The 55976-nt window shown below is 73.9% G+C and carries 55 protein-coding genes and 1 riboswitch (2 of these 56 only partly in view); of the genes, 35 read left to right on the top strand and 20 right to left on the bottom strand.

The features are described 5' to 3' along the window. A riboswitch (cobalamin riboswitch) is annotated at positions 1–128 on the bottom strand; it reaches 58 nt to the left of the window's first position. A gap of 70 nt (positions 129–198) precedes the next feature. The 7 genes from ACLIN4_RS32515 to ACLIN4_RS32485 form a co-directional block, all read right to left on the bottom strand. After that, positions 199–858 (bottom strand): fasciclin domain-containing protein, encoded by a 660-nt coding sequence (locus ACLIN4_RS32515; RefSeq protein WP_411576498.1) that lies wholly within the window; start codon positions 856–858, stop codon positions 199–201. A 412-nt stretch (positions 859–1270) separates the two neighbouring features. Then, the gene (locus ACLIN4_RS32510; protein ID WP_289910122.1) at positions 1271–2203 is read right to left on the bottom strand and encodes a M56 family metallopeptidase; all 933 of its coding nucleotides are present in this window, start codon (positions 2201–2203) and stop codon (positions 1271–1273) included. Positions 2204–2209: 6 nt separating this feature from the next. Beyond that, positions 2210–2596 carry a BlaI/MecI/CopY family transcriptional regulator gene (locus ACLIN4_RS32505; RefSeq protein ID WP_179342699.1) on the bottom strand — a complete coding sequence of 129 codons (387 nt, stop codon included), beginning with the start codon at positions 2594–2596 and terminating at the stop codon, positions 2210–2212. Between the two features lie 226 nt (positions 2597–2822). Next, positions 2823–4514 carry a hypothetical protein gene (locus tag ACLIN4_RS32500; protein ID WP_382025306.1) on the bottom strand — a complete coding sequence of 564 codons (1692 nt, stop codon included), beginning with the start codon at positions 4512–4514 and terminating at the stop codon, positions 2823–2825. 131 nt (positions 4515–4645) lie between these two features. Next, the gene (locus tag ACLIN4_RS32495; RefSeq protein ID WP_289910126.1) at positions 4646–5338 is read right to left on the bottom strand and encodes a lytic polysaccharide monooxygenase auxiliary activity family 9 protein; all 693 of its coding nucleotides are present in this window, start codon (positions 5336–5338) and stop codon (positions 4646–4648) included. Positions 5339–5588: 250 nt separating this feature from the next. Then, positions 5589–7724, bottom strand: coding sequence for a DUF1996 domain-containing protein (locus ACLIN4_RS32490; RefSeq protein WP_411576497.1), 2136 nt, complete (start codon positions 7722–7724; stop codon positions 5589–5591). 109 nt (positions 7725–7833) lie between these two features. Further along, on the bottom strand, positions 7834–8847 hold the full coding sequence (locus ACLIN4_RS32485; RefSeq protein WP_289909071.1) for a zinc-binding dehydrogenase: 1014 nt from the start codon (positions 8845–8847) through the stop codon (positions 7834–7836). Positions 8848–8988: 141 nt separating this feature from the next. On the opposite strand from ACLIN4_RS32485, the gene ACLIN4_RS32480 reads away from it, so the two are divergent. The 23 genes from ACLIN4_RS32480 (at position 8989) to ACLIN4_RS32370 (ending at position 27407) form a co-directional block, all read left to right on the top strand. Then, complete coding sequence (locus ACLIN4_RS32480; protein WP_100047637.1) at positions 8989–9579, top strand: TetR/AcrR family transcriptional regulator; 591 nt, start codon at positions 8989–8991, stop codon at positions 9577–9579. After that, positions 9576–9812 carry a hypothetical protein gene (locus ACLIN4_RS32475; RefSeq protein ID WP_373420355.1) on the top strand — a complete coding sequence of 79 codons (237 nt, stop codon included), beginning with the start codon at positions 9576–9578 and terminating at the stop codon, positions 9810–9812. Before ACLIN4_RS32480 ends, ACLIN4_RS32475 begins: the two co-directional genes overlap by 4 nt. 130 nt (positions 9813–9942) lie before the next feature. Continuing rightward, a complete protein-coding gene (locus tag ACLIN4_RS32470) occupies positions 9943–10113 on the top strand; it encodes a hypothetical protein (protein WP_179342701.1) in 171 nt (56 codons plus the stop codon). An 11-nt stretch (positions 10114–10124) separates the two neighbouring features. Continuing rightward, positions 10125–10925, top strand: coding sequence for an SDR family NAD(P)-dependent oxidoreductase (locus tag ACLIN4_RS32465; protein ID WP_289909168.1), 801 nt, complete (start codon positions 10125–10127; stop codon positions 10923–10925). A 261-nt stretch (positions 10926–11186) separates the two neighbouring features. Continuing rightward, a complete protein-coding gene (locus ACLIN4_RS32460; RefSeq protein ID WP_307651684.1) occupies positions 11187–11843 on the top strand; it encodes a class I SAM-dependent methyltransferase in 657 nt (218 codons plus the stop codon). Positions 11844–11938: 95 nt separating this feature from the next. Then, positions 11939–12256 carry a gas vesicle protein gene (locus tag ACLIN4_RS32455; protein WP_107479764.1) on the top strand — a complete coding sequence of 106 codons (318 nt, stop codon included), beginning with the start codon at positions 11939–11941 and terminating at the stop codon, positions 12254–12256. 34 nt (positions 12257–12290) lie between these two features. Next, the gene (locus ACLIN4_RS32450; RefSeq protein ID WP_289909073.1) at positions 12291–12821 is read left to right on the top strand and encodes a gas vesicle structural protein GvpA; all 531 of its coding nucleotides are present in this window, start codon (positions 12291–12293) and stop codon (positions 12819–12821) included. Continuing rightward, a complete protein-coding gene (locus ACLIN4_RS32445) occupies positions 12818–13615 on the top strand; it encodes a GvpL/GvpF family gas vesicle protein (protein WP_107479766.1) in 798 nt (265 codons plus the stop codon). Before ACLIN4_RS32450 ends, ACLIN4_RS32445 begins: the two co-directional genes overlap by 4 nt. A gap of 4 nt (positions 13616–13619) precedes the next feature. Continuing rightward, a complete protein-coding gene (locus ACLIN4_RS32440) occupies positions 13620–13898 on the top strand; it encodes a gas vesicle protein GvpG (protein WP_289909074.1) in 279 nt (92 codons plus the stop codon). Then, positions 13895–14443, top strand: a complete 549-nt coding sequence (locus ACLIN4_RS32435) for a hypothetical protein (RefSeq protein ID WP_107479768.1) — start codon at positions 13895–13897, stop codon at positions 14441–14443. Before ACLIN4_RS32440 ends, ACLIN4_RS32435 begins: the two co-directional genes overlap by 4 nt. Next, positions 14443–15336 carry an SRPBCC family protein gene (locus tag ACLIN4_RS32430; RefSeq protein ID WP_411576496.1) on the top strand — a complete coding sequence of 298 codons (894 nt, stop codon included), beginning with the start codon at positions 14443–14445 and terminating at the stop codon, positions 15334–15336. Before ACLIN4_RS32435 ends, ACLIN4_RS32430 begins: the two co-directional genes overlap by 1 nt. Positions 15337–15354: 18 nt before the next feature. Beyond that, on the top strand, positions 15355–15723 hold the full coding sequence (locus ACLIN4_RS32425) for a gas vesicle protein (protein ID WP_289909076.1): 369 nt from the start codon (positions 15355–15357) through the stop codon (positions 15721–15723). Then, positions 15720–16559, top strand: a complete 840-nt coding sequence (locus ACLIN4_RS32420; protein WP_381939310.1) for a GvpL/GvpF family gas vesicle protein — start codon at positions 15720–15722, stop codon at positions 16557–16559. Before ACLIN4_RS32425 ends, ACLIN4_RS32420 begins: the two co-directional genes overlap by 4 nt. Continuing rightward, positions 16556–16804: a gas vesicle protein gene (locus ACLIN4_RS32415; RefSeq protein WP_257003216.1), complete on the top strand. Its 249-nt coding sequence runs from the start codon at positions 16556–16558 to the stop codon at positions 16802–16804. Before ACLIN4_RS32420 ends, ACLIN4_RS32415 begins: the two co-directional genes overlap by 4 nt. Beyond that, positions 16801–17094, top strand: coding sequence for a gas vesicle protein K (locus ACLIN4_RS32410; RefSeq protein ID WP_100047626.1), 294 nt, complete (start codon positions 16801–16803; stop codon positions 17092–17094). The genes ACLIN4_RS32415 and ACLIN4_RS32410 overlap by 4 nt, the downstream gene beginning before the upstream one ends. A 117-nt stretch (positions 17095–17211) precedes the next feature. Next, the gene (locus ACLIN4_RS32405) at positions 17212–18357 is read left to right on the top strand and encodes a substrate-binding domain-containing protein (protein WP_411576495.1); all 1146 of its coding nucleotides are present in this window, start codon (positions 17212–17214) and stop codon (positions 18355–18357) included. Between the two features lie 126 nt (positions 18358–18483). Continuing rightward, positions 18484–19815 carry an ABC transporter substrate-binding protein gene (locus ACLIN4_RS32400; RefSeq protein ID WP_381915319.1) on the top strand — a complete coding sequence of 444 codons (1332 nt, stop codon included), beginning with the start codon at positions 18484–18486 and terminating at the stop codon, positions 19813–19815. A 25-nt stretch (positions 19816–19840) separates the two neighbouring features. After that, positions 19841–20830, top strand: a complete 990-nt coding sequence (locus tag ACLIN4_RS32395) for a carbohydrate ABC transporter permease (RefSeq protein ID WP_411576494.1) — start codon at positions 19841–19843, stop codon at positions 20828–20830. Next, on the top strand, positions 20827–21690 hold the full coding sequence (locus ACLIN4_RS32390) for a carbohydrate ABC transporter permease (RefSeq protein WP_411576493.1): 864 nt from the start codon (positions 20827–20829) through the stop codon (positions 21688–21690). Before ACLIN4_RS32395 ends, ACLIN4_RS32390 begins: the two co-directional genes overlap by 4 nt. Then, positions 21687–22718, top strand: a complete 1032-nt coding sequence (locus ACLIN4_RS32385) for a hydroxyacid dehydrogenase (RefSeq protein ID WP_411576492.1) — start codon at positions 21687–21689, stop codon at positions 22716–22718. Before ACLIN4_RS32390 ends, ACLIN4_RS32385 begins: the two co-directional genes overlap by 4 nt. Then, positions 22715–24613, top strand: coding sequence for a DUF2264 domain-containing protein (locus ACLIN4_RS32380; protein ID WP_381939298.1), 1899 nt, complete (start codon positions 22715–22717; stop codon positions 24611–24613). The genes ACLIN4_RS32385 and ACLIN4_RS32380 overlap by 4 nt, the downstream gene beginning before the upstream one ends. Before the next feature lie 147 nt (positions 24614–24760). Then, entirely contained in the window at positions 24761–24988 is a 228-nt protein-coding gene (locus tag ACLIN4_RS32375) for a hypothetical protein (protein WP_411576491.1), read from the top strand. 136 nt (positions 24989–25124) lie between these two features. Further along, entirely contained in the window at positions 25125–27407 is a 2283-nt protein-coding gene (locus ACLIN4_RS32370) for a catalase (protein ID WP_411576490.1), read from the top strand. Between the two features lie 54 nt (positions 27408–27461). Here ACLIN4_RS32370 and ACLIN4_RS32365 read toward each other — a convergent pair whose 3' ends face one another. Further along, entirely contained in the window at positions 27462–28343 is an 882-nt protein-coding gene (locus ACLIN4_RS32365) for a YegS/Rv2252/BmrU family lipid kinase (RefSeq protein WP_411576489.1), read from the bottom strand. Between the two features lie 67 nt (positions 28344–28410). Further along, positions 28411–30048 carry an FAD-binding oxidoreductase gene (locus ACLIN4_RS32360; RefSeq protein WP_411576488.1) on the bottom strand — a complete coding sequence of 546 codons (1638 nt, stop codon included), beginning with the start codon at positions 30046–30048 and terminating at the stop codon, positions 28411–28413. 69 nt (positions 30049–30117) lie between these two features. Here ACLIN4_RS32360 and ACLIN4_RS32355 point away from each other — a divergent pair, with 69 nt between their 5' ends. Further along, the gene (locus ACLIN4_RS32355) at positions 30118–30735 is read left to right on the top strand and encodes a TetR/AcrR family transcriptional regulator (protein ID WP_107478436.1); all 618 of its coding nucleotides are present in this window, start codon (positions 30118–30120) and stop codon (positions 30733–30735) included. After that, complete coding sequence (locus tag ACLIN4_RS32350) at positions 30732–32318, top strand: glycerol-3-phosphate dehydrogenase/oxidase (protein ID WP_289909083.1); 1587 nt, start codon at positions 30732–30734, stop codon at positions 32316–32318. Before ACLIN4_RS32355 ends, ACLIN4_RS32350 begins: the two co-directional genes overlap by 4 nt. A gap of 210 nt (positions 32319–32528) precedes the next feature. Here the strand turns inward: ACLIN4_RS32350 and ACLIN4_RS32345 are convergent, their stop codons facing one another. After that, complete coding sequence (locus ACLIN4_RS32345; protein WP_229830340.1) at positions 32529–32807, bottom strand: hypothetical protein; 279 nt, start codon at positions 32805–32807, stop codon at positions 32529–32531. Between the two features lie 162 nt (positions 32808–32969). Between ACLIN4_RS32345 and ACLIN4_RS32340 the strand changes: the two genes are divergently transcribed. Next, a complete protein-coding gene (locus tag ACLIN4_RS32340; RefSeq protein WP_100047615.1) occupies positions 32970–33335 on the top strand; it encodes an STAS domain-containing protein in 366 nt (121 codons plus the stop codon). 9 nt (positions 33336–33344) lie between these two features. Here ACLIN4_RS32340 and ACLIN4_RS32335 read toward each other — a convergent pair whose 3' ends face one another. Both ACLIN4_RS32335 and ACLIN4_RS32330 read right to left on the bottom strand, forming a co-directional pair. Continuing rightward, positions 33345–33773, bottom strand: coding sequence for an ATP-binding protein (locus ACLIN4_RS32335; protein ID WP_289909084.1), 429 nt, complete (start codon positions 33771–33773; stop codon positions 33345–33347). Positions 33774–34075: 302 nt separating this feature from the next. Further along, positions 34076–35422, bottom strand: coding sequence for an endo-1,4-beta-xylanase (locus ACLIN4_RS32330; RefSeq protein WP_411576487.1), 1347 nt, complete (start codon positions 35420–35422; stop codon positions 34076–34078). 236 nt (positions 35423–35658) lie between these two features. Here ACLIN4_RS32330 and ACLIN4_RS32325 point away from each other — a divergent pair, with 236 nt between their 5' ends. Next, the gene (locus ACLIN4_RS32325) at positions 35659–38214 is read left to right on the top strand and encodes a SpoIIE family protein phosphatase (RefSeq protein ID WP_107478432.1); all 2556 of its coding nucleotides are present in this window, start codon (positions 35659–35661) and stop codon (positions 38212–38214) included. Positions 38215–38302: 88 nt separating this feature from the next. Further along, complete coding sequence (locus tag ACLIN4_RS32320) at positions 38303–41053, top strand: SpoIIE family protein phosphatase/ATP-binding protein (protein ID WP_289909087.1); 2751 nt, start codon at positions 38303–38305, stop codon at positions 41051–41053. A 149-nt stretch (positions 41054–41202) separates the two neighbouring features. Here ACLIN4_RS32320 and ACLIN4_RS32315 read toward each other — a convergent pair whose 3' ends face one another. After that, the gene (locus ACLIN4_RS32315; protein ID WP_100048302.1) at positions 41203–41376 is read right to left on the bottom strand and encodes a CsbD family protein; all 174 of its coding nucleotides are present in this window, start codon (positions 41374–41376) and stop codon (positions 41203–41205) included. A gap of 215 nt (positions 41377–41591) precedes the next feature. Here ACLIN4_RS32315 and ACLIN4_RS32310 point away from each other — a divergent pair, with 215 nt between their 5' ends. Further along, the gene (locus ACLIN4_RS32310) at positions 41592–41738 is read left to right on the top strand and encodes a hypothetical protein (RefSeq protein ID WP_107063994.1); all 147 of its coding nucleotides are present in this window, start codon (positions 41592–41594) and stop codon (positions 41736–41738) included. A 25-nt stretch (positions 41739–41763) separates the two neighbouring features. Here the strand turns inward: ACLIN4_RS32310 and ACLIN4_RS32305 are convergent, their stop codons facing one another. Then, a complete protein-coding gene (locus tag ACLIN4_RS32305) occupies positions 41764–43236 on the bottom strand; it encodes an MFS transporter (RefSeq protein ID WP_382025315.1) in 1473 nt (490 codons plus the stop codon). 230 nt (positions 43237–43466) lie between these two features. On the opposite strand from ACLIN4_RS32305, the gene ACLIN4_RS32300 reads away from it, so the two are divergent. Further along, a complete protein-coding gene (locus tag ACLIN4_RS32300; RefSeq protein ID WP_100048304.1) occupies positions 43467–44831 on the top strand; it encodes an FAD-dependent oxidoreductase in 1365 nt (454 codons plus the stop codon). 85 nt (positions 44832–44916) lie between these two features. Here the strand turns inward: ACLIN4_RS32300 and ACLIN4_RS32295 are convergent, their stop codons facing one another. Genes ACLIN4_RS32295 through ACLIN4_RS32280 form a run of 4 tightly spaced genes read right to left on the bottom strand, consistent with a single transcriptional unit; the run spans position 44917 to position 47086 of the window. Then, positions 44917–45291: a hypothetical protein gene (locus ACLIN4_RS32295; protein WP_107478431.1), complete on the bottom strand. Its 375-nt coding sequence runs from the start codon at positions 45289–45291 to the stop codon at positions 44917–44919. Between the two features lie 54 nt (positions 45292–45345). Continuing rightward, complete coding sequence (locus tag ACLIN4_RS32290) at positions 45346–45870, bottom strand: roadblock/LC7 domain-containing protein (RefSeq protein ID WP_107478430.1); 525 nt, start codon at positions 45868–45870, stop codon at positions 45346–45348. A 38-nt stretch (positions 45871–45908) separates the two neighbouring features. After that, positions 45909–46685 carry a hypothetical protein gene (locus tag ACLIN4_RS32285; RefSeq protein WP_290012091.1) on the bottom strand — a complete coding sequence of 259 codons (777 nt, stop codon included), beginning with the start codon at positions 46683–46685 and terminating at the stop codon, positions 45909–45911. 5 nt (positions 46686–46690) lie between these two features. Next, positions 46691–47086 carry a hypothetical protein gene (locus ACLIN4_RS32280; protein WP_100048308.1) on the bottom strand — a complete coding sequence of 132 codons (396 nt, stop codon included), beginning with the start codon at positions 47084–47086 and terminating at the stop codon, positions 46691–46693. Positions 47087–47427: 341 nt separating this feature from the next. On the opposite strand from ACLIN4_RS32280, the gene ACLIN4_RS32275 reads away from it, so the two are divergent. After that, the gene (locus tag ACLIN4_RS32275; protein ID WP_100048310.1) at positions 47428–48498 is read left to right on the top strand and encodes a YihY/virulence factor BrkB family protein; all 1071 of its coding nucleotides are present in this window, start codon (positions 47428–47430) and stop codon (positions 48496–48498) included. A 47-nt stretch (positions 48499–48545) separates the two neighbouring features. Here the strand turns inward: ACLIN4_RS32275 and ACLIN4_RS32270 are convergent, their stop codons facing one another. Then, entirely contained in the window at positions 48546–49340 is a 795-nt protein-coding gene (locus ACLIN4_RS32270) for an SDR family NAD(P)-dependent oxidoreductase (protein WP_107480341.1), read from the bottom strand. 194 nt (positions 49341–49534) lie between these two features. Here ACLIN4_RS32270 and ACLIN4_RS32265 point away from each other — a divergent pair, with 194 nt between their 5' ends. From ACLIN4_RS32265 to ACLIN4_RS32250, 4 genes are all read left to right on the top strand, one after another. Further along, a complete protein-coding gene (locus ACLIN4_RS32265; protein ID WP_289909092.1) occupies positions 49535–50683 on the top strand; it encodes a hypothetical protein in 1149 nt (382 codons plus the stop codon). 230 nt (positions 50684–50913) lie between these two features. Beyond that, a complete protein-coding gene (locus tag ACLIN4_RS32260) occupies positions 50914–51477 on the top strand; it encodes a (2Fe-2S)-binding protein (protein ID WP_411576486.1) in 564 nt (187 codons plus the stop codon). Further along, positions 51474–52466: an FAD binding domain-containing protein gene (locus ACLIN4_RS32255; RefSeq protein ID WP_289909093.1), complete on the top strand. Its 993-nt coding sequence runs from the start codon at positions 51474–51476 to the stop codon at positions 52464–52466. Before ACLIN4_RS32260 ends, ACLIN4_RS32255 begins: the two co-directional genes overlap by 4 nt. 25 nt (positions 52467–52491) lie before the next feature. Next, complete coding sequence (locus ACLIN4_RS32250; protein WP_411576485.1) at positions 52492–54621, top strand: xanthine dehydrogenase family protein molybdopterin-binding subunit; 2130 nt, start codon at positions 52492–52494, stop codon at positions 54619–54621. A gap of 98 nt (positions 54622–54719) precedes the next feature. Here ACLIN4_RS32250 and ACLIN4_RS32245 read toward each other — a convergent pair whose 3' ends face one another. Then, a protein-coding gene (locus tag ACLIN4_RS32245) for a hypothetical protein (protein ID WP_289909095.1) crosses the window boundary here: on the bottom strand, positions 54720–55976 show its 3' portion. The gene runs 204 nt beyond the window's last position; 1257 of the gene's 1461 nt are visible here — the last part of the coding sequence; the start codon falls outside the window, past its right edge; the stop codon is at positions 54720–54722.

Raw genomic sequence — 55976 nt, 5'->3', positions numbered from 1 at the left:
TCCCGGACGGCTTGTGCCGCCAGTGGCCCGTGTCCCGCCCGTCCCCCTCACCGCTGCGCGTCAGTTCCGGATTCGCACCGGATTCCCTGACCCACCAGGTGGGTTCGACTGGCTCCCGCAAGCTACCACAGGGCCACCGGGCGGTCGGGGGCGGCCGTCTGCCCGACCGCCCCCGGCGCCGTCCGCCCGCTCGCCCCGTCAGCTCTCGGGCATGAGGACGGTGTCGATGATGTACACGTTGGAGTTGGCCGTCTTCACGTTGCCGCAGACGACCTTCGCGGAGTCGTTGACCGTGTAGGCCTCGTCGGAGCCGGACGTGGTCAGCTTCGACTTCTGCAACGTCTCGAAGGAGCCGTTCTCCAGGTCCTTCGGCGCGAGCTTCTGCCCCACGACGTGGTAGGTCAGGATGTCGGTGAGCATCTGCTTGTCGGCGAGCACCTTGTCCAGGTCGGCCTTCGGGATCTTGGCGAAGGCGTCGTCGGTCGGTGCGAACACGGTGATGGCCTCGGCGTTGTTGAGCGTGTCGACGAGGCCGGCCTTCTTCACCGCCGTCACCAGCGTGGACAGGGTCTGCTTGTTGGAGGCCGCGGTGGCCACCGGGTCCTCGGCCATGCCGTCGAAGGAACCGGCGCCCTCCTGCGGCACCGAGGAGCAGGCCGGGCCGAACGGCTCGTCCGTACCGGCCATGTCGCCGCCACTGCCGGCGGACGGGTCGTCGGGGGTGGCGGGGGCGGAGGAGGCCGCCTGGGCGGAGTCCGACGAGCCGCTGTCGCCGTCGTCGGAGCAGGCGGCCAGGGACAGGGGCAGGACGGCGGCCGCGACTACGGTGACGGCGGAGCGGCGAATACGAGCGTTCATGGATTCTCCCGACAAAACGGGCAGCACGAAGCCGCCTCGGTGCGGATCACGGTGAAGTGGTGGTCGTCGGTGGGCGGGATACGGGGTCCCGCCCGTCGTCAGCCGGCGGTCCCGCGCCGGTCCCCGCCGGCGTCCCTGGTCGCGGCGAGCGCGCTCGGAGGTACCGCGCTCGCCGCTGGGTGGTCCCCGTTCGACCGGGGTTCCGGCGCGGGCGGGTGGGGGTCGAGCCGCCCCGCGCGTATGGACAGCGGGGAGCAGGGGCGGGCGGTCCGCCGTCGGTGTGTCCTCGGTTCTTCCCTCACACGGGGAATCCGGAGCCGGCCCGGCCCCGGATCGGCTGATCGCCCGATCGAGTGGAGATGTTCTGCTGCCGAGCTTGTGACCTGCTTCTTTTCCGGGAGATGAGCGTCGCTCAGAGGGGCGTCGCGGCGCGGAGGATGAGGAACATCGTGACGGCGGCGTTCGCCGACGACATCGCCGACACGGCGGTTCCGGCGGCCGCGGCCCACGCCGCCAGGCCCACCGAGGTGAACAGCGAGGGCCAGGTGCGGACCGCGGGAGCGGGGCCCAGCAGCGCCGCCACCCGGCGCGGCACCGGGCCGGGTGCCGCGAGCCCGGCGAGCGTGGCGACCGGGGTGCCCCGGGAGACGAGGGCCGCCTTGCCGATGGCCGTCGCCACCGCGCGGCGGCTGCCGACCGCCCGCGCGGCAGCCTCGTCCGCCCACCGCTCCGCCGTGTAGGCCACGGCGGTCCGCAGGGGCCGCAGGAACGGATTGGCCAGTGCGGCGAGCCGCACGGTGAGCAGGAAGCGGTGGTGGCGGGCGGCCAGGTGGGCCCGTTCATGGGCGAACAACGCGCGGCGCTCGGCCGGTTCGAGGCGGTCGAGCAGGGCCGTGCTCACCACCACCCGGTCCCGGCGCCCGCCGGGCAGCGCGTACGCGTAGGGCACGTCGTCCGGCAGCACGGCCACCCCGGTGCCCGGCAGGCCGGCCAGGGCGCGGTGGGCGCGGCGGCGCACCCTGCCGTGCCGCCACAGGGCCCGGGCCGAGGCCGCGACCACGGCGCACAGCGCGGGGATCGCCGCCTTGCCGACGACCTCGTCGTACGGCACCGCCGCCCGCACCTCGGGGTCGGACCAGCCGTCGGGCAGGGGGTTGCCCGGCAGCTGAGCGGTACCGACCACCATCACCAGGGCCAGGCACACCGTGCTGCACAGGGCCATCACCGCGGCCACCGCGGTGAGGAGCCTGGTCGCGGTCCGCGGGTGCAGATGCTGTTCGGCCAGCCGGGCGATCGGCCACGCCGTCAGCGGCAGGACCAGCGGCAGGAAGACGAAGACCCCCATGCGACGTCAGCCGTCCCCCGCGTCGGGCAGGTGCCCCAGCAGCTCTCGCAGCAGCCGCTCGTCGTCCGCGTCGAGGCCGGTCACGAAGCTGGCCAGCACCGCTCCCCGGTCGCTCTCCGCGTCCAGGACCTTGCGCATCTTCCGGGCGGCCAGTCCCGCCTGGTCCGAGGCGGGTGTCCAGGCGAAGGACCGGCCCACGCGCTCACGGTCGACCGCGCCCTTCTCCAGCAGGCGGGTCAGGATCGTGATCACCGTGGTGTAGGCGAGGTCGCCGCCCAGGTGCTCCTGCACCCAGCCGGCCGTCGCGGGGCCGTCCGCCTCGCGCAGCGCCGACAGCACCAGTGCCTCCAGCTCGCCCTGGCCTCGCCGCCGCGGGCGCCGGTGATCCGTCACGGCCCGCCTCCTTCCGCCGCAGTCCCTGTTCCGAGGCGACATCGTATAGACCACCCGAGGGGCACCGGCCGCCGTCTCCCCCTCCGCCCTTGCCCGCCGGTTTCTCCTGGTGCCCCGGCCCCTGCCTCAGCCCCGTCCGCCGCCCTGGACCGGTCCGCCGCCTGGACCCGGTCCGCCACCCTGAGCCAGTCCTCCACCCTGGGGCCGGTCCGCCGCCCTGGGCCGGTCAGCCCTCCGTGGCGCAGCAGCCGCCCGTGGCGCCGGCCTCCGGGACCGTGCCGAGGCGGCAGAAGCAGGAGGCGTCGACCGGTACGTCCGCCAGTGCCGTGGCCAGCCCGAGCTGCTGCGCCACGATCCGTGCCTCCGCCTCCCTGCCCAGGCGCACCAGGCACTCGTGGAGTCCGTGCAGGGACCATACGTTGCCGGGGTGCTGGAGGGCGCGCGGCAGGGTGTCGTCCAGGCCGAGGTCGGCACGGTAGACCGCCTCGGCCTCTTCGACGCGGCCCTGCTCCAGGAGCAGGGCGCCGTAGGCGTGCCGGGTGGGCTGCATCCAGCCCCACGGCTCGTCGTAGGGGAGGTTGTCGTCCAGTTCGACCGACCGTTCCAGGGCCGCGAAGGCGGTGGCGTGATCGCCCCTGCGGTACTCCAGTTCGCCGTCGAGCATGGCGGAGGCGATGGCGAGGATGTCCGCGCAGGTGTTGTTGAACAGTGTGCGGGTCCCGGGCACCCGGGCGACCGCCTCGCGGAACAGCAGGCGTTCGGCCTCGGCCTCGTCGACCCTGCCGGTGGCCGAGAGGGCGACGCCGCGGGCGTAGTGGATCATCGCGGTCGTCACGCAGTACAGGCGCGGGTCGGCGGGCAGCGGCAGCCGGAGGATGTCCGCCCAGCGGCCGAAGCGGATCAGGACGTGCACCCGCATGGCGAGGAAGCCCTCCAGCCAGTCGGCCATCGGGGGGCTCTCGACGCGCAGCAGTTCCTCGGGGACGGACGCCTCCAACTGCGCGACGGTGTCCATGGCGGTCCCGTACTGGCCGAGGAACATCGCGCCGTAGATCTTGAAGTGGTAGTTGTGCGAGCGGTAGAGGGTGTAGAAGTTCATCGCGCCGGCCCGGGCGCGGTACTTCTCGTCGGCGGCGATCGCGGCGGTGTTGTCCGACACCACGCGCCGGTAGTCGCCGCACAGCACCTCCAGGTGCGACGGCATGTGGTTGAGGTGGCCGGCGTCGGGGACCAGTCCGCGCAGCCGGTCGGCGACGGTGAGCGCCGCCTGAGGAGTGGCGGACATCTCCATCAGATGGATGTAGAGGTGCAGGACGCCGGGGTGCTCGCGTCCGCCGTCCGCGGCCAGGGCCCGCTCGAGGACGTCCTTCGCCTCCAGGGTGCGGGCTCCCTCGGCCGGGCGCCCCGTACGCAGGTCCCACAGCTGCCAGGGGGTCAGGTTCATCAGCGCGTCGGCGTACAGGGTGGCCACGTCCAGGTCGTCCGGAGCCAGTCGGTGGACGGCTCGCATGCTCTCGGCGTACGGCGCGTTCCACACCGAGCAGTCCTCGACGGCCCGAGATTGCGGGTAACGGGCGCGCAGGGCGCCGATCAGGGCGCGTTCGACAGGGGTGGCGGACCTGGCCGCCTTCTCGTGGGCGCGTTCGACGGCGGCGTGGGTGCGGTCGACGGTCCGGGTCAGCTCCTCGGCGTCGAAGGCCTCCCACGGTTTGTTGTAGTTCGGGCCGAGGGCGTAGGCGATGCCCCAGTGGGCCATGGCGCAGTCCGGGTCGGCCGCGGCGGCGGCCTCGAAGCAGGAGACGGCCTCCTCGTGGTGGAAGGCGTACGTCCACACCAGGCCGCGGTCGAACCATCGCTGCGCCTCGGTCGACGAGGTCGTGACGGGACGGCCGTGGGTGCCGAGGTCGTAGTAGTCCATCGGTTCCATGCGTGGACGTATACCGCAGTGCGGAGCTGCCCCGTGGTGGTTCGCCGGGGCTGTCACACCGACCGGTGTCCCCGCCGGACGCGGTGCGCCCGGCGGGGGTGGGGGGGACGAGGTGACGCGGATCAGCCGAAGTCGACGTCGCTGCACAGGAAGTACGTCTGGTCCATGTGCGACGCCTGCCAGATCGTGTACACGACGTGCCGGCCGCTCAGGCCGGAGGTGCTCACCGGGATCTCGTAGTTCTGGCTGGGCGCGTAGCTGCCCGTGGTGGTGAGCAGCTGGAGGTCGTCCCAGCCGAGGGGCTGCGTGGTGGGGTCGAAGCCCTGCCGGGTGACGTAGACCTTGAAGTAGTCGGCGCCGTGGCTGGCCTGGTCGTACAGCTTGACGGTGAAGTCGTCCGCGACCGCCGTGGTCTTCCAGGCTCCGACGGCGTCCAGGGAGTTGTAGCGCCCGCCCTCGGTGCGGCCGCCGCTGCACAGCTGGCCGTCGGGGACCACGGCCTCGAAGTTGCCCGCGGAGCCGTTGCGGTACAGGCCGTTCCAGTTCCACATGGCGTTGGGGTTGTCCTGCCACGCCTGCCAGCACATGGGGTCTTCCTGGGCCATGGCGGGGTTCTGGAAGTCGTCGCCCCAGCGCAGCCAGCAGCCGTAGTTGCGGGAGGCGGGGTCGACGACCGAGCCGTGGGCGACGGCGGTGCCACTCCAGGGGACGAGGGCGAGCAGGGCGGCGGTGAGGGCGCCGAGGACGAGGGTCGACGCTCGCCGGGCTCTCGTGGTGCGTCCCGGCGTGGTTGTGGCGTGATCATGACAAGTCATGACGTCCTTCTCTCGCGTGGGGGGACAACATGGAGGTTCCGGACCGGGAGTGCAGTGGGAGCGCTCCCAGTGCGGTTCGGAGACCAGGCTGCGCCCGGGGAAACGGAATGGCAATAGTTGAATCGCGCCACTTCCCGTCGGGTGGTGGCGCGTTCGGTTCGGTCGGCGGGTCGGGTGGGCGGGTCGGCGGGTCGGGGGGGCGAGACCGGCCCCGCCCACCCGACGGCTGTGTCACGGCGTCATGCCGGCGTCACAGCGCACGCCTTCTCGAGCGGATCAGCAGGACGCAGCCGCCGGCGAAGAGGACGCCTCCGACGGCCGCGGGCCACAGGCCGAGGCCGGAGCCCGTCTCGGCGAGACCGCCCTGGGTCGCCTGCGGCTCGGTCGCCGAGCCGGCGGCGCCGCCACGGCCTCCCGTGCCCTGCGTCGCCCCGGGCGCGGGCGCGGCGCCACTCCCGTCCTGCGCGGCGTCGGCGGGTGTCGTGGCGGCCCTGGGTTCGGCGCTCGGAGAGGCGGTTTCGTTCTCCTGGGCATCACCCCGAGCGTCGTCCTGGGCGTTGCCCTCCTGGGCCGGGGGCCGGTCCTGCTCATCGGTGTTCCGCCCGCCGCCCTGGCCGTCGTTCCGCCCGTCCTCCGGACCGCCGTTGTCCTCGCCCTCGCCCTTTCCGCCGTCCTGGCCGTCGTTCCGCCCGTCCTGGCCGGAGTCCGCGGGTTCCGAGGGCGTGGCGGTCTGCTCGGCCGGGGGGCCGGAGACGTCGGGGTTCTCGGTGGGCTGCTCCTGCGGGGCCCCGGTGGGGTTCCCGCCGGGGTTCTCGGTCGGTTCCTCCCGCGGACCCTCCTCCTGGTCCCCGCCCTGGCCCGGACCCGGTACCGGAGGCGCGCCCGCGCCGCACTCACGGCCGCTGTTGATGCAGTCGACCATCTCCCGCATCAGTTCCTCGTCGAAGACGTTGATGAAGTCGCTGTGGTCCGTCACCGGCTTGTGGAGCTGCTCGGGGAAGGAGTCCACGGCGAACAGCGGAACCGTCTTCCCCCCGTCCCGGAGGCTGGGCGCGTCCACGTCGTACACGATCCGCTGCACGAGGCGCGGAACGGGCCGGAACCCGTCGGGACAGCTGCCGTCGGCGGCGGCGAAGGCCACGTGGGTGCGGTGGTTGGCGCTGTCGATGTTGCGGCCGTCCCAGCAGCTCTGGAAGGTGAAGGTGCGCACCACGTCGCTGTCCGACGGGCAGAGCGGGTACTTGTCCTTCAGCTGCCGGTCCTCGAAGCCGGTGCAGCTCCAGGAGGCGTTCGCGTTGGCGTCGCCGTTGACGAACGCCTTCGCGTCACCGGTGATGATGCGCAGCAGCCGGGGCATCTCCGTGACCTTGCCCTGCTCGTTGCCCTCGAAGGTCAGCGTGACCTCGGCCGGTGTGACGATCTCGCCGGCGTTGCCCTCGATGCCGCCGCCCGGAGACTGGGCGTCCTGCTCGTCGGTGCCGTTCTGCAGCCGGAGCACGGGCCAGTAGTACGAGGACTTGTCGCCCTGGTCGGCGCAGCTGGTGCCGGCCGCGGCGAGGTCCTCGTCGCTGGAGAAGGCGTCGTTGTCCTGGTTGCCGACGTAGTCGTGGAAGTGGTGGGCACCGTTGCCGACCCCGGGGGCGGCGATCAGGTTGTCCGAGTTGAACAGGCCCTCGGCGTTGACGCCGCAACTGGTGGCGAAGGAGCCGTTCGAGGCGCCGCTCCGCCGGGGGGCCTCGGCGACGTTCGGCCGGACGGACTCGATGTCGACGTAGTCCGCCGCCACGGGACCGTTGCCGGCCTGTCCACCGTTGCCGGGCGGTTGCTGCCCGTCCCCGCCGGCGTCGTCACCGTTCCGGGCCCGCTCACCCTCACCGTCCTGCTGCCCCTGGTCGGGGCCGCCGCTCTCGGCGCCCGTCGTCGCCACCTCGGTGCGGCGCAGCGTGCACCGCGCCTGCGCGTCCAGGCCCTCGGGGCGGTCACCGGCCTTGTCGACGGCGGCGACGACGCGCTCGATCGTCGCGGCCCGTTCCTTCGTCAGCGGGTCGAGGATCGCGGCCTCGTCGAGCTTGCCGTCGTCGGCGGTGCGGGCCGCTTCCTGGAGTTTCCGGTAGGCGGTGGCGATCTGCTGGTCGAGCCGGGCGAGTTCGGTGTCGACCTCGGGCCTCGCCGGCTCCGGGACCGCGGTCAGCCGTTCACTGAGGTCGGGGCAGTCGATGGTGGCCGCCACTCCGGAACCGCCCAGGGGAACGGCGGTGTCGCCGGCCTCGGTCGCGGAGGCGAACACGTTCACGGCGACCAGGCCGCCGCCTCCCAGTATCAGCGCGCATGCTCCGAAGGTCGCGCGGCGCGCCCCGGTCGGGCGTCTGCGCCTGTTGTGTCCCAAGACGTGCTCCTGTGTCGTGGCGGACTCGGACATGAAATGCCCCCGGCTCCATACGGAGCCGGGGGCCGGAGCGTTCAGCCGTCCCGGGGATTCTCAGCGATCCCTCACCTCACGGGCGCAGGATCAGCCGGATCGGGTCGCCCTCCTTCTTCTCCAGCCGCGCGACGGCCTCGGCGGCCTCGGCCAGCGGCAGCACGCCGCTGATGGACCCGGAGAAGTCCAGCCGTCCACCCTCGATCAGGCGCAGCAGCTGCGGCAGCGCGACCGGCATGTCGGAGCCGTAGTGGCCGAGGATGCGCTGCTGGAGGTAGCTGAAGCGGGTCCCGTCCCGGACGGTGAGCGGCTTGTCGGTCAGGCCCACCAGGACCAGCCGGCCCTTGGGCGCGAGGACGGACAGGGCCTGCTCCCGCACGGGCGGCACGCCCGCGAAGTCGAAGGCGGCGGCGAGCCCGGCCCCGCCGGTCGCCGCGCGCACGAACTGGGCCAGCTCCGGGTCGGCGGAGTCCAGGGCGAGGTCGGCGCCGGCGGCGAGGGCGCGTTCACGGGCGACGGGGTTGGGGTCGACGGCGACGACCGGGCAGGCGCCCACGGCGCGCAGGAGCTGCACGGCGTGCACCCCGAGCCCGCCGACGCCCCACACGCCGACCGCCTCGGCGGGACGGACGGCGCCGGTCTCGGTGATCGCGCCCCACGGCGTGGACACGGCGTCGGGGATGATCGCGCCCTGCTCGAAGGGGATGGCGTCGGGCAGCAGGGTCAGGGCGGTCTCGGCGGACAGCGCGTACTCGGCCCAGCCGCCGTCGTAGTCGACGCCGCGGGTGTAGGTGACGCCGTCGCGCACCTCACCGGCGTACAGCACGACCCGCTGCCCCGGCGACCAGGCGGTGACGCCCGCGCCGACCTCGGCGACGGTGCCGGAGACCTCGTGGCCGAGGGTGACCGTGTCGCCCGGGAGGAGCAGCGGGGTGAGGGTGCCGTCGATGAGGTGCACGTCGGACAGGCACACCCCGGCCGCCTCGACCTTGACCAGCACCTCCCCCGGGCCCGGGTGCGGGCGGGGCACCTCTTCCAGCCGCAGGGTGCGGCTCGGGACGTGCAGGCGGGCGGCGAGCATCTGCGCCATGACAGGACCTCCTCGGTGCGGCGGCGACCCCGGACGGCCCCCAGCGGTCCATCGCAGGTCGACTTGCGTTAACCGTACACCCAACGCAAGACGACTTGCTTTCGCCACTCAACGCAGGACGCCCTGCTTTAGGCTGGGCGCATGACCACTCCCGAGTCCGCCGCCCCGCCCCTGCGCCGCCGTGGGGAGCCGATGCGGCGGGCGGTGCTCGCCGCCGCCGTGGACCTGCTGTCGACGCAAGGTCTGGCGGGCACGACCGTCGGTGCCGTCGCCCGGTCCGCCGGGGTGCACGAGACGTCCGTGTACCGCCGCTGGGGCACTCGGGAGAACCTGATCCTGGACGCGCTGACCACGGAACTGGACTCCGCCCTGCCGGTCCCGGACACCGGGTGCGTCCGGGACGACCTGCTGGGCTTCTTCTCCTCGCTGGCCGCGCTGCTCGGCACCGCGCAGGGCCGGGCGCTGCTGCGGCTGAGCGTCGAGAACGACGACACCCTCGAGGACCGCCGCGGCCCCTACTGGAGCGAGCGCCTCGACCGCGCCGTGGTGATGGTCCGGCGGGGCGTCGACCGGGGCGAGCTGGCCGCGGACACCGACCCCGCCCTGCTGGTCGAGGCCGTCAGCGGTCCGCTGTTCGTCCGGGTGCTGCTGAGCGGGGCGCCGCTGGACGAGGCGCTCGTGCGGGGGCTGGTGGATCTGGCGCTGGAAGGGGCCCTCCCCCGCCCTGAGTGACCGTCCGGTGTCACGCCGAGCAGTTCGGCGACCGGGTCGACGCGGTCCTCACCGCGCCGCACACGCCGACGGGCATCACGTCCGAGGCACTCACGGCGCTGGTCGTGGCGGACGTACTGCTGCTGGCCCTGACGACGCTGGCGGAGACGGGAGCGGTGGACGCCTCCCACCGGCTGACCCTGCTGCGCGAGCAGTTGCTGTCACCGCCGAAGGGGGGCGGGAGGAGGGGCTGAGACGGCTCGCGATGCCGCCGGCGGAGGGACCCTCGGGACGCCGCCGGTCCTGTTACGCGCCCGGGTTCGGGGAACCCGGGGCCCGCAGTGCCCGTCCGCGCGTCAGCGCCCACGCCGAGGGAGTCCCCGCATGTCAGTGACCAGAGGTCTCGTCGCCGAAGCGGCCGGGACCGTCGCGCTGAACCTCACCGCCTACGGCGACATGCCGCTGCGCGGCCGGGGCGCCGGCGACGTGCCCGGCCTCGTGCCGCACCTCGTGTGCGGCTTCACCACGGCCTCGGTTCACGGGGCACCGCGGTGAACGGGGACACCGTGGCCGGCGGCAGGCCGCTCGCCCTGGTCACCGGGGCGTCCAGCGGCATCGGATACGAACTGGCCAGACTCTTCGGGGAGCACGGCCACGACCTCGTGGTCAACGCCGAGGACGAACGGCTGGAGCACGCCGCCCGGCGGCTGCGGGAGACCGGCGCCGAGGTGCGGGCCGTGCGTGCGGATCTGCGGACCGCCGAGGGCGTGGACCGGCTGGTCGCCGCGCTGACCGGGCTCACGGTGGACGTGGCCGCCCTCAACGCGGGGGTGGGGCAGGGCGGCGCGTTCGTCGACACCGACCCCGCGGACGACGAGTCCGTCATCGACCTCAACGTGACCTCGACCGTGCGGCTCGCCAAGCCGCTCCTGCGGGACATGGTGGCGCGCGGCGTGGGACGGCTGATGTTCACGTCGTCGGTGGCGGCCACGATGCCGGGGTCCTTCCAGTCGGTGTACAACGCCTCGAAGTCCTTCGTGCAGTCCTTCGCCCAGGCGTTGCAGGAGGAGGTCTCGGACACCGGCGTCACGGTCACCTCCTTCATGCCGGGGCCGACGGAGACCGACTTCTTCCGGCGGGCCGGCATGGAGGACACCAAGGTCGGCACCATGGACAAGGACGATCCGGCGCAGGTCGCGCGGCAGGCGTACGACGCCGTCATGAAGGGCCGGGGCAAGCTGGTCACGGGCTCGGCGAAGACCAAGGCCCAGGGCGTGGCCGACAAGGTCCTGCCGGACCGCGTCAAGGCGGCCGTGCACCGCCGGATGGCGGAGCCGGGGACAGCACCGGACGACGACGGCCGGTAGGGCACCGCCCCGGGAGTGCCGTGGGAAAGGTCGTGGGCGGCCCGTCGGCGGCCCACGGGGCGGTCCGTGGGCGGGCCTCATGGGGCAGTCCGCGCGGAGGCCCCATGGGGCAGTCCGCGCGGAGGCGCCGGGAGACCCGAGGCCCCGGAAAGGCCCGGGAGGTCGCCCGTCGCCGCGGATCACCCGGCGGGCCCCTTGTCGGCGGCCCGCCTCCGGTGGAACGATGCCCGCGGCACCGGCTCGCCCAACGGAGGGGACGTCGTGAGCGAGGAGCAGCAACGGCCGCACGCCGCCGCCGCGTTCGACGCGCTGGGCGCCGACTACGAGAAGGCCTTCGCCGGGTCGAAGACGCACCGGCGCTCCCTGGAGTGGCTGCTCGGTCGCCTCGCGCCGGGCAGCCGGGTGCTGGACGTGGGCAGCGGCACGGGCCGGCCCACCGCCGAGACCCTGGCCGGCGCCGGGCACGACGTCCTGGGCGTCGACGTCTCCCCCGTCATGGTGGAGCTGGCGACGCGGCAGGTGCCGGCGGCCACGTTCCAGTGCGCGGACATCCGCGAAGTACGGCTGCCGGACGCCTCGTTCGACGCGGTCTGCGTGTACTTCTCACTGCTCCAGCTGGACCGGCGGGAGCAGACGGAGCTGGTCCGGCGCCTGGTGCGGGCGTTGAAGCCGGAGGGCTACCTGGTCCTGGCCACGGTGCCGCTGGACGTCGAGGGGGTCGACGCCACCTTCATGGGCCAGCCGGTGCGGGTGACCAGCTTCACCGCGCAGGCCCTCACCGCCGTGGCCGAGGAGGCCGGCCTGGAGGTGCTGGCGCAGGAGGCGACGATGTTCACCCCCGCCCACCCGCAGGCCCGGCCGGAACCCCACCTCTTCCTGCACTGCCGGCGCGCGCCCGCCACCGCGCCGGGCGCCTGACCGCCACGGGCGGCGCCGCTCCCGCCCACCCCCCACCGCCACGGATGGGGTAACTGCGCACGCGCCAACAGGGTCCCGCGACCAGAGTGGACTGCATGACGGAACCTGGCGGGCGACGGCGCGGCACGACTTCCACGACCACACGCGAGCCTTCCGTGCGGGGCGCCCGGGACGCCGCCGAACGCGCCGCGGACGCCCTGTCCGAGCTGATCCGGCACCGCGTCGAGGGAGTCTCGGCGGTGCGCCGGAGCGAGGACGACGGCTGGATCGTCGACGTGGACGTGCTGGAGGTGGCACGCATCCCCGACACCACCAGCCTGCTCGCCACCTACGAGGTCGAGCTCGACGCGGCGGGCGATCTGCTCCAGTACCGCAGGGTCGCCCGTTACCGGCGCGGTGCCCAGGACCGGTGACCGTCGTGAGGCCCGCACCCGGAAGGACCACCACATGATCACCTACGACGACGAGGTCGTCTGCGCGCCCCGCGCCGGCACCCTCTACGACGTCCTCGAACTCATCCTCGACCGCGGCATGGTGATCGACGTCTTCGTGCGCGTCTCGCTGGTCGGCATCGAGATCCTCAAGGTCGACGCCCGCATCGTGGTCGCGAGCGTCGACACGTACCTGCGGTTCGCCGAGGCCTGCAACCGGCTGGACCTGGAGCACGACGTGCGCTCCAAGACCGTGCCCGAGATGTTCGGCTCCCCGGTCGCCAAGACGATAGGCAGGGCGGGCGCGAAGCGGACCGCACGCTCCCTGACCGACAAGGTGCGCGACATCCTCACGCCCGAGGAGGAGGCGGAAGAGGAGGAGACCCGCACCCGCGCCCGCACCCACGCTGAGGTCCGGGAGCGCGAGCGCCTGGAGCGCGGCCGTGGCCCCGAGCGGCCTCGCGGCCGGCCGGCCGCGCGCCCCCGCGACGAGGACGACCGCCCGCACAGCCGCCCGCGCCGGCGCACGGATACGGAGGACGAATGACCGCGCCCGCCACCACCGGACTCACCCCCACCGGCCCTACCCCCACTGCCACCGCCACCGCAGGCACCCGCAAGGCCCTGTACGTGTACGGCATCACCCCCGCCGGGGTCCGGGCGCCCCGCTCCCCGGGCGTCGACGGTGCCCGGGTGCGGCTGCTGACCGACTCGGGCCTGAGCGCCGCGGTGTCGTCGGCGCCCGTACGGCTCCGGCCCCGGCGCCGTGACCTGATGGCACACCAGGCGGTACTGGACGAACTGGCCGGCCAGGGGCCCGTCCTGCCCATGCGCTTCGCCGTCCTCAGCCCCCGGCCCGACGCGCTGCTCTCCCAGCTCCGGGCGGACGCCGCGCACCTGACACGGCAGCTCGACGAAGTGCGCGGGTGCGTCGAACTCAACGTCAAGGGGACGGTCGTGCCCGGTCACTTCGCCGATCTGGTGCGCCGGGACGAGGGACTGCGGTCCCTGGCCCTGCGCACCCGCCGCCGTCCGGACTACGAGGCCAACGTCCGGCTGGGCGAGGCGATCGCCCAGGGTGTCCGCCGCGAGGCGCGGCGTGCGGCGCGGGAGGTGCTCGACCGCCTGACCCCGCTCGCGGTGCGCACCGTGCGGGGCCGTACCGACGACGAGCAGGTGCTGAGCGCTTCGTTCCTGCTGCGCGCCGCCGACGAGGGACGGTTCCGCCAGGAGGTGGACGCCCTGGCACGCGACCGCGGGGACCGGCTGGCGCTCAGTGTGACCGGGCCCCTGCCGTGCTACAGCTTCGTCGACGCGGGCCCCGTGCAGGCCGGGCGGTGACGCGGTGGGCATCGTGAGCGGCCTCCTGCTGCTCCCCCTCGCCCCGGTGCGCGGCACGGCGTGGATCGCCGACCACCTGCTCCAGGAGGCCCGGCGGCAAGCGCACGACCCGCGCGTCGTCCAGACGCGCCTGGCCGCGCTCAACCGGGCCCTGGACGAGGGCGCCATCGACGAGGCGGCCTTCGAGCGGGAGGAGGAGCGCCTGCTCACCCTCCTCGAACGCCGGGCCCAACCCACCGGCCGCACCACCACCATGGATCGAGCGCATAGAAGGCACGTATGAACGACAGCAAGGCGGCGATGGCGGCGGCCGTGGCCGGCGGATATCTCATGGGCCGCACGAAGAAGGCCAAACTCGCCCTCGCGGTGGGTTCCTACCTCGTGGGCCGACGTATCGGCCTCTCCCCCGGTCAGGTCCTTTCCCAGGGTCTGTCCGGGCTCCAGCGCAACCCACAGCTCCAGGAACTGACGGACCAGATGCGCGGCGAGTTGCTGACCGCCGGACGCACGGCCGTCACCGCCGCGGCGAACCGCACCCTCACCGGCCTCGCGGACAACCTCCGCGACCGCACCGACGCGCTCACCGGAGCGGGGCGGCGGGCCGACGGCGACCACCTCGCGGACTACGGGGACGGTCCGGACGAGGACGCCTACTTCGACGAGGAGGACCAGGAGGAGGCCCGGCGGGCCGCGCCGCCCCGGAAGACGGCCGAGAAGGCACCCCCGCGCAAGACCGCGCCTCCCGCGAGGGCCGCGAAGAAGGCCGCCAAGAAGACCGCGCCGGCGAAGCGGACCGCGGGCCCGAAGCGGCTCGGAGGTGAGCGGTGATGACTCCCGACCGGCAGGGCGGCGGGCCGTCCCCCCTCGGCGACCTCAAGGACGCGCTCGGCGGCTACCTGTCCGCCACGGGGCAGAGTCTCGTCGGCAAGGCGGGGGAACGGATCGGCGGACTGACCGACCGCCTGACCGCCTCCGCCGACGGCGGCGGGAGCGGATCCGGTGGCCGGGGTGGCTCCGGGGGCTCCGGGGGTTCCGGGGGTTCCGGGGGTTCCGGAGGCAGCATCAAGGCGACGCACATCATGGAGACCGTCGACATCGGAGTCCCCCTGCGCACCGTCTACGACCAGTGGACGCGGCTCCAGGACTTCAGCGGCTTCACGAAGGGCGTCCAGAGCGTCAGCCCCCATGACGAGGTGACCTCGGACTGGACCGCCAAGGTCGCCTTCTCCACTCGCAGTTGGAAGGCGACCGTCCAGGAACAGATCCCCGACCAGCGGATCGTCTGGACCTCCGAGGGCGCCAAGGGCAGCACCACCGGGGTGATCACCTTCCACGAACTCGCCCCCAGGCTGACCCGGGTCGTCGTGGTCGTCGAGTACTACCCGGCGGGCTTCTTCGAGAAGACCGGCAACCTCTGGCGCGCCCAGGGGCGCCGGCTGCGTCTGGACCTGAAGCACTTCGCCCGGCACGTGACCCTGATGGGCGACGACGAGGACATCGAGGGCTGGCGCGGCGAGATCCGCGACGGCGAGGTCGTCCGGAGCCACGAGGAGGCGCTGGAGGAGGACGAGTACGACGACGCCGCGTACGAAGACGAAGACGAAGACGGAGACGACGAGGACGACGCGTACGAAGACGAGGACGAGGACGGTGAGTACGACGACGAGGACGAGGCGTACGAGGAAGACGAGCCCGACCCCCGTGCCGGACGGCGTCGCTGAACCTGCCGGGAGTGCGCGGTGACCGACGTCGACCACCGGTACGCGGACCGGGAGACGCAGCCCTGCGCGCCCGTCACCGGCAACCTCGCCGACCTGCTCGAACGGGTCCTCGACAAGGGCATCGTCATCGCCGGCGACATCAAGATCGACCTGTTGGACATCGAACTGCTCACCATCCGCCTGCGCCTGTTCATCGCCTCGGTGGACACCGCGAAGAAGGCGGGCATCGACTGGTGGGAGACCGACCCGGCGCTGTCCTCCCGTGCCGCGCGGGACGCGCTCGCCGAGGAGAACGCGCGGTTGCGGGCACGGCTCGACGCCCTGGAGGAAGCCTTGGAGGAAGCCCCGGTCGACGGCGCCGAGGAGACGACGGGGGCCGCACGGTGAGCGGGCACCCCGCCGCAGCGGCGCTCCCCTACCTCGTGTGCGCGTTCGCCGTCACGCGCACCCCGCCGGACGGCGCCGCCCTGGCCGCGGCGACCGGCCACGAGGAGGGCGGCCCGCTGCGCGTCCTGCGCGCGGGCGGCCTGTGTCTGGTCGTGCAGGACGTTCCGGCCGCGCTGTTCGACGAGGAGGCGCTGGCGGAGCGCCTGAACCGGCCCGACGACCTCGAACGCTGCGCCCGCGCCCATCACCGGGGCGTGGAGGCCGCCGCCGCGCGGGGCCCCGTCGTGCCGCTGCCGATGGCGACGCTGTACCGCGGCGACGGGAGCGCGCGGCAGGCCGTGGCCGGCCGGGAGGCCGGGCTCCGCACGCTCCTGGACCGGCTCCGGGACCGTACGGAGTGGGCGGTGAAGGTGCACGCCCTCGATCCGCCCGCGAAGCCCGTCACCGGCACCGACGCTCCCCGCGACCGCGGCCCCGGCGGGCGTGACTACCTCAGCCGGGCCAGCGCCAGGCGCCGCGACCGGCGGGACGGGCACGCCAAGGCCCTGGCCGAGGCGGACGCCGTGGACGCGGAGCTGCGACGGTACGCCGTCGCCGCGACCCGGCACCGGCCGCAGAGCGAGCGGCTGACCGGCCGGCGTTCCCCGCAGGTGCTCAACGCCGCCTACCTGGTGGAGAACGCGGAGTCGGGCGCCTTCACCCGCGCGCTGGCCGGGCTCACCGCCGACGGGCGGCTCACGGCCGTGGAGGTCGGCGCGTCGGGCCCCTGGATCCCGTACTCCTTCGCCCGCTGGGACGAGGAACCGGAGCGCACCCGGCAGGAGGTCGGCGCATGAACCGGCCGGACCTCCGGGCGCCGGGCCCGGAAACAGTGCCCTGGGGCGGACCGGAGCCGTACGCACCGGTGGGTGTGCCGCTGGTCGATCTCCTGGACCGGGTGCTGGCCACCGGTGTCGTGGTCAGCGGGGACCTGGTGCTGGCCATCGCGGACGTACCGCTGGTGCGGATCTCGCTGCACGCGCTGCTGTCGTCGGTGAACGAGCGGGTGCCCGCCCCCTGGCCGGACAGCGGGCCGCTGTGAGCGCGTCCGGGGCCCGCTCCCTCGACCTGGACCCGGAGCGGGTCACGAACGACCTGGCGGCTCTGGTCCTCACCGTGGTGGAGCTGTTGCGCCAGCTCATGGAGCGCCAAGCGGTGCGCCGCTTCGACGAGGGGACGCTGAGCGCGGAGCAGGAGGAGCGGCTCGGCACGGCGCTGATGCTGCTCGACGAGCGGATGGACGACCTGTGCGCGCAGCACGGCCTCAGCCGCGGCGACCTGAATCTGGATCTGGGCCCGCTGGGGCCGCTCCTCGCCGACCCCGAGCCGTAGGGCGGCCGCTCCTTCTCGACGGCTCGGTCGTCCCGGGGCGGGGAGGGCACCCGGCCTGAGCGATCGCTATGATGACGCGGAATCGCTCAAACGAACATTCCGGGGGTGGGAGGCCTGATGCGGGAGCCGGTCGATCTCAGGCGTCAGCGGATCCTGGCGGCGGTCCAGGCGCGCGGTACCGCGCGGGTGCGCGATCTCGCCGACGAGTTGCAGGTCTCCGTGGTGACGGTGCGCCGCGACGTGGAGGAGCTGACGCGCGAGGGCAGGCTGCGCCGCGGGCACGGCGTCGTGCGGTCGACGCTGCCCGCCCAGGAGGCTCCCGCCAGGGAGGCCGCCGACGGGGACCGGGTGGCGGTGGTGGTGCCGGAACGGCACTCGTACCTGACCGAGACGCTGCACGGGGCCCGCACGGTCCTGGAGGAGGCCGGCGTGCGCCTGGCGCTGCACATCGCGCCCCAGGCGGCGGGTGCCGAACGCCCGCTGGTCGAGCGGGCCCTGGCGGACGGTGCGCGGGGCCTGCTCCTCGCGCCCCGGTGGAACAGCCTGGCCGTCGAGGAGGCCGACCACGGGTGGCTGTCCGGACTGGCGGTGCCGACGGTGCTCATGGAGCGCCGGCCGCGGCGCGGCAGCGCGCCGCACGTGCTGGACTCGGTGTGCTCGGACCACTGGTACGGCGCGCACCTGGCGGTGGAGCACCTGGTCGGGCTCGGGCACCGGCGCGTCGTCTTCGCCACCCGGGACGACAGCCCGACCGCCCGCACGCTGCGGTCCGCGCTGGCCGAGATCGCGGGCGCGCATCCACTGGTGGAGGAGTGGGCCTGGGCGCTGAGCACTCCCGAGTCGGGGCCGGAGGGGCCCTACTCGGCGGACGAGACGGCCGAACTGCCGGTGCTGCTGCGCAAGACGGGGGCGAGCGCGGTCGTGCTGCACGGCGACGTGGACGCGCTGATGATCGTGCAGCGGCTGGCGGCCGAGGGCGTGCGGGTGCCCCGGGACTGCTCGGTCGTGGCGTACGACGACGTGGTGGCCGGTCTCGCCACTCCCCCGCTGACCGCCGTCTCGCCGCCGAGGGCGGAGGTCGGCCGGGTCGCCGCCGAGCTGCTGCTCCGGCGTCTGCGGGAGAGCACTCCCGGGCCCACGCGCCGCGTCGAGCTGCTGCCGCGGCTGATGGTCCGCGGCTCGACCCGGCGAGTGGACGCCGGGGACGGGGACGCGGGCGGCACGGGCGCCACCGGGTCCGGCACGATCACCTCCGATGAATGAGCGTTTGATCGCTTCATTTTCTTCTGATCGATCTATTGACCGTTTGTACCGGAGCCTTCAGGATTCCCGTGTCCCGAACAGTCGGGTCCGCACGCACGCGGGCCCGCAGGAGCCGCGGGAGGCGCCATGCCCGGACGACCCAGCCGTCGCTCCGTGCTCGCCGCGATGGCCGCAGTACCCCTGACAGGAGCCGTGAGCGCCTGCAGCGGGGGGAACGGCGCATCGTCGGCCCGCACGGGCACCACCACGCGCATCACCTTCTGGTCCGCCCTGCGCGGCAGCCAGGAGGTGGTCGACGCCTTCAACCGGACGCACCGCACCGTCCAGGTCGATTTCCAGCAGATCCCCTCCGGTGGGCAGGGCGGCTACGCCAAGCTCAGCAACGCCGCCCGGGCCGGCAACGCGCCCGACGTCGCCACCATCGAGTACCCGCAGGTGCCCGGGTACGCCATCGACGGCGTCGCCCGTGACATCACCGACCTGATAGGCGACGGCCTGCGCCGCAAGCTGCTGCCGCAGGCGCTCGGGCTGACCACCTTCGAGGGCCGGGTGTTCAGCGTGCCGCTGGACGTCGAGCCCATGGTCATGCACTACCGCGCCGACCTCTTCGACGAGTACGGGCTCCGGCCGGCCCGCACCTGGGACGAGTTCGCCGAGCAGGCCGCGACCGTGCGCCGCAAGGCCCCCGACCGCCGGCTGGTGCTGTTCCCCACCGACGGGATGACGCAGTTCGCCTGCTACGCCTGGCAGGCGGGCGCCCAGTGGTTCGACACGTCGAAGGGCGCCTGGAACGTCTCCCTCGCCGACGCGCCGTCCCGACGGGTGGCGGACTACTGGCAGGGGCTGATCGACCGGGACGACGTCTTCATGAACGCCGTGGAGAGCCGTCAGTCCGACGCGCAGATCGGCAACGGACTCGTCCTCACCCGGCTCAGCGGCGCCTGGGACGCGGGTGCGCAGATGAACGCGCGGCCGGGGCAGAAGGGCCAGTGGCGGATCGCGCCGCTGCCGCAGTGGGAACCCGGTAACCCGTCCGCGGGCACGCACGGCGGCTCAACGTTCGCCGTCACCGCGGACAGCCGGCACCCCGAGGCCGCCATGGAGTTCATCGAGTGGCAGGTGTCCCACCCCGACGCCCTGCGGGCCCGGCTGTCCAGCGGCACCAGCAGCCAGTACCCGGCCGCGCCCGGCCTGGTCTCCGTGGGCCGCGACGCCTTCGACCGGTCGTACTACGGCGGTCAGGACATCTACACCCTGTTCGAGCGGGAGGCCGAGAACATCGGCGAGCAGTGGCTGTGGGGGCCGCGGATGAGCGCCACCCAGAAGGTCATGCAGGACTCCTTCGCCCGCGTCAGCGGCGGTCAGGGCTCCCTCGTCGAGTCGCTGCGCGCCGCCCAGGAGGGCACGATGCCCGACCTCAAGGCCCTCGGCCTGTCCACCACCCAGCACAGCACCTGAGCCGACGAAAGGCAGGTGACACCCCATGACCGCGACCACCCACACCCGGGTGCCGGCCGGCGCCTCCCCCGCCACCGCCCCGGCACCCTCCGCGTCGGGCCTGCGCGCCCGCAGAGCCGCCAAGCGCCGGCAACTGACCGCCGTCGGCGTCCTGATGACGCCGTTCTTCGCCCTGCTGGTCACCGTCTTCCTGATCCCCGTCGGCACGGCGGTCTACCTGAGCTTCTTCAGCGACGACCAGCCCGGCCTCGGATTCGGCCCGGAACGCAGGATCTTCGTCGGGCTGCGCTCCTACGCGGCCGTGCTCACCGACCCGACCTTCCTCGGCGGGCTCGGCACGGTCGCCCTGTACTGCCTGATCTACATCCCGCTCATGGTCGTCGGCGCGCTCGCCCTCGCCCTGCTGCTGGACTCCGGCGTGGTCCGGCTGCGGGCCTTCGCCCAGCTCGGCCTGTTCCTGCCGCACGCGGTGCCCGGCATCATCGCGGCGCTGATCTGGCTGTACCTGTACACGCCCGGCATCAGCCCGGTCATCGAGCTGTTCGCCAAGGGTGACATCACGATCGACTTCCTGGGCGTGCACACGGTGCTCCCGTCCATCGTGAACATCGCGCTCTGGAGCAACCTCGGCTACAACATGGTGGTCTTCTACGCCGCGCTTCAGGCCGTGCCGCGCGAGGTGATCGAGGCGTCCGTGGTGGACGGCGCGGGGCCGGTGCGCACCGCGCTCCAGGTGAAGACGCCCCTGGTGCGGGCCTCCATCGTGATGGTCTCGATCTTCACGCTGATCTGGGCGCTCCAGCTCTTCACCGAGCCGATGCTGCTCAGCCAGTCGTCCCCGATGATCAGCTCCCGGTTCTCGCCGAGCATGTACATCTACGACGCGGCCTTCACCCGCAACAACTACAGTCTCGCGGCGGCCGCCTCGGTCGTCCTGCTCGTCTGCACCATCGCCCTTTCCTACGGCGTCACCCGCCTCACCAGCCGCGCCGACGTCGCCGAGGAGGCCCGATGAGCACCACCGACAGCTCCCTGCTCCGCCCCAAGCTGCTGGGCCGGGCGACGGTCAACGCGGTCGTCGCGATCTCCGTGCTGTACACCCTGCTGCCGGTGCTGTGGCTGGTGCTCGCCTCCGCCAAGACCCGGGACGCGCTCTTCAGCAGCGACCTGCTGTCGCTGAGCGACTTCTCCTTCGTGCAGAACCTCCAGGACCTGTTCGCCATGGACGGCGGGCTGTACGGCCGCTGGTACGTCAACAGCCTGCTGTACGCCGTGGTGGGCGCGGCAGTCGGCGCGCTGGTGAGCGTCGCCTGCGGCTACGCCTTCGACAAGTACCGCTTCCGGCACAAGGAGAAGCTGTTCGGCCTGGTCCTGGCGGCGGTCATGGTGCCGCAGACGGTGCTCGCGCTGCCGCTGTACCTGATGGCGTCCGAGGCCGGCCTGGTCAACACCTTCTGGGCGGTGTTCATCCCGGTGCTGTTCAACCCGTTCGGCGTCTACCTCGGACGCATCTTCGCGCAGGGCTACGTACCCGACGAGGTGCTGGAGGCGGCGCGCGTGGACGGGGCGGGCGAGCTGACCACGTACGCCCGGGTGGCGCTCAGGATGCTCGGTCCCGGTCTGATCACCGTCTTCCTCTTCCAGCTGACCGCGATCTGGAACAACTTCTTCCTGCCCATGGTGATGCTGTCCGACCAGGACCTGTATCCGGTAAGCCTCGGCCTGTACCAGTGGAACAGCGCGGCGTCCGTCTCGCCGGAGTACTACCCCGTGGTGATCATGGGTTCGCTGCTCGCCGTACTGCCCCTCATCCTCGCCTTCGTCCTGCTCCAGCGCTTCTGGCGGAGCGGGCTGACCGCCGGAGCCGTCAAGTGACTTCGCACGCCCCCGTCCCCGGTTCCCGGCCGCGCGCCGCCGTGGCCATGTCCCGGGACGCCGCCTCGGCCGTCCTCGACCCGCAGTCCCTCGCCGCGTTCCGCAGGATCTGCGACCTCGCGCCCTTCCCGGTCCTGGACGACCTGTCCACGCCGCGGGCCAGGTCCGTGCTGGCCGACGTGGACCTGCTGATCACCGGCTGGGGCTGCCCGCGGCTGGACGAGGACGTGCTGCGGGCCGCGCCGCGGCTGCGGGCCGTGGTGCACACGGCGGGCAGCGTCCGCGGGCACGTCACCGAGGCGTGCTGGGAGCGGGGCATTGAGGTCTCCTCGGCCGCCGCTGCCAACGCGCTGCCGGTGGCCGAGTACACGCTCTCCATGATCCTGCTCACCGGCAAGCGGGTGCTGGAGCGGGCCCGCGACTACCGGGCGTCCCGGGAGCGCGGCAACTGGCTGCGCACCCCGCGCGGCGTGGGCAACTACCGCCGCACGGTCGGCATCCTCTCGGCGTCGCTGATCGGCCGCCGGGTCGTCGAACTGCTCCGTCCGCACGACGTCGACGTCCTCCTGCACGACCCCTTCGTGAGCGACGCGGACGCCGCCGAACTCGGTGTCGAACTCGTGGGGCTGCCCGACCTGTTCGCCCGCTGCGACACGGTCAGCGTGCACACCCCGCTGCTGCCCTCGACCCGCAGTCTGGTCGGCCGGGCGCTGATCGACGCGATGCGGACAGACGCGGTGCTCATCAACACCTCCCGGGGCGCGGTCGTCGACCAGGAGGCGCTCACGGACGCCGTCCTGGCGGGCCGCGTCCGGGCGGTGCTGGACGTCACCGACCCCGAGGTCCTGCCGCCGGACCACCCCCTGTGGGACTGCGAGAACGCGCTGATCACGCCGCACCTCGCCGGCTCCGAGGGCAACGAGTGGCGGCGCCTGGCCGACCTGGCGCTCGCCGAGACGACCCGCTGGGCGTCCGGCGCCGGTTTCCTCCATCCCGTACGACGCGAAAGGCTGGCGTTCCTGGCATGACCATCCCCTTCGAACTGCCCACCGAGGACCGTGCGCCGAGCCCGTACACCGGTTGCACCCGGGCCCACTGGGAGGCCGTCGCGGACGGGCTGCTGTGGGCCGCGTGGCGCTGGGGCACCCCGGGTTGTGCCCTGCTCGACCTGCCGGGGCGACCCTCGCGCTCGGGCGTGCGCTCCGACGGTCTGGAGGGCTTTGCCCGGACCTTCCTGGCGGCCGCCTTCCGGGTCGCGGGCGCGGACGGCGACGACCCGCACGGCTGGCTGGACCGGTATGCCCGCGGCCTCGACTCCGGCACCCGGACGCCCGGCCGCGAGGACACCGAGTCCTGGCCGCTGATCCTCGACCACGACGTGCAGGGCCAGCCGATGGTCGAGTCGGCGTCGGTCGCGCTCGGGCTGCGGCTGACCGCGCCCTGGCTGTGGAAGAACCTCGACGCCGGGGTGCAGGACCGGGTCGAGGCATGGCTGCGCGGGGCGCTCAGGCACGTGCCGGCGCCGAACAACTGGTACCTGTTCCCGTACACGGTCGCCGGGTTCCTGGAGTCGGTCGGCCGCGGGGACGCGGAGACGGCGGCGGCCCGTGGCCGGGCGCTGGAGCTGCTGGAGGGCTGGTACCGGGGCGAGGGCTGGTACGCGGACGGCGACGGTCGTGCCTTCGACCACTACAACGGCTGGGCGCTGCACCTGTACCCGGTCCTGGACGCCCACCTGGCCGGCGACACCGGACCGGTCGCCGCCCGGTACGGGGAGCGGCTGCGCACGCACCTCGAGGGCTACGCGCTGATGTTCGGCGGGGACGGGGCGCCGCTGCACTACGGCCGTTCGCTCGCCTACCGCTTCGCGGCCTCCGCCGCGGTGGGCCTGGGCGCGGTCACCGGGTACACGCCGCTGTCGCCGGGCGTCTCGCGGCGCCTGGTGAGCGGGAACCTGCGGTACTTCCTGGAGCGCGGGGCCCTGACCGACGACGGGCTGCTCAGCCTGGGCTGGCACGGGCCCCACGAGGCCACCCTCCAGTCGTACTCGGGCCCCGCCTCCCCCTACTGGGCGTCGAAGGCGTTCGTGTCGCTCCTGGCGCCCGCCGGCCACCCCCTGTGGACGGCCACGGAGGAGGCGGCCCCGGTGGAGGAGGCGGACCGCGTGCTCGCCCTGTCCGCGCCCGGGCTGCTGGTCCAGGCGACGCGCGCCGACGGGATCGTACGGCTGCACAACCACGGCAGCGACCACGTCCGGCCGCACGAGGGCGAGTCGGCCGCGGCGGACGACCCGCACTACGGCCGACAGGCCTACTCGACCCGGACCGGCCCCACCGCCGGCACGAACGTCGCGGACAACCATCTCTCGGTGGAGGTGAACGGCCGCGGCAGCGTGCGGCGTCGCATCCACCCGCTCGGCGCGGGACAGGGCGACGGCTGGGGCTGGGCGGCGTCCTGGCACCGGCCGGTGTTCACCGACGGTCCCCCGATGGTGCCGGGGCTGCGGGTGGAGAGCGTGACCGTGGCGAAGGGAGCGTACGAGCTGCGGGTGCACCGCGTGACCGGGGCGCCGCCCGGTGCACGCCTCACGCACACCGGATGGGCCACCGGTCCCGAGGAACCCCTGGTCTCGGCGCTGCACGGGCTGCACGGCTGGAGCCCCGAGCCCGAAACCGTTCGCGCCCCGCAGGGCACCGCGTTCACGCCGTGGGCCGAGCTGCCCCGGCTGACCGGGGACGCGGGCGGCGACTCCCTGCACGTCTGCCTGGCCGCGCTCACGGGCGAGCCGGGGCCCGGCCCCCTGGGGGACGCCGTCACGGAGGTCGTGCCCGGCGGCCGGGAGGTCGAGGTCGTCTGGGCGGACGGCGGCGGGCGCACCCGCGTCTCGTTCGAGCCGGTGCGGGTGACGCACACGGCGGACTGACGCCCTCCTCCGCTCCGGGAAGGCGTACGGGCAAGGGCCCCGACCGGCACCACAGGTCGGGGCCCTCCCTCGTGCGCGCGTCTGAGGTGGCGGACCGCACCTGACCCGGTGACGCTGGAACCGCACCGGCGAGAAGGAGCCCCACTCATGCGCAAGTCCACGTGGGCCGTGGTCGCGGCCCTGACCGTGCCGGTGCTGTGCGCGGCTCCCGCCGAGGCCTTCGTGCCCCGTACCGCCCACCTTCCGGCCGACGTGACGGCGACCGAGTGCGTCCGGGGCGGCGGAGTGATCATCATCTCGGTCGACCAGTCGGGGACGGGCTCCTTCACGAAGCGCTGTCAGGGCGGCGTGCACGACGGGGAGTCCGTCACCTGAGACGACCGCGTCCATTCCCTCGCGCCCATGCCTTGAGTCCCGCTCGCTGGGTACGCGGTCACGGCCCACCACGGCAGTCGGTACCCGAACACGACCGGCCGCGTGCAGCGGCCCGCCCAGAACGGAGAAGAGGCTGATGAGCGAGGCCAACCCCCTCAAGCGGGTAGCCCACAAGGTCACCGAGAGCCTGCAGGGCGAGGGTGGCGGACCGGCGGACGGCATCCCCGGCAAGCCCGGGGCCGAGTCGCCGCCCGTCGCCGAACCCACCGAGCCCCGGGAGCCGCTGCCCCCGAAGCCGGACCAGAGCGGCCCGGACACCGTCTCGCCGACCGGCCAGCCCACCGGCGCCGACCAGGCCCGGGTGGCGCAGTCCGGCGCCTACCTGACGAACGCTCAGGGCACCCGGCTGTACGACACCGACCACTCGCTGAAGGCGGGGCCGCGCGGTCCCGTGCTGCTGCAGGACCACCACCTGCGCGAGAAGGTCATGCACTTCGACCACGAGCGCATCCCGGAGCGTGTGGTGCACGCCCGTGGCGCGGGCGCGCACGGCGTCTTCCAGAGCTACGGCACGGCGGCCTCCGTGACCAAGGCCGGGTTCCTCGCGGCGGACGTGGAGACGCCGGTGTTCACGCGGTTCTCCACGGTGGTCGGCTCCCGGGGGTCGTCGGACACCGTGCGGGACACCCGCGGGTTCGCGACGAAGTTCTACACCAGCGAGGGTGTCTTCGACCTGGTCGGCAACAACATCCCGGTCTTCTTCATCCAGGACGCGATCAAGTTCCCGGACGTGGTGCACGCCGCCAAGCCGCATCCCGACCGGGAGATCCCGCAGGCGCAGAGCGCGCACGACACCTTCTGGGACTTCGTCTCGCTGCACACCGAGGCGACCCACCACACCATCTTCTTCATGGGTGACCGCGGCATCCCGCGCTCCTACCGGATGATGGAGGGCTTCGGTGTCCACACCTTCCGGCTGGTCAACGCCGCGGGTGAGACGACGCTGGTGAAGTTCCACTGGAAGCCGAAGCTGGGCGTGCACTCCCTGGTGTGGGACGAGGCGCAGCTCATCAACGGCGTCGACCCGGACTTCCACCGCCGGGACCTCGCCGACGCCATCGAGGCGGGCGCGTACCCGCAGTGGGAGCTGGGCATCCAGACCTTCCCCGACACCCCGGAGCAGACCTTCGAGGGCATCGACCTGCTGGACCCGACCAACCTCGTGCCGGAGGAGCTGGCGCCGGTGCAGCCGGTGGGGTTGCTGACCCTCAACCGCAACCCGTCCAACTTCTTCGCCGAGACCGAGCAGGTCGCCTTCCACGTGGGCCACCTGGTGCCGGGCATCGACATCACCGACGACCCGCTGCTGGCCGGCCGGCTGTTCTCGTACCTGGACACGCAGATCACCCGTCTCGGCGGCCCGAACTTCCCGCAGCTGCCCGTCAACCGCCCGCAGGCGCCGGTCAACGACATGCTGCGCGACGGCATGCACCAGACGGCCGTGCACCGGGGGGTGGCTCCCTACCGTCCCAACTCCCTGGACGGCGGCTGCCCGTTCACGGCCGGCGCGGCCGAGGGCGCGTACGTCGAGGCGCCGGTACGGGTCCCGGAGGCGACGAAGGTGAGGGAAGCGCCGGAGTCGTTCGCGGACCACTTCAGCCAGCCGCGGCGGTTCTGGCTGAGCATGAGCTCGGTGGAGCGCGAGCACATCATCGGCGCGTACACCTTCGAGCTGGGCAAGTGCTACGAGCAGGCCGTCCGCGAGCGGACCCTCCAGGTCCTGGCCAACATCGACCCCGAGCTGTGCGCGGGCGTCGCCGAGGGTCTCGGGCTGCCCGCCCCGCAGCCGACGGTGCCGCTGGCCGACGTCGAGCCCAGCCCGGCGCTCTCCCAGGTCGGCCGCACCTGGCCCACCGACGGCAGGGTGATCGGCATCGTGACGGGCGGCGCCGACCTGGAGGGCGTGAACGCCGTGCGGCAGGCGGTGCTGAACGCGGGGATGGTGCCGCTGGTGGTGGCGCCGACCGGCGGCACCCTGGGCTCGGGCGACGCGGCGCTGACGGTCCAGCGCAGCTATGTCACCGCGCGCTCCGTCGAGTTCGACGCCGTGCTGCTCGCCGGGGCGCCGGACATGGGCGGCGACGCGTACACGCCGCGGGACTACAAGGCCGGGCCCGCGCCCGCGACGCCGGGGACGACGACCGACCCGCGGGTGAGCCTGCTGGTGTCGGAGGCGTTCCGGCACGGCAAGGCGATCGGCGTCTGGGCGGGCGGCGAGGTCGCGCTGGAGGCTTCGGGCGTGCCCGCCGACGCTCCCGGTGTGGTCGTCGCCGACTCCGGCACGGCGGCCCTTGAGCAGGTCACCGAACTGCTGGGCTCCCACCGGGTCTGGGAACGGTTCACCACCCCCCGGGGCTGAGTGCCGCGTCCGCCGGGCCGGTCACCGAGGGCGGTGGCCGGCCCGGCGGCGTGTTCAGCACAGGACGCGCAGCGCCCCGGGCAGCACCCTGGCGGTGACCGGGACGACGGCCTCGACCTCGCCGTCGGCTCCGTAGGGGACGGCACGGTCGGCCTCGATGCGGACCTCCCGGCCGCGCAGGACGCGGACCTGGGGGCGGCGGACGTGGGCGCCCGACCCCAGCTCGTTCATGAGGGCGAAGAACAGCCGCCGGGGCGCCTGGTGGATCATCACGACGTCCAGCAGGCCGTCGTCCACCCGGGCCGAGGGTGCGATGCGGCGGTTGAAGCCGTAGTAACCGGAGTTGGCGGCCACCGTCGTGTAGCCGGTGAACGCGTGTTCCTCGCCGTCGACGGTGACGCGGTAGCGGGTGGCGCGCCAGCCGGCGACGGCGCGCAGCGCGCCCGAGTAGTAGGAGGCGGTGCCGCGCAACAGGCGGGCGTGGTTGGCGTGGCGGTTGGCGAGCGCGTCGACACCGGCGTAGACGCTTCCGAGCACGACGGTGCGGTCGTGGACCGCCGAGGTGACCTCGATGGTGTCGACGGGTCGCGGCTCGCCCCGCAGCAGCACCTCGGCGAGGGCGGCGGGCTCGGTGGGCAGGCCCAGGGCCCGCGCGAAGTCGTTGCCGCGGCCGGCCGGGACCAGACCCAGCGGTGCCCCGGTGCCGCTGAGGGCGCCGCCTATCCCGCCGGCCATGCCGTCCCCGCCGACGGCGAGCACCACCCGGTCCCGCTGCCCGGCCCGCCGGGCGATCTCCCGGGCGTGGTCGAGGCTGCGGCTGTACTCGGTCTCCAGCCCGGCACCCGCCTCCCGCAGCAGCCGGGCGACCCCGAGCAGGGCTGCGGCCGAGGTGGCGCCGCCCGCGGTCGGGTTGACGACGGCGGTGAACTGTCGCATCGATGTGCCTCCGGGCTGACGAGTGGTGCCGGACAGTTGTCTCACGGGTGGGGGTGGGTCGTGTGTCTCACGGGTGGGGGTGCGTCGTGGGCGCGGGCCGGTCGCCGGGCAGCAGGACCCCCGGACTGAGCAGTCCCGCCGGGTCCAGGCTCCGCTTGACGGCGCGCAGGGCCGCCACGCCGAGGGGCCCCGCCTCCCGGACGTACCAGTCGCGGTGGTCGGTGCCGACGCCGTGGTGGTGGGTGATGGTGCCGCCCGCGGCGAGGATCGCCTCGTTGGCGGCGTGCTTGGCGCGGCTCCAGTGCGCCAGGGGGTCCTCGCCCTGGGCCGAGACGACGGTGAAGTAGAGGGAGGCGCCGTTCTCGTAGACGTGCGAGATGTGGCACATGACCAGCGGCGGGGTGTCGGCCCCGGTGAGGGTGCCGGTGAGGGCGTCGCGGACCGCGGCGTACAGGGTGGGGATCTTGGACCAGTAGGTCGCCGTCTCCAGCGTCTCGGCGAGCGCCCCGGCGTCGAGCAGCGAGTCGCGCAGGTACGGCGCCGAGTAGCGGCCGTGGGCCCAGCGCTCCCCCGGCTCGTCCCCGGCGAAGATGCCGCCGCACTCGCGCAGGACGGCGGCGGCGCCCTCGCGGCGGTGCGCGGTGTCCCCCTCGGTGCCCTCGAAGCCGACGACCGCGAGGCAGCCGGCGTCCTGCCGCTCCAGGGAGGCGCCGATGGCGTCGGGCTGGGCGAGGCCGATCAGCGTCTCCGTCTCGTCCGAGAGCCGCAGCACCGTCGGGCGCGGTCCGTCCTGGGCGAGGCGGCGCAGGGCGGCGGCGCCCGCGTCGAAGCTGGCGAAGCGCCAGCCCTCGTAGCGGCGCACCTCCGGCAGGGGGCGTATGCGCACGGTGACCGAGGTGATGACGCCGAAGGCTCCCTCGGAGCCCAGGACCAGCTGGCGCAGGTCGGGTCCGGCGGCCGAGCGCGGGGCGCGGCCGGTGTCGAGGGTGCCCTCGGGGGTGGCGAGGGTGAGGCCGAGGACCATCTCGTCGAAGCGGCCGTAGCCGGCCGAGGCCTGTCCGCTGGAGCGGGTCGCGGCGAAGCCGCCGATGGTGGCCCACTCGTAGGACTGGGGGAAGTGGCCGAGGGTGTAGCCCCGTTCGGCGAGCAGCGCCTCGGCCTCGGGGGCGCGCAGACCGGGTTGCAGGGTGGCGGTGCGGGACACCTCGTCGAGGTCGAGCAGGCGGTTCATGTGCCGCAGGTCGAGGGCGACGAAGTCGGCGGGCCCGGACCGGCCTTCGGGGGCGAGGCCGCCGACGACGGAGGTGCCGCCGCCGAAGGGGACGAGGGCCAGGCCGTGCCGGGCGCAGGCGTCGAGTACGGCCAGCACCTCGTCGTGGCTGTCCGGGAGGACGACGGCGGCCGGGGCGTCGGTGGTGTCGCCGGTCCGCATCCGCAGCAGGTCGGGGGTGGACTTGCCGCGGGTGTGGCGGACCCGGGTCTCGGTGTCGGTGCGCACCCGTTCCGGACGGTCGCCGACGGCGGTCTCCAGCGCGCGGCAGGCGGCGGCGTCCAGCGGTGACGCGGCCACGCCGGTCTCCTCCAGCGGGACGGGGGCGGCGTCGCGGGGCTTGACGCCGAGCAGTTCGCGCAGCACACCGGTCACCGTGTCGGGCAGCGGCGTCGCCCTGGCCGGGTCGCCCCAGCCGTTCCACAGCATGTCCATGGCCTGTCGTCCTCGCGGTCGGTTCGGGGATGCCGTCTCTGCGGCCTCACGGGCGTTACACTGTTACACATGACGCCTAATCGTCACAACAACTCGGGACGGCAGAACACCTCGGACAACGACACGGTGCTGGACGCCGTGCGCGACTGCGTGCTGGCCGTCGGGGTCCGCCGCACGACGATGACCGACGTGGCCCGCCGCGCCGGCGTCTCCCGGATGACGCTGTACCGGCGCTGGCCCGACGTGCGGACCCTGGTCGGCGACCTGATGACCCGCGAGTGGATCGCGGTGGCCACCGGGGCCATCCCGGAGCCGCGGCCGGGCCTTGCCACCCGCTCACGCATCGTCGAGGGACTGGTGACCGGCGTGGAGGCGTTCCGCGCGCATCCGCTCCTCCGCAAGATCGTCGACGTCGATCCCGAGCTCCTGCTGCCCTACGTCCTCGACCGGCGCGGGGCGAGCCAGGAGGCCCTGCTGGAGCTGCTGGCCGGCGCGCTGGCCGAGGGGCACGCCGACGGGTCGGTGCGCCCGGCCCACACCGGACGGCAGGCACGGTCCGTACTGCTGATCGTCCAGTCCTTCGCCCTGTCGCTCCGCACCATGACCGACGAGGACGACGCCGAGCTGACCCACGCGGCCTTCCTCGGTGAACTGCGCACCATCCTGGAGAGGACCCTCGCACCATGAGCCCGACCAGCAGCAGCCCCGCCGCCGGGGCCTCCCTGTCCGCCGCTCGGCGCTCACGCGAGCTCACCGAGGCGGTGAGCGGTCCCGTCGTGGACGTCCTGGTCGTCGGGCTCGGCGCGACGGGTGCCGGGGCCGCCCTGGACGCCGCGGCCCGGGGTCTGAGCGTGGTCGCCGTGGACGCCCACGACCTGGCTTTCGGCACCTCCCGCTGGAGTTCCAAGCTGATCCACGGCGGCCTGCGCTACCTCGCCTCCGCGCAGCTGGACGTGGCCCACGAGAGCGCGGTCGAGCGCGGGGTGCTGATGGAACGCACCGCGCCCCACCTGGTGCACGCCCAGCCGTTCGTGCTGCCGCTGACGCCACTGGTCTCCCGCGGCCAGGCCGCGCTGGCGTGGGCCGGGTTCCGGGCCGGCGACACCCTGCGGCTGGCGGCGCGCACCGCGCGGGCCACACTGCCCGCGCCGCGCCGGCTGTCCGCCGTGGAGACCCGTCACCTGGCCCCCGCCCTCCGCTCCGACCGGCTGCGCGGCGGGCTGCTGTCCTGGGACGGCCGGCTCACGGACGACGCCCGCCTGGTGACCGCGCTCGCCCGGACCGCCGCCGCGCGCGGAGCCCGGATACTGACCCGGACGCGGGCACTGGAGCTGACCGCGTCCGGGGCCCGGATACGCGACGAACTCACCGGGGAGGAGGGCGAGATCCGCGCCCGCGCGGTGATCAACGCCTCCGGCGTGTGGGCCGGTGCCCTCGTCGACGGCATCCGCGTCCGCCCCTCCCGCGGCACCCACCTGGTCCTGCGCTCCGACCGGCTCGGCCCGCTGCCCGCCGGCCTGCACGTGCCGGTCCCCGGGGAGACCAACCGCTTCGTCCTGGTCCTGCCCCAGGGCGACGGGCGGGTCTACGTCGGTCTGACCGACGAGCCCGTGGACGGGGAGGTGCCGGACGTTCCCGAGGTGCCCGAGACCGACGTGGGTTTCCTGCTGGACGTGCTCGGTTCCGTGCTGGACGTGCCCGTGCGCCGCGAGGACGTGGTGGGGACCTTCGCGGGTCTGCGTCCGCTGCTGGACACGACGTCCGCCGACCGCTCCGACGGTGCTCCCCGCACGGCGGACGTCTCCCGCCGGCACGCGGTGCTCACCTCCTCGGAGGGCGTGATCACCGTGGTCGGCGGCAAACTCACCACGTACCGGCGCATGGCCGAGGACGCCGTGGACGCCGCCGTCGCCGCCCGCCGCCTCGACGCCGGCCCGTCCCCCACCGCCGCGCTGCCACTGGTCGGCGCGGCCGCACCGCACGCCCTGGCCGCGCTGCGGGCACCGCGCCGCCTGGTCCGGCGCTACGGCACCGAGGCACCGGCCGTCCACGCCCTCACCGCCCGCGACCCCCGGCTCGGCGAGCGCCTCCTCGCGGACCACCCGGTCACCGGCGCCGAAGTCGTCTGGGCGCTGCGCCACGAAGGGGCCCTCGACGAGTCCGACCTCCTCGACCGCCGCACCCGCATCGGCCTGGTCCCCGAGGACCGGGCGGCGGCACTGGACGCGGTGCGCGCTCTGGTGGGCGAGGCGATGGCCGGGCGGGCGTGACACACACCCGGCGCCCGCGCGCAGCACGACGCTCGACCGGCACCGACAGGACGGGCGCCACCCGAGGCGGGTGACCGCGCTCCCGGACGGCGAGGGGGAGTCCCGCACCCTGCGGGATGCGGGACTCCCCGACGTGCCGACCGTTCCGGATGCTCCGGAACGGTCGGACGGGCCCGAAGGCACGTTCACGGGCCGGACGGCCACCGTCGGTCAGGTGCCCTGACCTCCGTCCTGGACGGCCTTGCGGACCTTCGCCTCGATCTTGTGCCGGGACTGACCACCCTCCTTCACGTACTCCGTCATCGCGGTCTGCGCGTCCCGGTCCAGGTCGCGCCAGGCCCGTACGGCGGTCTCGTAGGTGTTCGACTGCCGCGGGGTCCACTGATGCTGCGTGGGAGGCCCGTACGAGTCCCGCAGCGTCTCGACCCGGTGGCGTGCCTGGTCCGCCGCGCGACGCTTGTGCACGAGCTCCTCGAATGTGTGAGCCACCACACCTCGACCGTAGTCAGAGGAACGCCTTCTCGCGCGCCGAACCCGAGCCGCGGGTCCCGCGGGGCCCCGGCCTGTGCGCAACCGGCGCGCGCCGGCCCCGCAGGGCCTAACATCGAGCCACCGACGACGGGCCGGGCATATGCGGGAGATGAGGGAAACGTGGCGGACATCGAGGGAGCGGCGGTACCGGAGCGGCTGCTGATAACCCGCACCACCGGAGGCGACGGCGTCAGCGTCGTCAGCATCGCCGGGGAGGTCGACCTCGACGGCAGCAGCCAGCTCCGCGACGTGCTGCTGTCCTGCGTGCTCACGGCGCCGGGCACGGTGGTCGACTTCGGGGAGGTGGCCTTCCTGGACTCCAGCGGCATCAACGTGCTCATCTCCGCCCACCAGGCCGCCGAGACCCGCGGCGTCTGGTTCCGGCTCGCCGCACCCCAGCCTGCCGTCGAGCGCGTACTGCGGCTCGTGGGGGTCGACACCCTCATCGACTGCTTCCCCACCGTCGAGCAGGCCCTGGCCGCCTGAGTCCCGGCGTCAGCGCAGCGGCAGGCGGGCGTAGACCGTCTTGCCCGTCGCGTTCGGCTTGGTGATGACCTCGTCGCACAGGCGCGTCACGATCTCCAGCCCGTGCCGGCCGACCCGCAGGGGATCGCGGGGCAGGAACGTGGGGTACCCCTCCCCCGTGTCCGACACGGCGATCTCCACGCCGTCGTCGACCAGGGTCAGCTCCAGCCGGCAGGGCCCGGGCGCGTGCCGGAGCGCGTTCGTCACCAGCTCGCTGGCGACCAGGCGGGCGGCGTCCAGGAAGCTGTCGGCCGGATCCACACCCCGCTCCACGAGCCGGTCGACGAAGCCGTGCACGACGTCCCTGGAGGCCGGGATCATCGCCGATCCGCCCCTGAACTCCACCACCGAGGACACGACCGAGGCGCCCGCGGCATCGGGTCTGTGCGCCGGAGTCATACAGAGCCTCACCGTCCGGTCCGGGGCCGGGTAGGGAAAGCGCTGACCCCGGCCTTTCACGATACGCACCGGGGCACCTGTCACAGCCCCTTTGCCCCAACTTCCGCCGGACGCGCCGTTTTTCGGACAGTCCTGGACCGAGTACGCCGGAAAGGACGCCGTCCCGGTCGCTCGCGGGCACGGCGACGGTCGCCACGGGGCGCACCGGGCCGCCTCCGACACCTTGGGGTGACGGCGGCCCGGTGCGCCGGGTCGGGTCAGGTCAGGTCAGGTCAGGTCAGGTCAGGTCAGGTCAGGTCAGGTCAGGAAACGGTGCAGCCGCCCACGACGGGCGCGGCGTCGCTGCCGTTCTTCGCCACCGTGAACCCGAAGCTGGTCGACGCGCCGGCCGCCAGGGTGCCGTTCCAACTCGGCCGCGCCGTCATGACGTTGCCGCTCCAGGTCGGTACGGCGTTCCAGGTGGCCTGGACCCGCTGCGGCGAGGCGAAGGTGAGGGTCGCCGCCCAGGAGCCGATCGGTTCGCTGCCCGCGGTGATGGTGACCTGGCCGTTGTAGCCGCTGCTCCAGTCCGCGGTCCTGGTGTAGGTGGCGGTGCAGGTCGCCGTGCCCCCGCCCGGGTTCCCGCCGCCGCCCGAGCCGCCGAGTGCGGACAGGACGGCGTCGTAGGCGGGCTTGGCGGCGTAGTTCCCGTCGAACAGCAGCGGGGTGCCGCCGCTGCGCCACGAGTACTTGTCGGTGACGCCCCACACCGTGATGCCGGTGCAGCGGTCCACGGCGAGGCAGGCCTCGACCACACGGGCGTAGCTGTCGGCCTGGGCGGCGCCGGAGCCCTCGATGTCGAGTTCGGTGATCTGCACGTCGACGCCGAGGTCGGCGAAGCGCTGGAGGTTGGCCCGGAGGTCGGAGGGGACCGGGGAGTTGCTGTTGAAGTGGCCCTGGAAGCCGACGCAGTCGATGGGTACGCCGCGGGACTTGAAGTCCTTGACCATGTTGTAGACGGCGGTGCTCTTCGCGTTGACACCGTCGGTGTTGTAGTCGTTGTAGCAGAGCTTGGCGGCCGGGTCGGCGGCGCGGGCGGTGCGGAACGCCTCCTCGATGTAGCCGTCGCCCAGCTTGTCCTGGAAGGGCGAACTGCGCCTCGCTCCGCTGCCGCCGTCCTGGAACGCCTCGTTGACGACGTCCCAGCTGTGGATCTGGCCCTTGTAGTGGCCCATCACGCGGTTGATGTGGTTGTTCATGGCGCTGCGCAGGTCGGCCGCGCCCAGGCCGCCCACCCAGGAGGGCAGTTGGGAGTGCCAGACGAGGGTGTGGCCTCGTACGTCCATGCCCTGGGCCTGTGCGTGGTTCACGACCTGGTCGGCCGCCGAGAAGGTGAAGGTGCCGCGGGTGGGCTCGGTGGCGTCCCACTTCATCTCGTTCTCGGGGGTCGCGGAGTCGAACTCGCGGTTCAGCGTGGAGACGTAGTCGGTCTCGCCGAGGTGGCTCGCCGCGACGGCGGTGCCGAAGTAGCGGCCCTGGGCCGCTGCCGCGGAGCCGAGTGTGTCGGCGGTCTCGGCGGCCTCGGCGGAGTGCGCCGCGGCCGTCAGCGCCGCCGCGGCGACGAGCGCGGCGGTGGCCGCTCTCGACAGACGAAACGAAGTCATGCGCATGTCATCCCGTTCCTCGAATCGGTGTGCGGGAGCCGTTCGGAGCCGCCAGGAGGAGCCGCCGCTCCGAAAGTTTCGGAATGATTTCCGAATGTCGCGGAGGAGGTTACGGACTCCCGTCCTCGAGGTCAACGCCCCGTCACGGTCACCCGTGCGGCCCGACCGCGTGCGCCACCCAGGCGGGGTGGCGCATTCTTGCTGTGTCGCCCGCGTGACGGCGCACGGACGAGGTGGGGCCGATGAGTGCAGGCGCCGAGGACGCAGGCCGGATGCCCAGGAGGCTGACGGCGCTGCTCGTCGACGCCTCCACCCGCGCGATCCGCGCCGCCGGTGGCTACGCGGGCGGGATCTACCTGCCCTCCCGCACGCCCGGTCTGCTGCGGCTGGCCGTACTCGCCGGACTGCCCGGGCCGCTCTTCCGGCCCTGGTGGCGGCTGCACACCGACAGCGCGTTCCCGGTGGCCGACGCCTACCGGCTCGGCACGCGGGTGGTGCTGCCCAACGCGGCCGAGACGATGCGCCGTTACCCGCAGTTCGCGGCCGGCCTGCCGTTCCCCTTCGGGTCCCTGTACGTGCCCGTCGCCGGTGCGGCGCGGACGTACGGCGTCCTGACCGTGCTGCGGCCCTCCGCCTCCGACACCGCCGAGTTGCTGGAGGGCGTGGGCCGGATGGAAGAGCTGGCGCGGGAGCTCGGCGCGGGGCTGGAGCGGTCGGCCGGGGACCGGCGCGCACAGCCCGCGCTCTGGGACGGCGAACCGCTGTGCCTGCGGCCGCCGCCGTCCGCACGGCATCCGCAACGCGCCGGAAGTTTCGCCTGGGACCCCGCCACCGGCGCCGTCACCGTCGACGAGCCGCTGTGCGACCTGCTCGGCGTGGCGGAGGACGCCCACGCCCCCCTCACCACCCTCGACGCGCTCACCGGCACGCTGGCTCCCGACGACGGGCACCGGGTCGCCGCGGCACTGCGGCAGACCGCCGACGGCGGACCGCCCCCGCTGCCCCTGTACGTGCGCGGCGCCGACGGCGCGCTGCGTCTGGTCGAACTGTGGAGGCCGCCGGCGGCGCCCCTCGCCGGCGGCCCCGTGCGGGGTGTCGTACGCGAGCCCTCGGACGGCACCGTGGCGGACGCCGCCGCCGACCTGCTGCCGGACGGCGTGTTCTGCCTGGACCGGACGGGCACGATCGTCTACGTCAATCCGCGCGCCGCCCGGCTGCTGGGCCTGCCGCGGTCCCGGCTGCTCGGCCACTCCCTGTGGGAAGCCGTGCCCTGGCTGGACCGGGCCGGCTACGAGGACCACCTGCGCGGCGCCCTGCTCTCGCCGGACCCGGTCCGCTTCCACGTCCGGCGCCCGCCCGACGACAGTCGCCGGGCCGCCCCGCAGCCCTACGAGGGCGACTGGCTCGCGGTCTCCGTGCATCCCGGCCGGGACCTCCTGACGGGAACGGTCCGTCCGGCCAACCGGGTGGCCGACGCGTCCGCCGGCCTCGCACCCGAGCACGGCACGCCGGAAGCGGCGCCCGGAGCCCGGGACGCCGCACCCGCCGGCGTCGCCACCACGCCGCCCGTGTACCGGCCCATCGTCCTGGCCCTGGCCCTGACCGAGGCGGTCACCGCCCGCCAGGTGTCCGCCGTGGTCGTACGGGAACTGCTGCCGGCGTTCGGCGGCCGACGGCTCGCCATCTACCTGCTCCAGGAGCGGCACCTGTACCTGGCGTGGGAGACGGGCTTCCCGCCCGGTTTCCTCGCGCCCTTCGAGGGGGTCGGACTGGACGCCCGTCTGCCCGGGGTCGAGACGCTCACCAGCGGCCGTCCGCTCTTCTTCGACTCCATGCAGGCGCTGGCCGCCGCCTACCCCGGCATCCCGCTGGACGCCACGGAGGGCGCCCGCGCCTTCCTGCCGCTGATCGCCTCCGGCCGCCCGGTCGGCTCCTGCATCCTCGGCTTCGACCGGGCCCGCGGTTTCGGCACCGAGGAGCGCGCGGTGCTCACCGCCCTCGCCGGGGTGATCGCCCAGGCGATGGAGAAGGCCAGGCGGTACGAGTCCGAGACCGCGCTCGCCCGCGGACTGCAACGGGCACTGCTGCCCCGCCGGCTCCCGGCGCACCCGCTGCTGGAGACCGCCGGGCGCTACCTGCCCGGCACCCAGGGCATGGACGTGGGCGGGGACTGGTACGACGTCGTCGCCTCCGGCGACGGCATGGCCCTGGTCATCGGCGACGTGCAGGGGCACGGCGTGCCGGCGGCGGCCACGATGGGCCAACTGCGCAGCGCCGTACGCGCCTTCGCCCTCGGGGACCGACCGCCCGACGAGGTCCTCGGCGGCGTCAACCACCTGTTGACCGATCTGGACCCGGGCCTGTTCGCGAGCTGCTGCTACATCCGGCTCGACCCGGCCACCGGACGGGCCCGCGCGGCCCGCGCGGGGCACCCGCCGCCGCTGCTGCGCCACCCGGACGGACGCACCGAGACGCTGGACCTGCCCGGCGGCATGGTGCTCGGCGTGGACCCCGGTACGCCCTATCCGCTGACCGAGTTCCGGGTCGAGCCCGGCGCCGTGCTCGCCCTGTACACGGACGGGCTGGTGGAACGGCCCGGCACCGACATCGACGACGGCATCGCGGCCCTCGGGCTGGCCCTCGCCGGGGCCGACGCGTCCGGGGCACCCGCGGGCAGCCGTTCGCTGGCGGACGTCGCCGACCGGCTCACCGGCACCGCCCGCCAGGCCGCGGACCGCCCCGACGACATCGCCCTGCTGCTCGCCACCCGCCGCTCGCGGCACCGGAGTCCCCGGTGAGCCGGGGTCCCGCGCGGCCCGGGCCGGGCCCTTCCGTCACCGGGGGCACCCCTCGCCTCCTCGGGCGCGGCAGTGTAGACATGGGCACATGGTCCGACTGATGGGTCGATCGGGAGAGCGGTCACCCCGTCGTCCCAGAGGTTCGCTCGCCCGGGTCCGGCGGGACGCGGACCGGTCACGGCGAGGGGCGGGCGCGGGACGGCGAGGACGCGCGGCGGCGCTGCGCTCCGCCCTGTCCGGGCGCAGTGTGGCCGGCCAGGTCTTCGCCATGAACGTGTTCATCGTGCTGCTGCTCGTGGTGGCGGCGGCGGTCGCGCTCGTGCTCCAGGTGCGGCACGACAGCGAGGTGGAGGCCCGCAACCGCTCCGTCGCCGTGGCCGCGACGTTCGCCGACTCCCCCGGCATCCGCGAGGCGCTGCGCAGCCCCGATCCCACCGCCGTGCTCCAGCCCCGGGCCGAGGCGGCGCGCAGGGCGACGGGCGTGGACTTCATCGTCGTCATGAACACCGACGGCATCCGGTACACCCACCCCAAGCCCGACCGCATCGGCAAGCAGTTCGTGGGGAACATCGCCCCCGCCCTGGCCGGGGAGACGGTGACCGAGGAGATCGAGGGGACCATCGGCCCGCTGGTCCAGGCCGTCGTGCCGGTCGAGGCGCCCGACGGCGAGGTGGTGGGCCTGGTGTCGGCCGGCATCACCACGGAGAACGTGGGCGGCGCCGCCGACCGGCAGCTGCCCCTGGTGCTGATCGTGGCGGGCGTCGGACTGGCCCTGGCGACGGCCGGCACCGCGCTGGTCAGCCGGCGGCTGCTGCGGCAGACGCACGGCCTGGGACCGCACGAGATGACCCGGATGTACGAACACCACGACGCCGTGCTGCACAGCGTCCGCGAGGGCGTGCTCATCGCCGGCCCCGACGGCCGTCTGCTGCTCGCCAACGACGAGGCGCAGCGCCTGCTCGACCTGCCCGCCGACGCCGAGGGACGGTACGTCCTGGACCTCGGGCTGCCGGACGACACCGCGGAGCTGCTGGCCTCCGGCCGGGTCGCCACGGACGAGGTGCACCTCGTCAAGGACCGGCTGCTGGCGGTCAACCAGCGGCCCACGGACGTACGCGGCGGCCCCGCCGGCAGCGTCGCCACACTCCGTGACTCGACCGAGCTGCGGGCCCTGTCCGGGCGGGCCGAGACCGCCCGGGAACGCCTGGACATCCTGTACGCCGCCGGTGTCGGCATCGGCACCAGCCTGGACGTCACCCGTACCGCCGAGGAACTGGCGGAGCTGGCCGTTCCCCGGTTCGCGGACTACGTGAGCGTGGACCTGTTCGACGCCGTGCTGGCCGGTGGCCAGCCGGGGAGCGCGGCCCGGCTGAGCCGCGCCGCGCTCAGCGGCATCCGCGAGGAGGTCCCGCTCTACCCGGTGGGCCGGCAGATCCGCTTCGTGGCCTCCTCCCCGCAGGGCCGTTCGCTGGAAACGGGCCGGCCCGTGCTCGAACCCCGCCTGGACGAGGCCCCGGGCTGGCAGGCACAGGACCTCGAACGCTCCGCGCAGGTGGTGGCGTACGGCGTCCACTCACTGATCACCGTGCCGCTGCGGGCGGGCAGCCTGGTGCTCGGGGTGGTCAGTTTCTGGCGTTCGGTCAAGCCCGAGCCGTTCGACGAGGACGAGCTGGCGCTCGCCGAGGAACTGGTCGCGCGGGCCGCGGTCTCCATCGACAACGCACGCCGCTACACCCGCGAGCACAGCATGGCGGTGACCCTCCAGCGCAGCCTGCTCCCGCGGCGGATGCCCGAGCAGAACGCCCTCGACATCGCCTACCGGTACCTGCCCGCGCAGGCGGGGGTCGGCGGCGACTGGTTCGACGTGCTGCCGCTGTCGGGGGCGCGGGTGGCCCTGGTCGTGGGTGACGTGGTCGGGCACGGGCTGCACGCGGCGGCCACCATGGGGCGGCTGCGGACGGCGGTGCACAACTTCACCTCGCTCGACCTGCCGCCCGACGAGCTGCTCGGCCTGCTGGACGAGCTGGTCGGCCGCATCGACCAGGACGAGGCGGCCGACGACAGCGCCCCCGTCACCGGCGCGACCTGCCTGTACGCCATCTACGACCCCGTCGCCGGCGTCTGCGTGATGGCCCGCGCGGGTCATCCGCCGCCGGCGCTGATCCGGCCCGACGGCACGGTGGAGTTCCCGGAGGTGCCCGCCGGTCCGCCGCTGGGCCTGGGCGGCCTGCCGTTCGAGACGACCGAACTCCACCTGGCGGAGGGCAGCCGGCTGGTGCTGTACACCGACGGGCTGGTCGAGACCCGGGAACACGACATCGACGTCGGCCTCGAACATCTGCGCCAGGCGCTGGAGACGGCCGGCGAGTCACCGGAGGAGACCTGCCGGACCGTCCTCGACGCCCGCCTCCCGGACCGGCCGGGCGACGACATCGCCCTGCTCGTGGCCCGCACCCACGCGCTCGGCCCCGACCGGGTGGCCGAATGGCAGGTCCCGAACGACCCGGCGGCGGTCGGCGAGATCCGCTCCCAGGTCAGCCGGCGGCTGGCCGAGTGGGGGCTGGACGAGCTGGCGTTCACGACCGAGCTGATCCTCAGCGAGCTGGTCACCAACGCGATCCGGTACGGCGGTGAGACCGTCCAGGTCCGGGTGGTGCGGGACCGCAGCCTGATCTGCGAGGTGTTCGACAGCAGCAGCACCTCGCCGCACCTGCGCTACGCGGCCATGACGGACGAGGGCGGCCGCGGTCTCTTCCTCGTCGCGCAACTCGCCGAGCGCTGGGGGACCCGGTACACACCGGCCGGCAAGGTCATCTGGGCGGAGCAGCCGGCGCCCTGAGGGGGCGCCGCGGCGCTCACGGAGGGGGCGCCTTCCCCCATCGGCCGACCCACCGCCGGAAGCGGTCCCGCCGCCGGGCACGACGCGGGCCGCGGAACCGGCCGTGTGCCGGGTGCCGCGGCCCGCGTGCGTCCGTCGCGCTTCCGGTGTCAGTGCCGGAACGCGTCCTTGCCCTTCTCCTTGGCCTGCCGGGCATCGCCCTTGGTCTGCTCGGCGCGGCCCTCGGCCGTCATGCGCTCGTTGCCGACGGCACGTCCGACGGCTTCCTTGGCCTTCCCCTTGGCCTGCTCCGCCTTGGCCTTGGACTTCTGGTTGCCGGCCACTGTGTCACCTCTCGGCGTTCGCTTGCGGTGTCCTGCCCTGCGGGTCGCCCGGCACGGCGGCGTCAAACCCGGCGGCGCCCCGCGGGGTGACCGGGCGATGGCGGGGTAGGCGGTCGGCAGGGAAGACCCGGAGACCCGGAGACCCGGAGACCCGGAGACCCGGAGACCCGGAGACCCGAAGACCCGAAGACCCGTAGTCGACTCGGAGGAACGTCATGGCCGGAGTACTGGACCGGATCAAGCGGTTCGCGCGCAGCCCGCAGGGCCGCCGGGCGACGGAGCAGGTGCGTCGGGCCGCCGCGGACCCGCGTCGGCGGGCCCAGGCCCAGCAGATGCTGCGGAAGTTCGGGAAGCGGCGCTGAGCGGCCGGGCCGCGCCGGCGCCCCCTCAGCCCTGACCCGCGTGGGTGTGGCTGTGGGACCGCTCGGGCGGACACCGCCCGGCGCGGCCCGAGCGGTCCCGTCGCAGGTCGAGGACCGCGACGGTCAGCGCGCACAGCATGGCGGCGACGCCGGAGCCGACCGACAGGGCCACCGCCTCGCGGTAGTCGTCGTGGGTGGCGTTCAGTGTCAGGTGGAACAGTCCCGGCAGTGCGGCGGTGCCGACGGCGCCTCCCAGTCGCTGCCCCGTCTGCAGGGCGCCCCCGGCGGCGCCCGCCATCCGCACCGGGACGTCCCGCAACGTCATCGTGATGTTCGGGGAGATCACACAGCCGCTGCCCAGCCCGCCGACCAGCAGGGCGGGAGCCGCGAACCACACGGCCCGGTCGGAAGGCACGAGCCACAGCAGCACGGCGGTGGTGCCCAGTCCCGCCATGACGGCCACCAGTCCCCAGACCGTCAGCAACCGCCCCAGCCGCTCGACCAGCCGGCCCGCCACGGCCGCGGCGGCGGCGGAGCCCACGGCGAACGGGGTCACCGCCAGGCCGGACAGGAGCGGCGAGTAGCCGAGGCCGTTCTGGAAGAAGAGCGCGAAGACCAGCCACACCCCGCTGAAGCCGACGAAGTACAGGGCGGCCAGACCCGCGCCGGTGGCGTAGCCGCGGGTCTCGGTGAGCAGACCGGGATCGAGCAGCGGTTCCCCGTCGCGGCGGGCCACCCGCCGTTCCCAGTGAGCGAAGGCGACCAGGAGGAGCAGCCCCGCCGGGAACAGCCACCACACCCTGCCGACCCCGCCGCCCTCCGCGAGCACCAGCGGCAGCATCAGGGCCAGGATGCCGGCGCCCAGGAGCACCACTCCCACGGGGTCCAGCCGTTGCCGGCCACCACCGGGGGCCACCCGGGGCAGGAGGCGGAGGCCGAGCACGAAGGCGAGAACGCCGACCGGCACGTTGACGTAGAAGATCCAGCGCCAGCCCCCGGAGCCCGCCAGTGCCAAAATCAGTCCGCCGACGACCGGCCCCACCGCGCTGGAGACGCCGACGGTGGCGCCGAAGAGTCCGAAGGCGCGTCCGCGCTCCGCGCCCCGGAACAATTGCTGGATCAGCGCCGAGTTCTGCGGTGCGAGGCTGCCCGCGGCGACCCCCTGGGCGAGCCGGGCGACGACCAGGAGTTCGATGCCGGGCGCGGCCCCGGCCGCGGCGCTGAAGACGACGAACGCGGCCAGGGCGGCCAGGAAGACGCGGCGCCTGCCGAACGTGTCCCCGATCCGGCCGGCGGTGACCAGCGTCAGGGCGAACGCGAGGGCGTACCCGGACACGACCCACTGCACCGACGCCGCCGAGGCGTGCAGGTCCCGTTGCACGGAGGGCAGGGCGACCGCGACGATCGTGACGTCCAGCAGGGTCATGAAACCGGCGACCAGCGTCACCCACAGGGCCCGCCACCGGTTCGGATCCGGGTGGTCGTCCGGACGATGCACCGGGGCTCCCCTCGTGAGGTGGACGCGATCGCCTGCCTCACGCCTGCGTCACCCGGTGACCGGGGTTCAAACCCCGTGAACCCGTCCCGGCACCCGGGGCAAAGTCAGGCCATGACATCCCATAAGATCGACTTATGGGCTCATAGACCGGACCCGCGTACCGACTTAGGCTTGCCTTAGCTTAGGCTTCCCCGAGAGTCGATCTGTCACCGCTCGAAGGGAACCTGAACATGCCCCGCCCTCTGCGGGTAGCCATCGTCGGATCCGGCCCGGCCGGGATCTACGCCGCCGACGCCCTGCTCAAGTCCGAGGTGGCCGCCGACCCCGGTGTGTCCATCGACATCTTCGAGCGCATGCCCGCCCCGTTCGGACTGATCCGTTACGGCGTCGCCCCCGACCACCCGCGGATCAAGGGCATCATCACGGCCCTGCACCAGGTGCTCGACAAGCCGCAGATCCGTCTCTTCGGCAACGTCGACTACCCGACCGACATCAGCCTGGACGACCTGCGCGCCTTCTACGACGGCGTGATCTTCGCCACGGGCGCCACGGCCGACCGGGCGCTGCCGATCCCCGGCATCGACCTGGACGGCTCCTACGGCGCCGCCGAGTTCGTCGCCTGGTACGACGGCCACCCGGACTTCCCGCGCACCTGGCCGCTGGAGGCGGAGAAGGTCGCCGTCCTCGGTGTCGGCAACGTGGCCCTCGACATCGCGCGCGTCCTCGCCAAGACGGCCGACGAGCTGCTGCCCACCGAGATCCCGCCGAACGTCTACGAGGGCCTCAAGGCCAACAAGGCGCTGGAGGTCCACGTCTTCGGCCGCCGCGGCCCGGCCCAGGCGAAGTTCAGCCCGATGGAGCTGCGGGAGCTGGACCACTCCCCCAACATCGAGGTCATCGTCGACCCCGAGGACATCGACTACGACGACGGCTCGATCGCCACCCGGCGCGGCAACAAGCAGGCCGACATGGTCGCCAAGACGCTGGAGAACTGGGCGATCCGCGACGTCGGCGACCGCCCGCACAAGCTGTTCCTGCACTTCTTCGAGTCGCCCACCGAGATCCTCGGCGAGGACGGCAAGGTCGTCGGTCTGCGCACCGAGCGCACCGCGCTGGACGGCACCGGCAACGTCAAGGGCACCGGCGAGTTCAAGGACTGGGACGTCCAGGCGGTCTACCGGGCCGTCGGCTACCTCTCCGACCAGCTGCCCAAGCTGCCCTGGGACATCGACTCGGGCACGGTCCCGGACGAGGGCGGACGCGTCATCCAGGAGTCCGGCGAGCACCTGCAGTCGACGTACGTCACCGGCTGGATCCGGCGCGGCCCGGTCGGCCTGATCGGCCACACCAAGGGTGACGCCAACGAGACGGTCGCCAACCTGCTGGAGGACTACGCGGGCGGGCGGCTGCAGACGCCCGCTTCGCCGGAGCCCGAGGCCGTGGACGCCTTCCTGGCCGAGCGGAACGTCCGCTTCACGACCTGGGAGGGCTGGTACAAGCTGGACGCCGCGGAGAAGGCTCTGGGCGAGCCGCAGGGACGTGAGCGGGTGAAGCTGGTCGAGCGCGAGGACATGCTCCGGGAGAGCGGCGCCTGAGCCGGTCCGGAGCGCGCGGGCGCGGGCCCGGGACGGGGAGTCTCCCCTGTCCCGGGCCCGCGCCCGTCAGTCCGTGCGTTCGGGCTCAGACCTCCAGTTCGCTCTCGATCCGGCGCAGCTGGTGGCGGGCCATCGCCAGGTTGGCGCGGCTCGCGTCGAGCACGAGGTAGAGGAACAGGCCGTTGCCGCCCCGGCCCTTGAGCAGGCGGATCATGTGGTACTGGCTGTTCAGGGTGATCAGGATGTCCTCGATCTCCTCCTTCAGGCCGAGGAGTTCCATCGTGCGCAGCTTGGCCCGCACGACGTCGGTGTTGCCGGCGGCGGCCACCTCGAGGTTGAACTCCTTGCCGCCGCCCAGCGTGCCGAGGGCCATGCCGCTGGTGTAGTCGACCAGCGCGGCGGCCGACGCTCCGTCGATGGAGCTGAGGCATTCCTTGAGCGAGGTCTCCAGGTTGGCCATGCGTGGGTTCCTTTCCGGACGTGATCGGTACGTGATCAGTACGCGATCTGTTGATCAGGTCGGCCGACGGTGGGCGCCGGCCTGCGGGCTGGGCAGGTGTGCGGGCCGCTGCGGGGTGCGCACCGGCAGGGTGCCGATGGGACGGGCGGCGTCCGCGGCGGGTGACGTGACGTGCTCGGCGGCCGGGGCTCGGCCGCGGCCCTGGCCGATGCGGTCGGCGAGCAGTTCCCCGATCCGCGCGCCGCTGCGCCGGCCCTCCAGGTGCAGCCGGCCCACGTTGACCCTGCCGTCGGCGAGCAGGGTGAGCACGGCGGCCGGACCGGCGGCGTAGGTGGCGACGTAGCCGTCGGCCCCGCGCAGCAGCAGTTCGCGGAACCCGCCGCGCGCGGTGGCCTCGGCCGTGCGGTGCGCGACGCCGAGGGCGGCGGCGGTGAGCGCGGCGAGACCCTCGGGTTCGGTGCCCGGCGCGTCGTGGGCCAGCACGAGTCCGTCGACGGTGGCCGCGAGCGATCCGGTCAGCTGGGGTACGCGGTTGCGTATGCGGTGCAGTTCGTCCAGTACGTCGCTCTCGACGGCCATGAGCAGTCTCCTTTCGGCACGCTGACGGCGCGCGCGGATCACAGGGCCTCCAGGGCGTCTCGGAGCCGTCGCAGCAGGGCGGTGTCCGGGTCGTCCCACACGATCCCGGCCGGGTCGGCTGCCGGGGCGGGCGGTGCGGGTGCGGGCGGCGCGGGGGCGACGAGGCCGGCGGCGGCCAGGCGGCGCAGTTCGACGAGGGTGTGGTACGTGCGGCAGGCGAGCGCCGAGGCGATCTCGGCGGCGGTGCGGACGCCGTCGACCTGCGTCAGGGTCCGGCCGCGCCGCACCGGCAGACCGGCGGCCCGGGCATCGGGCACCCGGGTGAGGGGGGCGGTGTCGATGGCGGGGTCCGGCCAGATCCGGTCCAGCAGGGCGCGTCGGCGTCCGGTCTCGCGGACCACGACGTCCACCGGCACGGACCGGACCGCGCCCAGCCAGTGCGATGCGCCGGGCCGGAAGCGGTGTGCGCGCGTGTCGTGGGCGAGGACGAAGTACGCGGCGTCGAACAGCGCGCCCAGGTGGCAGACCTCCAGCGCACCGGCGGCGAGCCTGCCGCTGTCCACCAGCCGGTGTCCGACCCGGTGCTGCGTCCCGCCCCGGCCGACCGCGTCCCACCAGCCGTCCGGCGGGACGGCGCCGCTGCGGGTGAGCAGTGCCCCGAGGTCCGGGGTGAAGGCGGACTCCACGTGCACGACACGGCCCGCCGAAAGGTAGACGATGCCCCGGTCTCCCGACAGGGCCCCGGTCGCACCCTCGGCCGCGAGCGTGCCGAGCGCCGCCGACGTCGTCTCGTGCGTGGTCCACGTGGTCGTCACCCTCGTCACCCGAGCACCAGGCGATCCGCCATCTCGGCCAGCCGGATGCGGGCCAGGGCGAGGTTTCCGTCGTTCCGGTCCAGCCACAGGTGGAGGAAGACGGTGCTGTCGAAGGGGGTGCTGACGAACCGGAGCAGATGGTAGGCGTCGGCGGTGGTGGCGATCAGGTCCTCGACCGCCGGTTCCTTGTCCGACGGCGCGGTGCCGCCGGCGCCGAGCGAACCGTTCTCCGCGACGTGCCGGGCGAGTTCGGCGGTCTCCGCCGCGGTCGCCTCCCAGTCACCGGCCGGTGCGTCGCCGACGGCACCCAGTGCGAGCCCGCTGATCCAGTCGACCAGCGACGCGCCCCGCGCACCGGGCAACCGCATGGCTTCCACCAGACTCTCGTCGATTCCGGGCACGCCGGATCCCCTCCCCTGCACGGCTGTACCGCGAACGTGACGCCGAGACTACGGAAAGTGCACGCATCCGGTGAGCGCTTTGGCATTTTCCAGAGGAACGTGCGCGCGGTGCGGCATACTGCGGTATTTCGGCCGTACGAGGGCCCGGCCGGCGGGAGCGGCGCGGGCAGGCCCGCCCCGGTGCGGATGGTGGGCGGGCCTGCCCGCGCCGACCAGTGTGGGGACGGCGCGCCCTGCCGGACCACGGGTGAACCGGGACCGCTTCGGGTGGTGTCCGCACACCGGGCGCGTGTCCCGCGCACGGGTGGCTTGGGTGCGCCGCGGCGGGCTACCCGGGGGCCATGGACCGACCGCACCTTCCCCACCGCGGGAAACACTCCAAGGACGACACGGCTGACCGCGCGCCGGACCGGACGGAGTCCGAGGACTACGGTCCGGACGCCGCCACCGAGCGCGCCGCGCCCGATTCCCCCACCGAGTTGCCGAAGCGTTCGTGGTCCGCGCTGCTGCGGCGCGTGCTCTCCGAGTTCAAGGACGACGAGCTGACCGACCGCGCCGCCGCCCTGACCTACTACGGGATCCTTTCGCTCTTCCCGGCCCTGCTGGTGCTGGTCTCCCTGCTCGGGATCGCCGGGCAGTCAGCCACCCAGGAGGTCCTCGACAACATCCAGAAGCTCGCGCCCGGTGCCGCGCGGGACGTCATCACCAACGCGGTGGAGCAGTTGCAGGCCAAGGCCGGTCTGGGTTCCGTGCTGGCGGTGGTCGGCCTGGTGGGTGCCGTCTGGTCGGCGTCCGGCTACGTGGCAGCGTTCATCCGCGCGGCGAACGCGGTCTACGACGTGCCCGAGGGGCGCCCGGTGTGGAAGGTGCTGCCGCTGCGGGTGGCGCTGACCGTGGTGCTGCTGCTGCTCGCCGTGATCAGCGCGCTCATCGTCGTCTTCACCGGCAGCCTGGCCCAGCAGGCGGGCACCGCGCTCGGTCTCGGCGACACCGCGATGACCGTGTGGTCGATCGCCAAGTGGCCGGTGCTGGTGGTGCTCGTCACCTTGATGATCGCGATCCTGTACTGGGCCACCCCGAACGCCCGGGTCAGGGGCTTCAAGTGGATCTCGCCGGGCAGCGTGCTCGCCCTGCTGGTGTGGCTGCTCGCGTCCGTGGGCTTCGCCTTCTACGTGGCGAACTTCGGCTCGTACAACAAGACGTACGGCACGCTGGCCGGCGTCATCATCTTCCTGGTGTGGCTGTGGGTGACGAACCTGGCCATTCTCTTCGGCCTGGAGTTCGACGCCGAGCTGGCCCGGCAGCGGGTGATCGACGGCGGACATCCGCCGGACGCGGAGCCCTACGTCGAGCCGCGCGACACACGTGCCTGGGACGAGGCCGACCGGCGGCGCGCGGCTCCGGGCGACTGACGGACCGGAAGGCGACGGGCGCGGGGAACGTCCCTCGTGCTCGTCCCCTACGGCAGGATCGAGTCGACGTATCCGCCGTCGACGCGCACGGCCGCTCCCGTGGTGGCGGACGCCTGGGGCGAGCTCAGGTACACCACCAGGTTGGCGATCTCCTCCGGCTCGATCAGCCGCTGGAGCAGCGACTGCGGGCGGTGCTCGCGCATGAAGGCGCGCTGTGCCTCGTCCCAGGGGAGGTCGCGGTCGACCAGTTGGTACACGAAGTCCTCGACGCCCTCGGTGTGGGTCGGTCCGGCGATGACGGAGTTCACCGTGACGCCGCTGCCGGCCGCCTCCTTGGCGAAGCCGCGGCTCACCGCGAGCAGTGCCGTCTTGGAGACCCCGTAGTGGATCATCTCGGCCGGGATCACCACGGCCGAGTCACTCGCGATGTACAGCACCCGGCCCCAGCCCCGTTCCCTCATCCGGGGGAGATGGGCGCGCGTCAGCCTGACGCCCGCGAGGACGTTGATCTCGAAGTAGCGGCGCCACTCGTCGTCGCTGATCTCCAGCGCGGGCGCGGCGCCGAAGACGCCGAGGTTGTTCACGAGGATGTCGACGTCGGGCAGCACTTCCAGGGCCCGCTCGGCGCCCTCCTCGGTGCCGAGATCGGCCGCCACCGGCACGAACGTGCCGTCCGGCACCTCGGCCCGCAGTTTCCCGACGCTCTCCCGCAGGCGGCCGGCGTCGCGTCCGTTGACGCCCACCGTGGCGCCGGCCCTGGCCAGACCGGCGGCGATCGCCGCTCCGATGCCCTGCGAGGAGCCCGTCACCAGTGCGGTCCGCCCGCCGAGGTCCAGGTTCATCAGGTAGCTCCTTGTCGTGCCGTACGGTCGGTCGTCGTGCTCCTGCCCACCCTCGCCCACGGCTCACCCGGGACCCCGCCGACGGCACCGCGCACCGCCCCGCGCCCCGCCCGGTCGGCGGACCCCGGGTGCTCTTCGCTGACCTGCGGCGCCGATACTTGTCCATGTCCGTACTCCTGCTTCCCGATGGACTCATGCCGACCTCTTCCGCCGCCCGCCCCTCGACTCCCCCCACGCTGTGGTCCGCCCGCGGGCGCCACGTCGGATCCGCGGCGCTGGACACCGTCCGGGACCACCTCCAGCGGCTGAAGGACGGCCACGTCGTCGACGACTTCCTGGAGCTGCCCGACGAGCGGCCGGAGGGGACCGCCGGTGTCCGGGTCCTCGAGGCTCGCTGGAAGGCTCCGGGTGCCGTCACCGTGCGGGCCAGGCTGACGCTGGCGCCCGCGTCGGCCGGCGGGCAGGAGTGGACGCTGCTGGCGGAGGCCGAGGAGGCCTGGGACACCGCCTGGCCCTCCCCCGCCACCGTGTTCTGGCCCGACGACCCGGACGTCACCTGGGACCGGGACATCGCCACGGGGCTGCGGCTGCGGGGCATCAACACCCTGCCGGACGACGACAAGGCCGTACGCCGACTGCTGAAGGAGGCCGGGCGCAGTCCGTGGAACATCCACGTCGTCGTGCACGAGGCGATGACCCCGGACCACCGGGGCCGGGTGCCGCTGGCGGACCGGCTGCCGCCCGGGCTGCGGCACCGCGTGGTCGAGCACCGCGCCGCGCCGCAGCAGCTGCGGGTGGTGAACTGGGCGCTGGAGGACTTCGGCGTCCAGGTGCCGCGCGGCGGTGCCGTGGTGCTGCCCGGCACGCCGGCCCCGGACGGCTACGAAGCCCGGGACTTCTCCGTGCGCACCGTCTTCCTGGACGGCTCCGAGCCGGCCGGCCTGATCGCCGCGGTGACGTCGTTCGCCGCGCTGGCACGGCCGCTGACGGCGGACGCGGAGGAGGCCCTCACCGCGCTGCGGGAGGACTGGCGGCTGCTGACGCTGGCCGAGGAACTGGAGCGCGAGCGCAAGCTGGTGGCCATGTACGCCGAGGCGCTGGAGGCCATGACGCAGTCCCGGGACCTCTACCGGGAGGCGGCCGAGAGCGCGGCCGAGGCCCTGGCCGCCTACCGGGAGTCCGCCGGCGCGGCCCCGGCCGGGCCGGCGCCGTCCGAGTCGTCGGCGTCCCCGTTCCGGGGGCTGACCCGCACGCTGGAGCGGCTGCGGGGCGCCGGCCGGACACCGCGTCCCGCGCCCGGCCGGGACACCGAGAGGGGCGCCTCGGGCGCCCCCGGGGACTGACGCCCCGGAGTGCCGGCCCCGGGCGCGTCCTGCGCCCGGCCGGCGGCCGTCTCCGCCCGGCCTCCCGCCACCGTTCTCCTCGTCTTTCCCGACAGGTGGTGGCGCGGACTTCCCCGCCGGGCCGGTGCGCGGGCCGCCGTGGACTGAGGGCACCCTCACGTGTCAGGCGGCGCGAGGTGGATACGCGGACCGCACAGCCGCACGGCCCGTCCCGGAAGGTCACCGACGCCATGGACAGCCAGCACGAGGGCACCGCCCCCGCCTCTCCGCCCCCGACGTCCCGGTCCGACACAACGCTCCGTGTCAACGGCAAACCGCACACCCTCACCGTCGACCACCGCCGCGTACTGCTGGACCTCCTGCGGGAGGACCTCGGCCTCGCGGGCGCCAAGAAGGGCTGCGACCACGGGCAGTGCGGCGCCTGCACGGTCCTGGTGGACGGGCGGCGCGCCAACAGCTGCCTGCTGTTCGCCGTCGCCCTGGACGGCTGCGAGATCACCACCGTCGAGGGTCTCGCCGGGGACGGTGAGGAACTGCACCCGGTGCAGCGGGCGTTCCTGGAGCGCGACGCCTTCCAGTGCGGGTACTGCACCCCGGGCCAGATCTGCTCCGCGATCGGTGCGCTCGCCGAGGCGGCGGCCGGGCACCCGTCCCACGTCACCGACCCGCGGACCCCCTCCGGCGAACCGGTCCCGCTGGGCCGCGAGGAGATCCGGGAGCGGCTCAGCGGCAACATCTGCCGGTGCGGGGCGTATCCGCGCATCGCCGACGCGGTCGAGGACGTGATCCCGTGAAGCCCTTCGCCTACGTACGGGCCGGCAGTGTCGAGGAGGCCACCGACGCGTTCGCCGCCCACCCCGGCGCCCGCTACCTCGGCGGCGGCACCAACCTCGTCGACCTGATGAAGCTGGGCGTGGAGACGCCCGCCGCGCTCGTCGACGTCACCCGGCTGCCGCTGGACGCGGTGGAGGAGCTGCCCGACGGTTCGCTGCGGGTGGGCGCGACGGTCCGCAACAGCGACCTTGCGGCCCACCCCGCCGTCCGCGACCGCTACCCCGCGCTCTCCCAGGCCCTGCTGGCGGGTGCCTCGGGCCAGTTGCGCAACGCCGCCACCACCGGCGGCAACCTGCTGCAACGCACCCGCTGCCCGTACTTCCAGGACCTCTCCAAGCCCTGCAACAAGCGGGAGCCCGGTACGGGTTGCGGCGCCCTTCAGGGCGTGCACCGCGACCACGCGGTGCTCGGCCACTCCGAGCAGTGCGTCGCCACCCACCCCTCGGACATGGCGGTGGCGCTCGCCGCCCTCGACGCGCGCGTGGAACTGCACGGCCCCGAGGGCGCCCGGAGCGTGCCCGCCGCCGACTTCCACCGCCTGCCCGGCATGCACCCGGAGCGGGACACGGAGATCCACCCCGGTGAACTGATCACCGGGGTGGTCCTGCCGGCCGCCACCGCCGGGCTGCCCTCGGCGTACCGCAAGGCCCGCGACCGGGCGTCGTACGCCTTCGCCCTGGCCTCCGTCGCCGTCGTCCTGCGCATGAAGGACGGGGTGGTGGACCGCGCCGGGATCGCCTTCGGGGCGCTGGCGCACCGGCCCTGGCGGGCGCGGCGGGCCGAGGACGCGCTGGTGGGCGCGGCGCCCACCACGGCGGCGTTCGAGCACGCCGTCGACCTGGAGCTGGCCGCCGCCGAACCGCTGCGGGACAACGCCTACAAGGTGCCGCTGGCCCGCAGGCTGGCCCTGGACGTACTGGGCCGGCTCGCCCCGCCTGCCACGACCTGAACCCGGCGTCCACGAGGAGGACTCCATGACCGGCACCGAAACCGTCCTGGGCGCTCCGGTCGAGCGCCGGGAGGGGCGGGAGAAGGTCACCGGCACCGCCCGGTACGCCGCCGAGTACGACGCCGTCGGCCGTGCGCAGGCCTGGCCCGTGCCGGCGGCCGTCGCGCGGGGCCGGGTGACCGGCGTCGACCCGGCGCCCGCGCTCGCCCTGCCCGGCGTGCTCGCGGTGCTCACGCACGAGAACGCGCCCCGGCTCGCCGATCCGGAGGACCCCACGCTGGCCGTGCTGCAGAGCCCGCACGTCCCGCACCGGGGCTGGTTCGTGGGCCTGGTGGTCGGCGAGACGCTGGAGGCGGCGCGGGCCGGCGCCGCGGCCGTGCGGGTCACGTACGAGGCGGAGGACCACGACGTGACGCTCACCGCCGACCATCCGGAGGCGTACGTCCCGGATTCGGCCAACGGCGGTTTCCCGGCCGTCACCGAACACGGCGACCCGGACGCCGCCTTCGCGTCCTCGGCGACCCGGCTGGACGTCGAGTACCGGGTGCCGCCCCTGCACAACCACCCCATGGAGCCGCACACCAGCACGGCGCGGTGGGACGGCGACCGGCTGACGGTGCACTCGTCCAGCCAGGGCACCACCGCCGTGCGCACGGAGCTGGCCAGGATGTTCGAGCTGCCCGAGGACCGGATCACGGTCCTCGCCGAGCACGTGGGCGGCGGTTTCGGGTCCAAGGGCACGCCCCGCGCCGACGTGGTGCTGGCGGCACTGGCGGCGCGGGTCACCGGCAGGCCGGTCACCGTGGCGCTGCCGCGCCGCTACCTGCCCGCGGTCGTCGGCCACCGCGCGCCGACCCTGCACCGGCTGCGGCTCGGCGCCGACGCGGGCGGACGGATCACCTCCCTCGTGCACGAGGTGACGACGCACACCTCCCGGGTCAAGGAGTTCGTGGAACAGGCGGCCGTGCCCGCCCGCGTCATGTACGCCGCCGGCGCCCTGCGCACCTCGCACCGCGTCGCGCCGCTGGACGTGCCCACACCGTCCTGGATGCGCGCCCCCGGCGAGTGCCCCGGCATGTACGCGCTCGAGTCCGCGATGGACGAACTGGCCACCGCCCTCGGCATCGACCCGGTGGAGTTGCGGATCCGCAACGAGCCGGAGACCGAGCCGGACAGCGGCAAGCCCTTCAGCAGCCGGAGCCTGGTGGAGTGCCTGCGCGAGGGCGCCCGCCGTTTCGGCTGGGCGGACCGCGATCCGCGCCCGGGGTCCCGCCGTGCGGGTCCCCTGCTCATCGGCAGCGGGGTGGCCGCCGCCACGTATCCGGTCCTGGTGTCGCCGTGCGCCGCCTCGGCGCGGGCCCTGCCCGACGGGGATTTCCTGGTACGGGTCAACGCCACCGACATCGGGACGGGCGCCCGGACGGTCTGCGCGCAGATCGCGGCCGACGTCCTCGGCGTCCCCCTGGACCGGGTCCGCATCGAAGTCGCCGACAGCGGGATCGGGTTCGCGCCGATGGCGGGCGGCTCCTCCGGTACCGCTTCCTGGGGGTGGGCCGTGCACGAGGCGTGCGTCCGGCTCGGCGGCCGGCTGGCCGAGCACTCGGGGCCGCTGCCCGGTGAGGGCATCGTCGCCGACGCGGACACCTCCGGGACCGCGGACGCCGAGAGTCCCTTCGCGCGGCACGCGTTCGGCGCGCACTTCGCCGAGGTCACCGTGGACACGGTCACCGGTGAGGTGAGGGTGACGCGGCTGCTGGGCGTGTTCGCGGCGGGGCGCATCCTCAACGCCCGTACCGCGCGCTCCCAGTTCGTCGGCGGCATGACGATGGGGCTGGGCATGGCGCTGACCGAGGACAGCACGGTGGACCCGGCGTTCGGCGACTTCACCGAGTCCGACCTGGCCTCCTACCACGTGCCCGCGCACGCCGACGTGGCGGACGTGGAGGCCCACTGGGTCGACGAGGAGGACGCCCACCTCAACCCGATGGGCAGCAAGGGGATCGGTGAGATCGGCATCGTCGGCTCGGCGGCGGCCGTCGGCAACGCCGTCCACCACGCCACCGGCATCCGCTTCCGGGAACTCCCGCTCACTCCGCACCGGGTGCTCACCGCCCTGCTGGAGCACGAGCACCCCGCCGGCATGCTGGGCGCGTGAGCGCACGGCCCGTGGTCCGCGCCGGGGACGCCGGCGCGGACCACGGGCCGTGTCCGGGGTGGACCCGCGGTCGTCGCGCGGTGGATGCGACCGCCCGGTCAGTCCGCGACGCGGCTCGCCCGGGGCATCGGGCCGGCCGACCAGCGCCTGGCGGGCGCCTGCGAGGCCACCCGTACGCACAGGGCGGTCAGCGCGACCAGGGACGCCAGTACGGCGACCGCGACGGCGATCCAGGTGGGGGCCAGGGTGAGGTCCACGGCCCGGGACACCCGCGACGAGGGAGTGACGCTGCCGTAGAGCTTGGCCGCGGCCAGCGCCGCCGGTGCGACGACCGCCGCGGCGAGCAGCGGTACGGCGGGCCGCACGGTCAGCAGCAGCGCCAGCAGCAGGCACAGCGCGGACAGGCCGAGGGCGACTCCGTAGGCGCGCGCCGAGGCGTCGTTCTGGTGCAGCGGGAAGTAGGCCACGCCGCACCCGGCGAGAACGGCGACGGTGATCCACACGGGCCAGGCGGGGCCCCGGGCGGACCGGCGAGCGGTACGGTCCCGCTGTGCGCGCTTCCCCTCGTGGTCGCGCTCGCGTGAGGCGTGTGCCTCCTCACGGCCGCGTCCCCGGCGGGCCGGGCGGGCGGTGCGGCGGCCTTCGCGTCCCCGGCGGTCGCCCGCCGCGAACACACCGGCCAGTCCGGCCGGACGGGCGGCCTGCTCCGGTGCCTCGTCCTCGCCGTTGCCGTCCAGGGCCGCCCGCAGGTGCCGCGCGTCGGGACGGTCGGGGCGTACCCGTCCGTCCTCGGCCAGGCGGCCGATCAGCTGCACCAGTTCCTCGACGGGCCGGCCGGTGGCGGCGGCCCGTACGGCCTCCTGGCCGCAGTGCGGTTCCAGGGGGGTGCGGTGCAGCAGTTCCATCAGCCGGGTCACGTCCTCCACCGAGCGGCACTCCGCCGCTGCCCGGATCGCCTCGTCCGCGCTGTCCGAGTTGCGCGGGGGCCGCGTCAGCAGGCCGACCAGCCGGGTGACGTCCTCCACGGAACGGTTCACGCCGACCGCGCGGAGCGCGTCGATCGTGGCCTGCGCGTACTGGGGGGACCCCTCCAGCATCGTGATGAGGTCGACGACCTCCTCCAGCGGCCGGTCGGCCACGGCGGCGCGCACCAGGTCGCCGACGGGGTCGCCGTACTCGCGCACCGCCCCGTCGTGGGCGGCGGGGTCCTGGTCGAAGGGCTCCGGGGGCAAGCGATCGTCGTCGGCGAAGAAGTCTTCCGCGAACGTGTCCTCGGTGAAGGACTCCTCGAAGGGATCGACGGCTTCCTCGCGCGCGGGGTATCGGGGAGGGGGCTGCGGGACGGGCTCGTGAGG

Origin of the sequence: Streptomyces mutabilis (assembly GCF_046628145.1) — a bacterium.
In the GTDB taxonomy this organism is placed as follows: domain Bacteria; phylum Actinomycetota; class Actinomycetes; order Streptomycetales; family Streptomycetaceae; genus Streptomyces; species Streptomyces mutabilis.
The sequence above is the reverse complement of the archived record's forward strand: the minus strand, read 5'-3'. Positions and strand labels throughout refer to the sequence as shown.

What these genes read in the sequence shown, in the direction of transcription:
- ACLIN4_RS32515 (WP_411576498.1), bottom strand. Translation starts at nt 858, where the DNA reads ATGAACGCTCGTATTCGCCGCTCCGCCGTCACCGTAGTCGCGGCCGCC.
- ACLIN4_RS32510 (WP_289910122.1), bottom strand. Translation starts at nt 2,203, where the DNA reads ATGGGGGTCTTCGTCTTCCTGCCGCTGGTCCTGCCGCTGACGGCGTGG.
- ACLIN4_RS32500 (WP_382025306.1), bottom strand. Translation starts at nt 4,514, where the DNA reads ATGGACTACTACGACCTCGGCACCCACGGCCGTCCCGTCACGACCTCG.
- ACLIN4_RS32495 (WP_289910126.1), bottom strand. Translation starts at nt 5,338, where the DNA reads ATGACTTGTCATGATCACGCCACAACCACGCCGGGACGCACCACGAGA.
- ACLIN4_RS32485 (WP_289909071.1), bottom strand. Translation starts at nt 8,847, where the DNA reads ATGGCGCAGATGCTCGCCGCCCGCCTGCACGTCCCGAGCCGCACCCTG.
- ACLIN4_RS32480 (WP_100047637.1), top strand. Translation starts at nt 8,989, where the DNA reads ATGACCACTCCCGAGTCCGCCGCCCCGCCCCTGCGCCGCCGTGGGGAG.
- ACLIN4_RS32470 (WP_179342701.1), top strand. Translation starts at nt 9,943, where the DNA reads ATGTCAGTGACCAGAGGTCTCGTCGCCGAAGCGGCCGGGACCGTCGCG.
- ACLIN4_RS32455 (WP_107479764.1), top strand. Translation starts at nt 11,939, where the DNA reads ATGACGGAACCTGGCGGGCGACGGCGCGGCACGACTTCCACGACCACA.
- ACLIN4_RS32450 (WP_289909073.1), top strand. Translation starts at nt 12,291, where the DNA reads ATGATCACCTACGACGACGAGGTCGTCTGCGCGCCCCGCGCCGGCACC.
- ACLIN4_RS32445 (WP_107479766.1), top strand. Translation starts at nt 12,818, where the DNA reads ATGACCGCGCCCGCCACCACCGGACTCACCCCCACCGGCCCTACCCCC.
- ACLIN4_RS32435 (WP_107479768.1), top strand. Translation starts at nt 13,895, where the DNA reads ATGAACGACAGCAAGGCGGCGATGGCGGCGGCCGTGGCCGGCGGATAT.
- ACLIN4_RS32430 (WP_411576496.1), top strand. Translation starts at nt 14,443, where the DNA reads ATGACTCCCGACCGGCAGGGCGGCGGGCCGTCCCCCCTCGGCGACCTC.
- ACLIN4_RS32415 (WP_257003216.1), top strand. Translation starts at nt 16,556, where the DNA reads ATGAACCGGCCGGACCTCCGGGCGCCGGGCCCGGAAACAGTGCCCTGG.
- ACLIN4_RS32405 (WP_411576495.1), top strand. Translation starts at nt 17,212, where the DNA reads ATGCGGGAGCCGGTCGATCTCAGGCGTCAGCGGATCCTGGCGGCGGTC.
- ACLIN4_RS32400 (WP_381915319.1), top strand. Translation starts at nt 18,484, where the DNA reads ATGCCCGGACGACCCAGCCGTCGCTCCGTGCTCGCCGCGATGGCCGCA.
- ACLIN4_RS32395 (WP_411576494.1), top strand. Translation starts at nt 19,841, where the DNA reads ATGACCGCGACCACCCACACCCGGGTGCCGGCCGGCGCCTCCCCCGCC.
- ACLIN4_RS32390 (WP_411576493.1), top strand. Translation starts at nt 20,827, where the DNA reads ATGAGCACCACCGACAGCTCCCTGCTCCGCCCCAAGCTGCTGGGCCGG.
- ACLIN4_RS32380 (WP_381939298.1), top strand. Translation starts at nt 22,715, where the DNA reads ATGACCATCCCCTTCGAACTGCCCACCGAGGACCGTGCGCCGAGCCCG.
- ACLIN4_RS32375 (WP_411576491.1), top strand. Translation starts at nt 24,761, where the DNA reads ATGCGCAAGTCCACGTGGGCCGTGGTCGCGGCCCTGACCGTGCCGGTG.
- ACLIN4_RS32370 (WP_411576490.1), top strand. Translation starts at nt 25,125, where the DNA reads ATGAGCGAGGCCAACCCCCTCAAGCGGGTAGCCCACAAGGTCACCGAG.
- ACLIN4_RS32365 (WP_411576489.1), bottom strand. Translation starts at nt 28,343, where the DNA reads ATGCGACAGTTCACCGCCGTCGTCAACCCGACCGCGGGCGGCGCCACC.
- ACLIN4_RS32360 (WP_411576488.1), bottom strand. Translation starts at nt 30,048, where the DNA reads ATGGACATGCTGTGGAACGGCTGGGGCGACCCGGCCAGGGCGACGCCG.
- ACLIN4_RS32355 (WP_107478436.1), top strand. Translation starts at nt 30,118, where the DNA reads ATGACGCCTAATCGTCACAACAACTCGGGACGGCAGAACACCTCGGAC.
- ACLIN4_RS32350 (WP_289909083.1), top strand. Translation starts at nt 30,732, where the DNA reads ATGAGCCCGACCAGCAGCAGCCCCGCCGCCGGGGCCTCCCTGTCCGCC.
- ACLIN4_RS32335 (WP_289909084.1), bottom strand. Translation starts at nt 33,773, where the DNA reads ATGACTCCGGCGCACAGACCCGATGCCGCGGGCGCCTCGGTCGTGTCC.
- ACLIN4_RS32330 (WP_411576487.1), bottom strand. Translation starts at nt 35,422, where the DNA reads ATGCGCATGACTTCGTTTCGTCTGTCGAGAGCGGCCACCGCCGCGCTC.
- ACLIN4_RS32325 (WP_107478432.1), top strand. Translation starts at nt 35,659, where the DNA reads ATGAGTGCAGGCGCCGAGGACGCAGGCCGGATGCCCAGGAGGCTGACG.
- ACLIN4_RS32320 (WP_289909087.1), top strand. Translation starts at nt 38,303, where the DNA reads ATGGTCCGACTGATGGGTCGATCGGGAGAGCGGTCACCCCGTCGTCCC.
- ACLIN4_RS32310 (WP_107063994.1), top strand. Translation starts at nt 41,592, where the DNA reads ATGGCCGGAGTACTGGACCGGATCAAGCGGTTCGCGCGCAGCCCGCAG.
- ACLIN4_RS32300 (WP_100048304.1), top strand. Translation starts at nt 43,467, where the DNA reads ATGCCCCGCCCTCTGCGGGTAGCCATCGTCGGATCCGGCCCGGCCGGG.
- ACLIN4_RS32295 (WP_107478431.1), bottom strand. Translation starts at nt 45,291, where the DNA reads ATGGCCAACCTGGAGACCTCGCTCAAGGAATGCCTCAGCTCCATCGAC.
- ACLIN4_RS32290 (WP_107478430.1), bottom strand. Translation starts at nt 45,870, where the DNA reads ATGGCCGTCGAGAGCGACGTACTGGACGAACTGCACCGCATACGCAAC.
- ACLIN4_RS32275 (WP_100048310.1), top strand. Translation starts at nt 47,428, where the DNA reads ATGGACCGACCGCACCTTCCCCACCGCGGGAAACACTCCAAGGACGAC.
- ACLIN4_RS32270 (WP_107480341.1), bottom strand. Translation starts at nt 49,340, where the DNA reads ATGAACCTGGACCTCGGCGGGCGGACCGCACTGGTGACGGGCTCCTCG.
- ACLIN4_RS32265 (WP_289909092.1), top strand. Translation starts at nt 49,535, where the DNA reads ATGCCGACCTCTTCCGCCGCCCGCCCCTCGACTCCCCCCACGCTGTGG.
- ACLIN4_RS32260 (WP_411576486.1), top strand. Translation starts at nt 50,914, where the DNA reads ATGGACAGCCAGCACGAGGGCACCGCCCCCGCCTCTCCGCCCCCGACG.
- ACLIN4_RS32250 (WP_411576485.1), top strand. Translation starts at nt 52,492, where the DNA reads ATGACCGGCACCGAAACCGTCCTGGGCGCTCCGGTCGAGCGCCGGGAG.